Annotated in this window: 54 protein-coding genes (1 of these 54 cut by a window edge); 24 read left to right on the top strand and 30 right to left on the bottom strand. The window is 65.1% G+C overall.

The features are described from left to right. Positions 1–1,836, bottom strand: partial view of a hypothetical protein gene (locus tag VN706_06505; protein ID HXT15262.1) — the 5' portion only. It extends 453 nt beyond the left edge of the window; 1,836 of the gene's 2,289 nt are visible here — the first part of the coding sequence; its start codon is at positions 1,834–1,836; its stop codon lies beyond the left edge, outside the window. Between the two features lie 361 nt (positions 1,837–2,197). Here VN706_06505 and VN706_06500 point away from each other — a divergent pair, with 361 nt between their 5' ends. Continuing rightward, on the top strand, positions 2,198–3,760 hold the full coding sequence (locus tag VN706_06500) for a glycosyltransferase family 39 protein (GenBank protein HXT15261.1): 1,563 nt from the start codon (positions 2,198–2,200) through the stop codon (positions 3,758–3,760). On the opposite strand, the gene VN706_06495 is transcribed toward VN706_06500, so the two are convergent. Next, entirely contained in the window at positions 3,732–4,415 is a 684-nt protein-coding gene (locus VN706_06495; GenBank protein HXT15260.1) for a hypothetical protein, read from the bottom strand. The two genes, VN706_06500 and VN706_06495, sit on opposite strands and share 29 nt — an antisense overlap. Before the next feature lie 151 nt (positions 4,416–4,566). Between VN706_06495 and VN706_06490 the strand changes: the two genes are divergently transcribed. From VN706_06490 to VN706_06480, 3 genes are all read left to right on the top strand, one after another. Then, on the top strand, positions 4,567–5,844 hold the full coding sequence (locus VN706_06490) for a M28 family peptidase (protein HXT15259.1): 1,278 nt from the start codon (positions 4,567–4,569) through the stop codon (positions 5,842–5,844). Between the two features lie 156 nt (positions 5,845–6,000). Next, positions 6,001–8,586, top strand: coding sequence for a glycoside hydrolase family 3 N-terminal domain-containing protein (locus tag VN706_06485; protein ID HXT15258.1), 2,586 nt, complete (start codon positions 6,001–6,003; stop codon positions 8,584–8,586). Beyond that, positions 8,583–9,953, top strand: coding sequence for an alpha-L-fucosidase (locus VN706_06480; protein HXT15257.1), 1,371 nt, complete (start codon positions 8,583–8,585; stop codon positions 9,951–9,953). The genes VN706_06485 and VN706_06480 overlap by 4 nt, the downstream gene beginning before the upstream one ends. Here the strand turns inward: VN706_06480 and VN706_06475 are convergent. From VN706_06475 to VN706_06435, 9 genes are all read right to left on the bottom strand, one after another. Then, a complete protein-coding gene (locus tag VN706_06475; protein ID HXT15256.1) occupies positions 9,938–10,948 on the bottom strand; it encodes a site-2 protease family protein in 1,011 nt (336 codons plus the stop codon). The genes VN706_06480 and VN706_06475 overlap by 16 nt on opposite strands. Before the next feature lie 3 nt (positions 10,949–10,951). Further along, the gene (locus tag VN706_06470; GenBank protein ID HXT15255.1) at positions 10,952–11,752 is read right to left on the bottom strand and encodes a hypothetical protein; all 801 of its coding nucleotides are present in this window, start codon (positions 11,750–11,752) and stop codon (positions 10,952–10,954) included. Positions 11,753–11,904: 152 nt separating this feature from the next. Continuing rightward, positions 11,905–14,316, bottom strand: coding sequence for an ADOP family duplicated permease (locus VN706_06465; protein ID HXT15254.1), 2,412 nt, complete (start codon positions 14,314–14,316; stop codon positions 11,905–11,907). 28 nt (positions 14,317–14,344) lie between these two features. Next, positions 14,345–15,070, bottom strand: a complete 726-nt coding sequence (locus tag VN706_06460; GenBank protein HXT15253.1) for a DsbA family protein — start codon at positions 15,068–15,070, stop codon at positions 14,345–14,347. A 123-nt stretch (positions 15,071–15,193) separates the two neighbouring features. Beyond that, positions 15,194–15,376, bottom strand: a complete 183-nt coding sequence (locus VN706_06455) for a hypothetical protein (GenBank protein HXT15252.1) — start codon at positions 15,374–15,376, stop codon at positions 15,194–15,196. Between the two features lie 74 nt (positions 15,377–15,450). Beyond that, positions 15,451–15,633, bottom strand: a complete 183-nt coding sequence (locus VN706_06450) for a hypothetical protein (protein HXT15251.1) — start codon at positions 15,631–15,633, stop codon at positions 15,451–15,453. A 33-nt stretch (positions 15,634–15,666) separates the two neighbouring features. Continuing rightward, positions 15,667–15,846 (bottom strand): hypothetical protein, encoded by a 180-nt coding sequence (locus VN706_06445; GenBank protein ID HXT15250.1) that lies wholly within the window; start codon positions 15,844–15,846, stop codon positions 15,667–15,669. A gap of 410 nt (positions 15,847–16,256) precedes the next feature. Then, positions 16,257–19,928 (bottom strand): TonB-dependent receptor, encoded by a 3,672-nt coding sequence (locus tag VN706_06440; protein ID HXT15249.1) that lies wholly within the window; start codon positions 19,926–19,928, stop codon positions 16,257–16,259. Positions 19,929–20,065: 137 nt separating this feature from the next. Further along, a complete protein-coding gene (locus tag VN706_06435; GenBank protein ID HXT15248.1) occupies positions 20,066–20,614 on the bottom strand; it encodes a hypothetical protein in 549 nt (182 codons plus the stop codon). 140 nt (positions 20,615–20,754) lie between these two features. On the opposite strand from VN706_06435, the gene VN706_06430 reads away from it, so the two are divergent. Genes VN706_06430 through VN706_06420 form a run of 3 tightly spaced genes read left to right on the top strand, consistent with a single transcriptional unit; the run spans position 20,755 to position 23,626 of the window. Then, positions 20,755–21,153, top strand: a complete 399-nt coding sequence (locus tag VN706_06430) for a GntR family transcriptional regulator (protein HXT15247.1) — start codon at positions 20,755–20,757, stop codon at positions 21,151–21,153. 11 nt (positions 21,154–21,164) lie between these two features. After that, a complete protein-coding gene (locus tag VN706_06425) occupies positions 21,165–22,124 on the top strand; it encodes an ABC transporter ATP-binding protein (protein ID HXT15246.1) in 960 nt (319 codons plus the stop codon). Continuing rightward, positions 22,121–23,626 (top strand): hypothetical protein, encoded by a 1,506-nt coding sequence (locus tag VN706_06420; GenBank protein HXT15245.1) that lies wholly within the window; start codon positions 22,121–22,123, stop codon positions 23,624–23,626. The genes VN706_06425 and VN706_06420 overlap by 4 nt, the downstream gene beginning before the upstream one ends. Positions 23,627–23,636: 10 nt before the next feature. Here VN706_06420 and VN706_06415 read toward each other — a convergent pair whose 3' ends face one another. Together VN706_06415 and VN706_06410 are read right to left on the bottom strand one after the other, a co-directional pair. Next, a complete protein-coding gene (locus VN706_06415; GenBank protein ID HXT15244.1) occupies positions 23,637–24,401 on the bottom strand; it encodes a DUF3108 domain-containing protein in 765 nt (254 codons plus the stop codon). Between the two features lie 132 nt (positions 24,402–24,533). Next, complete coding sequence (locus VN706_06410; GenBank protein HXT15243.1) at positions 24,534–26,345, bottom strand: ABC transporter ATP-binding protein; 1,812 nt, start codon at positions 26,343–26,345, stop codon at positions 24,534–24,536. Positions 26,346–26,574: 229 nt separating this feature from the next. On the opposite strand from VN706_06410, the gene VN706_06405 reads away from it, so the two are divergent. From VN706_06405 to VN706_06390, 4 genes are all read left to right on the top strand, one after another. Continuing rightward, on the top strand, positions 26,575–28,044 hold the full coding sequence (locus VN706_06405; protein ID HXT15242.1) for a family 10 glycosylhydrolase: 1,470 nt from the start codon (positions 26,575–26,577) through the stop codon (positions 28,042–28,044). Continuing rightward, positions 28,041–28,679 (top strand): hypothetical protein, encoded by a 639-nt coding sequence (locus VN706_06400; protein HXT15241.1) that lies wholly within the window; start codon positions 28,041–28,043, stop codon positions 28,677–28,679. Before VN706_06405 ends, VN706_06400 begins: the two co-directional genes overlap by 4 nt. Positions 28,680–28,728: 49 nt before the next feature. Continuing rightward, positions 28,729–29,682, top strand: a complete 954-nt coding sequence (locus tag VN706_06395; protein HXT15240.1) for a glycoside hydrolase domain-containing protein — start codon at positions 28,729–28,731, stop codon at positions 29,680–29,682. A gap of 142 nt (positions 29,683–29,824) precedes the next feature. Then, entirely contained in the window at positions 29,825–30,967 is a 1,143-nt protein-coding gene (locus VN706_06390) for an alpha/beta fold hydrolase (GenBank protein HXT15239.1), read from the top strand. A gap of 120 nt (positions 30,968–31,087) precedes the next feature. Here VN706_06390 and VN706_06385 read toward each other — a convergent pair whose 3' ends face one another. The 5 genes from VN706_06385 to VN706_06365 form a co-directional block, all read right to left on the bottom strand. After that, positions 31,088–31,393, bottom strand: coding sequence for a hypothetical protein (locus VN706_06385; protein ID HXT15238.1), 306 nt, complete (start codon positions 31,391–31,393; stop codon positions 31,088–31,090). 163 nt (positions 31,394–31,556) lie between these two features. After that, positions 31,557–32,156 carry a cytochrome c gene (locus VN706_06380; GenBank protein ID HXT15237.1) on the bottom strand — a complete coding sequence of 200 codons (600 nt, stop codon included), beginning with the start codon at positions 32,154–32,156 and terminating at the stop codon, positions 31,557–31,559. After that, a complete protein-coding gene (gene soxC, locus VN706_06375; protein ID HXT15236.1) occupies positions 32,153–33,415 on the bottom strand; it encodes a sulfite dehydrogenase in 1,263 nt (420 codons plus the stop codon). Before soxC ends, VN706_06380 begins: the two co-directional genes overlap by 4 nt. A 13-nt stretch (positions 33,416–33,428) precedes the next feature. Continuing rightward, positions 33,429–34,406: a c-type cytochrome gene (locus VN706_06370; GenBank protein HXT15235.1), complete on the bottom strand. Its 978-nt coding sequence runs from the start codon at positions 34,404–34,406 to the stop codon at positions 33,429–33,431. Further along, positions 34,399–35,730 (bottom strand): aspartate aminotransferase family protein, encoded by a 1,332-nt coding sequence (locus tag VN706_06365; GenBank protein ID HXT15234.1) that lies wholly within the window; start codon positions 35,728–35,730, stop codon positions 34,399–34,401. The genes VN706_06370 and VN706_06365 overlap by 8 nt, the downstream gene beginning before the upstream one ends. A gap of 129 nt (positions 35,731–35,859) precedes the next feature. On the opposite strand from VN706_06365, the gene VN706_06360 reads away from it, so the two are divergent. Both VN706_06360 and VN706_06355 read left to right on the top strand, forming a co-directional pair. Then, positions 35,860–36,084 (top strand): hypothetical protein, encoded by a 225-nt coding sequence (locus VN706_06360; protein HXT15233.1) that lies wholly within the window; start codon positions 35,860–35,862, stop codon positions 36,082–36,084. A 148-nt stretch (positions 36,085–36,232) separates the two neighbouring features. Continuing rightward, a complete protein-coding gene (locus VN706_06355) occupies positions 36,233–36,454 on the top strand; it encodes a hypothetical protein (protein ID HXT15232.1) in 222 nt (73 codons plus the stop codon). A gap of 202 nt (positions 36,455–36,656) precedes the next feature. Here VN706_06355 and VN706_06350 read toward each other — a convergent pair whose 3' ends face one another. The 3 genes from VN706_06350 to VN706_06340 all read right to left on the bottom strand — a co-directional run bounded on the left by VN706_06350 (position 36,657) and on the right by VN706_06340 (position 41,346). Beyond that, positions 36,657–38,084, bottom strand: coding sequence for an MATE family efflux transporter (locus VN706_06350; protein HXT15231.1), 1,428 nt, complete (start codon positions 38,082–38,084; stop codon positions 36,657–36,659). A gap of 335 nt (positions 38,085–38,419) precedes the next feature. After that, positions 38,420–39,907 (bottom strand): pitrilysin family protein, encoded by a 1,488-nt coding sequence (locus tag VN706_06345; GenBank protein HXT15230.1) that lies wholly within the window; start codon positions 39,905–39,907, stop codon positions 38,420–38,422. Then, positions 39,904–41,346: a pitrilysin family protein gene (locus VN706_06340; GenBank protein ID HXT15229.1), complete on the bottom strand. Its 1,443-nt coding sequence runs from the start codon at positions 41,344–41,346 to the stop codon at positions 39,904–39,906. The genes VN706_06345 and VN706_06340 overlap by 4 nt, the downstream gene beginning before the upstream one ends. A gap of 105 nt (positions 41,347–41,451) precedes the next feature. Between VN706_06340 and VN706_06335 the strand changes: the two genes are divergently transcribed. Further along, complete coding sequence (locus VN706_06335) at positions 41,452–42,570, top strand: glycosyltransferase family 9 protein (GenBank protein ID HXT15228.1); 1,119 nt, start codon at positions 41,452–41,454, stop codon at positions 42,568–42,570. On the opposite strand, the gene VN706_06330 is transcribed toward VN706_06335, so the two are convergent. From VN706_06330 to VN706_06300, 7 genes are all read right to left on the bottom strand, one after another. After that, positions 42,490–43,668, bottom strand: coding sequence for a DHHA1 domain-containing protein (locus VN706_06330; GenBank protein ID HXT15227.1), 1,179 nt, complete (start codon positions 43,666–43,668; stop codon positions 42,490–42,492). The genes VN706_06335 and VN706_06330 overlap by 81 nt on opposite strands. 138 nt (positions 43,669–43,806) lie before the next feature. Then, a complete protein-coding gene (locus VN706_06325) occupies positions 43,807–44,325 on the bottom strand; it encodes a hypothetical protein (protein ID HXT15226.1) in 519 nt (172 codons plus the stop codon). Next, positions 44,322–44,825 carry a protease complex subunit PrcB family protein gene (locus VN706_06320; protein HXT15225.1) on the bottom strand — a complete coding sequence of 168 codons (504 nt, stop codon included), beginning with the start codon at positions 44,823–44,825 and terminating at the stop codon, positions 44,322–44,324. The genes VN706_06325 and VN706_06320 overlap by 4 nt, the downstream gene beginning before the upstream one ends. Continuing rightward, positions 44,822–45,196: a hypothetical protein gene (locus VN706_06315; protein ID HXT15224.1), complete on the bottom strand. Its 375-nt coding sequence runs from the start codon at positions 45,194–45,196 to the stop codon at positions 44,822–44,824. Before VN706_06315 ends, VN706_06320 begins: the two co-directional genes overlap by 4 nt. After that, positions 45,197–46,084 (bottom strand): metallophosphoesterase, encoded by an 888-nt coding sequence (locus VN706_06310; protein HXT15223.1) that lies wholly within the window; start codon positions 46,082–46,084, stop codon positions 45,197–45,199. After that, positions 46,081–46,374 carry a hypothetical protein gene (locus VN706_06305; protein ID HXT15222.1) on the bottom strand — a complete coding sequence of 98 codons (294 nt, stop codon included), beginning with the start codon at positions 46,372–46,374 and terminating at the stop codon, positions 46,081–46,083. Before VN706_06305 ends, VN706_06310 begins: the two co-directional genes overlap by 4 nt. After that, positions 46,371–46,781, bottom strand: coding sequence for an Ig-like domain-containing protein (locus VN706_06300; GenBank protein ID HXT15221.1), 411 nt, complete (start codon positions 46,779–46,781; stop codon positions 46,371–46,373). The genes VN706_06305 and VN706_06300 overlap by 4 nt, the downstream gene beginning before the upstream one ends. 157 nt (positions 46,782–46,938) lie before the next feature. On the opposite strand from VN706_06300, the gene VN706_06295 reads away from it, so the two are divergent. After that, positions 46,939–47,703 carry a response regulator transcription factor gene (locus VN706_06295; GenBank protein ID HXT15220.1) on the top strand — a complete coding sequence of 255 codons (765 nt, stop codon included), beginning with the start codon at positions 46,939–46,941 and terminating at the stop codon, positions 47,701–47,703. 6 nt (positions 47,704–47,709) lie between these two features. Next, positions 47,710–49,164 (top strand): ATP-binding protein, encoded by a 1,455-nt coding sequence (locus VN706_06290; GenBank protein ID HXT15219.1) that lies wholly within the window; start codon positions 47,710–47,712, stop codon positions 49,162–49,164. A 279-nt stretch (positions 49,165–49,443) separates the two neighbouring features. Here the strand turns inward: VN706_06290 and VN706_06285 are convergent, their stop codons facing one another. After that, the gene (locus VN706_06285) at positions 49,444–49,986 is read right to left on the bottom strand and encodes a hypothetical protein (GenBank protein HXT15218.1); all 543 of its coding nucleotides are present in this window, start codon (positions 49,984–49,986) and stop codon (positions 49,444–49,446) included. Between the two features lie 107 nt (positions 49,987–50,093). Here VN706_06285 and VN706_06280 point away from each other — a divergent pair, with 107 nt between their 5' ends. From VN706_06280 to VN706_06265, 4 genes are all read left to right on the top strand, one after another. Then, the gene (locus VN706_06280; protein ID HXT15217.1) at positions 50,094–50,495 is read left to right on the top strand and encodes a hypothetical protein; all 402 of its coding nucleotides are present in this window, start codon (positions 50,094–50,096) and stop codon (positions 50,493–50,495) included. 11 nt (positions 50,496–50,506) lie between these two features. Then, positions 50,507–51,667, top strand: a complete 1,161-nt coding sequence (locus VN706_06275) for a hypothetical protein (GenBank protein HXT15216.1) — start codon at positions 50,507–50,509, stop codon at positions 51,665–51,667. Between the two features lie 124 nt (positions 51,668–51,791). Next, positions 51,792–52,706, top strand: coding sequence for a 2-dehydropantoate 2-reductase (locus tag VN706_06270; protein HXT15215.1), 915 nt, complete (start codon positions 51,792–51,794; stop codon positions 52,704–52,706). A gap of 50 nt (positions 52,707–52,756) precedes the next feature. After that, complete coding sequence (locus VN706_06265; GenBank protein ID HXT15214.1) at positions 52,757–53,659, top strand: mechanosensitive ion channel domain-containing protein; 903 nt, start codon at positions 52,757–52,759, stop codon at positions 53,657–53,659. Here the strand turns inward: VN706_06265 and VN706_06260 are convergent. Then, positions 53,652–54,662: an alpha/beta hydrolase family protein gene (locus tag VN706_06260; GenBank protein ID HXT15213.1), complete on the bottom strand. Its 1,011-nt coding sequence runs from the start codon at positions 54,660–54,662 to the stop codon at positions 53,652–53,654. The two genes, VN706_06265 and VN706_06260, sit on opposite strands and share 8 nt — an antisense overlap. A 37-nt stretch (positions 54,663–54,699) precedes the next feature. Between VN706_06260 and VN706_06255 the strand changes: the two genes are divergently transcribed. The 4 genes from VN706_06255 to VN706_06240 all read left to right on the top strand — a co-directional run bounded on the left by VN706_06255 (position 54,700) and on the right by VN706_06240 (position 57,433). After that, entirely contained in the window at positions 54,700–56,019 is a 1,320-nt protein-coding gene (locus VN706_06255) for an MFS transporter (protein ID HXT15212.1), read from the top strand. A 65-nt stretch (positions 56,020–56,084) separates the two neighbouring features. After that, positions 56,085–56,573 (top strand): hypothetical protein, encoded by a 489-nt coding sequence (locus tag VN706_06250; protein ID HXT15211.1) that lies wholly within the window; start codon positions 56,085–56,087, stop codon positions 56,571–56,573. A 9-nt stretch (positions 56,574–56,582) separates the two neighbouring features. Then, a complete protein-coding gene (locus VN706_06245; protein ID HXT15210.1) occupies positions 56,583–57,026 on the top strand; it encodes a phage holin family protein in 444 nt (147 codons plus the stop codon). Next, positions 56,984–57,433 (top strand): DUF3618 domain-containing protein, encoded by a 450-nt coding sequence (locus tag VN706_06240; protein HXT15209.1) that lies wholly within the window; start codon positions 56,984–56,986, stop codon positions 57,431–57,433. The genes VN706_06245 and VN706_06240 overlap by 43 nt, the downstream gene beginning before the upstream one ends. Positions 57,434–57,469: the final 36 nt, after the last annotated feature.

Here is a 57,469-nt window from a genome sequence, read left to right as displayed (position 1 = left end):
TCCTGAACCATGGATTGACGCGCTACACGTCAACGAGTTCAGCGTACAGGCGGTAGTTTGATCCATTTCAGCTGGCGCGCCGGTGAATGCGCTGTCGTTGGCTGCCTCAAGAAGCGTATCGTGCGGCGCTTGATCCTTGAGAGATCGAGGGGCGGGCGCGTGAATCGACCTCGTTCCGACACCCGAACCAACTGTCGGGCGCCGATTCGCAACAATCTGTTGGTCGGATAGCCAAGTCCACTCAGCCGACGGAGCAATTGCTGGCGACGGAGAGAGTGTGCCAGTAAACGTCGCTGCCACTCCCTCGCCCACCTCGCTTTTGTCGACTGTGACTGAGAGCGTTGGCAAGACCACGGCAACGTCAGCGTACGCCGAGTCACCAGATCCATTGCCTGCCGAGGAGTATGCCCACATTCGACCGCTGACAATCATCTGCTTCCTACACGGACCAGTCCCATCGGCGCAGCCGACATCGTTCGTCGCTGTGTCGCCAGGGACCCATCGCCATCTTGCGGCGGAGCCAAGTGTACCGTCGTAGGTCGGCGAGAAGGTCACCGAATCACCGAGCGCAACGTTCGGCTTGTCGACAACGAGCGTGAAGCTGCTATAAGCCACCGCTCGCGCGGTCGCATACCGAAACACCCCATTCCGCTTGACCTGCACCTTCATCGTGCCGGTCTCCTGCACCGCCTTCGTACACGGATCTTCCCAGAAGTTGCAACTCGTGTGACCGGGCGGCACATCTGCCGTCCAGGCCCAGGACCACATATCCGGTACGGTGGCGTGACCGTCGCTCCACGTCGGCGTAAACGTCACGTTGGCATTGCGGTGGATGTACGCCGGCGCCGCGGTGAGCGTCAGGGTTGGCGTCGTCACGTGAACACTGCCCGTTTGCCGTTTACCGTTCACATATGCAACGACACTCAAGGTCCCCGAGCCGATGATCACGCGCGTGCAGGCGTTGCCCCGAAGACCGAAAAAGCACGGGCTCGTGGTGTCCGACGGCTCGCCACCCTGAGACGCCGGATCCGGAATCCACGTCGACGAGTCGACTTCGACGGGCATCGATTGCCCCTCAACGACCGAGGGACTCGCTTCTGCGTAGAAATGTACGGTCGAACCCGGACCCACGTTCGTTGAATCGGCGACCAGGCTCAGCGACGACTCCAGCCGCGTCAGCATGAACGAATAGGAACCCGAAAAGGTCGCGCACGGTGATGCTTGATACTGCGGTCCGCACGTGATGCGATCGGTCTGGCCGGGCGGCAAGTAATTCTGCTCGTTCTCGACACCGTAGGAATTACTCGCACCGCCATCAAGGTGCGAGTTGGCGGTCAAAAGCAAATACATGGCATCGGTCGAGGTGAAGCTGGCGACCGAAAAGACGTTATTGCCATCGTGCCACGTGACGGCCGTGTTCCCGATCGGACCGTAGCTCGTCGCACTGCCCAAGCCCGCGAAGTTCGGCGTGCGCACGACGAGGCCGGAGACAGTTGCCTTGACCACGGTCGCGTGCCGGTACCACGGCGCCACGAAGCTCGGATCAGTCGTCCCTCCGCCGCTCAGCCCATCGATCACTAACGGAACCGTCGCTGATGCCGGCGACTCGTTCGGATACACCGTTGCGCTTGCATGTTGGCCCGGCCGGAGTGTGAGCGGATCCTGATGCGCCGGCGGCGCCATCAAGTAGTCACGGCAAGCCACAAAGGCCACCGATGCGACTGCCAACAACAACACGCGGCGGCGCCGCATGCGAGGCAAAAGGCGGATACTGTCGGCCTGTCCGCCATTTCGCGACGACGAGCCGACGCTTTCGGGCGTGGTCGATGTGGGCACTGAGCCAGAGCGACGGATGCGCCTCCGGCCAGCGCGCGAGAAAATGAAGCGCACGTCAGGGATGTAAGCGGATTGTGGGCGGAGCAGGCGTGATCGAAGTCACACCGGATAGGAAGGACGGCGTGAGCAGCATCGCCCACGCGACCGCAGCCGAAAAGCGCGGTCGCCGATGAGCGGCCAATTTAGATCAGGTACCGCTTCCCGCAAGAGCGTTTGATAAAAAAACTATAACAAACGCAATGTGTGGGAAATCGACACACATCTACGCCATCAGCGCCCCGGCTGCTATGATCTTCCTTCGATGCATTGATCGCCGTGACGCCGCCCGCCTTTCCTTCGCCTATCCGGCTACGAGTGTGTGATGCATTCACGTTTGTCATCGACCCACGCGCGCCCGCTTCTCGTTGGCATCGCCTCGTTGCTGATCATGTGGTTCAGCTGGGGCTCGATCCACCCGCCGGCCGTCGTCGAAGACGAAGTCTCATACGTCCTGCAGTCACGAATTTTCGCGAGCGGCCACTGGACGGCACCATCGCCGCCGCTCCCTGAATTCTTTCAGCAGGGACAAGTGCTCACCGTCCCTGCCGTGGCGTCAAAGTATCCGCCCGGCCACGCGCTGTTGATGAGCGTGGGCTCACTCGTCGGCGCACCCGCGCTCATGCCCCTGCTGCTCACGGCCTTGACCGGAGCGCTCCTGTTCCTGCTCGTGTGTCGAGTGACCAACCCGTTCGTCGCCGCGTTGACCTGCATCATCTGGCTGAGCGACCCGATCGAGCTCGAACATCGGCCGGGGTATTTCTCTGAAGTCACGTCGAGCATGATGTGGATGATCGCGCTCTGGGCCCTCCTCGAGTGGCGCGCGCATCGGCGCACACGCTGGCTCCTCGTCCTTGCCGCCGCGATCGGCTGGGGCGCGATCACGCGTCCACTGACGATGCTGGCGTTCGCGGTGCCCGTTGGAATCGTCGTCGTGCGAGACGTCATTCGCACGCATCGCTGGCGCGATTTCGCGCTCGCGATCTTCGTCGGGTGCTGCTTCCTCGGAATACTCCCCGTGTGGAGCGCGCGGACGACGGGGAACTGGAGGCTGACGCCGCAAACGCTCTACACGCGCGACTATCTACCCTACGACAAACCCGGATTCGGCCTGGACACGACACCACCCGCGCTCCCGCTGCTTCCGGTCGATCGTTTCACATATGTCGGATTTCAGAATGAACATAAGCGACATACGCTGACGAACCTTCCGGCGATCGCCTGGGAGCGGCTGAAGGTCATTGGCCATGACGAGTGGAGCGGCCCGCGACTGGTGCTCGTTCCGTTCGCCATCCTTGGCCTGTTCGCCATGAACGCATCGCTCTGGTTTGCGTTCGCGTGTTCGACGGCGCTCTTCGTCGGCTATCTGAGCTACGGGCACTGGGCCCATTGGACGATTTATTACCTCGAGGGTATTCCGACACTCTCGGTCGTCACGGCGCTGGGGGTCGCACTCGCGCTTGAACGCATCGAGAAACGATTCTCCGATGGCCCGCGCTCACGGATTGCGTCTGCTCCCGCCGCGGCTGTCGCCGCACTATTGCTGCTCGTTGGATACGAGTCAGTCAGGTCGCACGCGAACCATCGGCGGGATGCGGTCTGGGACGTCGCCTTTCACGAGCTCCTGGATCAGGTGCCGTTCCGCTCCAGGGTCATCTTCGTTCACTACGCGCCGCGTCTTGGGCCGCATTTGAACGTGGTCGCGAATTCGCCCCATCTCTTCGCGGATTCGACCTGGATCGTGAACGACTTCGGCGCGAAGAACGCGGACTTGCTTCGCTTCACGAAGGGACGAATCCCTCTCGCGTTCTACGAGCGCGACATGCACATCGAGATCGATACGTCACTCGTCGCGAAGTCTAACTCAGCGCGGGCCCCAAGTCGTTGAGATCATCCTCGTCCTCCTCGGGCAACAGCAACGCCTGATCGAGCGTTAGAAAATGCTGATCGGCCACGAGCAGCCAGTCGCCATTCGATTGGCGCCGAGCCATGGTCGTGAGAGGCCGTGAGCCCGCTTGCTTGTGTCGATAGACGATATGTCCCGCGCCCTCTCCATCGGCCACGAAGCCGAGCGTGACGAAATCAAACCGACGCATGCCGTCGGCGATGATCTCGTTCGCCGTCGCGCGCGACATCTGGCGCCGCTCGACGTGGCGGTCGAGCTGGCGCCGCACCGAGCGGCCCTCGAGCCACAGCGCGAAGACCTCGGCCGGCTTGAGCATCTCCACTTCCTGGCGCGACGTCGCCCCGGGCACCGCGTCGCGCAACCGGCGCGTCGGGTCGAGCGACTCGCGAAAGCGCGACACCTGAAATTCGGCGACCGCGCGCGGCATGTTTGGGACCGCTTTCATGAGCTCGGTCGCGGTCAGGCGCGCGTTCTTGGGCGGCACGATCGACGCGAGCAGATCGCGCTTGAACTCGATCAGACTGTCCGGATCGCACAGCGTGGACAGCCGATGCCAGTTCTCGCGGTTGAGCGCGTCGACGGCGGCCTGAAAGACTTCGATCGGTTCGGTGGAGTTCATCTCCGCTAAAATACGCACGGTCAGACGAGAAAGTCATCGGCCGGGTGGCGGCGAAATCCAACGGGGCGTCTTCCGCGCTCGTAGCATCTGCGGCCACCTTTGGTGAAGCTTGGGTGCGGCCGATCGCGCCCCGGCAACGACCGTCCTGTCCTCTCAACCCGTCCATTCCATGCGACCGACACTTCTTCTCGCCTCGTGCGCACTGGCGGCGGTTCCCGCCGCGGCGGCGCTCGGGCAAGCGACTCCCGTAGCGAGCATCTCGGCGTTTGCCGACACAACGACGAACCTCGACGTCCGCACGATGGTTTCGCGGCTCACGCTCGAGAACTACAAGGCGACCGTCAAAGGCCTGACGCAGTTTGGCGATCGCCGGCAGGGCACGAAGCGAAACCGCGATGCCGTCGACTGGATCGAAGCGCAGCTGAAGAGCTACGGCTGCACGAACACGGAGCGGATCACGTATGACTACCACACGCCGCCGCCGCGCGGTGGCGCGGGGCGCGGTGGTCGTGGCGGCGCGGGCGGCGGCCGCGGCGCACCGCGGCCGCCGGGCACCGTCGTCAGCGAGGGCCCGACGAACGGGCAGGGCGGCAGCCGCATCTTCGGAACGCGCACGCAGACCGGCGTGAACACGGATTCCCTGCGGCAGCCGGATGCGCACATTCGCGCCATCGACGCCGAGCCGGCGACGGATGGCGAGCGTCAGGAAGTGTATTGCACGAAGGTCGGCAGCGTGCATCCGAACGAGATGTACATCGTCGGCGGCCACATGGACGGTCATGGTTGGAACGAGGCGGCGAACGACGATGGCTCCGGTACCGCGCTCGTGATGGAGCTGGCGCGTGTATTCAGCAGCCCGGACGTGAAGACGGATCGCTCGATTCGTTTCGTGTTATGGAACAATGAGGAAACCGGATTGAACGGCGCGCATGCGTACGTCGATCAGCGCCAGGCGCTGCAGGGGAAAGAGAGCCCGGCGGGCTCCGGCAAATACCCCGAGCCCAAATGGCTCGGCATGATCCAGCATGACATGATGATGTGGGATCACGGCATGCCCGGTCCCGACGGCAAGTTGAATCCGGAGCAGCGTCGCGAAGCCGACGTCAACATCGAATTCGCATCGACGTCGAAGATGGCGCAAGCGTCGGCGGATCTCGCGTGGTTCTTCCGCCGTGCGAACGAGCATTACGCGACGGATTATCCGGCGAACGTCGGCCCGCACATGACGAACACGGATTCGGACCCGTTCAAGGACCTCGTTCCGGCGATCAGTCTGCGCGAGAACGAGCGCGGCTCGCAGATCGGTGCGGGGTGGGACCCGAACTGGCATCAGCCGAGCGACGTGTTTGCCACGTACAGTGACAAGGATTTCCGCCTGGGGCTCAATGCGGCGGAAACGACGCTTGCGGCTGTGGCGCTGCTCACCGGAGCGACGGTCGGGAAGTAAATGTCATTCCGAGCGAAGCGAGGAATCTGGTGCGTTGGTAGAGAGGCTGGCCCCTCTACCGGGACGGTGGATTCCTCGCCTGCGGCTCGGAATGACAGGGGAGCGGCGGCTCGGAATGACCGACCGCTCGCGATCGTACTTCTCGTAGCCGCCGCGTTGGGCGCGGGCGCGCAAACACCGGCATACAAGAATCCCGCGCTGCCGACCGATGCGCGCGTGCACGATCTCCTCGGGCGCATGACGCTCGAGGAAAAGTTCTGGCAGCTCTTCATGATTCCCGGCAGCCTCGACGACTCGTCATACGATTATTCGCATGGCGTGTTCGGGCTGCAGATCTCGGTTGCGCCGCAAGGCAAACGGGTCGACGCGAACGCGGCGGCGCGCGCGCATGCGGAACGAATCAACGCCATTCAGCGCTACTTCGTCGAGCGCACGCGGCTTGGCATTCCGATCATTCCGTTCGAGGAAGCCGTGCGCGGCCTCGGACGGGAAGGGTCGACGATGTTTCCGGCCGCGATCGGGCTCGCGGCCACGTGGGACACGACGCTCATGCATCGCGTGGCGCTCGCGATTGCGGGCGAGACTCGCAGCCGCGGCATTCGCCAGGTGCTGTCGCCCGTGGTCAACATCGCGAACGACGTGCGGTGGGGCCGCGTCGAGGAGACGTACGGCGAAGATCCGTATCTCTCGTCGCGCATGGCGGTGGCCTTCGTCGGCGCGATGGAGAGCACGGGCGTCATTGCGACGCCGAAGCATTTCGTCGCGAACATCGGTGAGGGCGGCCGCGACAGCTATCCGGTCGATTTCAGCCAGCGCATGCTCGAGGAAGAATTCTTTCCGCCGTTCCGCGCGGCGATCGACGAGGGGCATGCCCGCTCGATCATGACGGCGTACAACTCGGTGAACGGCATACCGGCGACGCAGAATCGCGCGCTGCTCACCGGCACACTGCGCGACGAGTGGAAGTTCAAGGGCTTCGTCATTTCCGATCAGGCCGCGACGGGCGGACCGACGGTATTACAGTTTACTGAACCAAACACCGCCGCCGCGACGGCCGACGCCGTGAACGCGGGGCTCGACGTGATCTTTCAGTCGGCGTATCCGCAGTATCGCGGGTACCTCGACGCGTTTCGGCACGGGCTCATCGCGCCGGCGGTGATCGATACCGCGGTGGCGCGCGTGCTGCGCGCCAAGTTCGAGCTCGGGTTGTTCGAACATCCGTACGTCGACCCGGATAGCGCGGCAACGGTAAACCATTCGGTTTATCATAGTTCGCTCGCGCGCGACGCGGCACGCGAAGCGATCGTGCTGCTTCGCAACGAAGGCCACACGCTGCCGCTCGCGAAGTCGCTCGCCTCCGTTGCCGTCATCGGCGAAGACGCCGCCGACGCGCGACTCGGCGGCTACAGCGGGCCGCCGCGCGCCGCGGTCTCCATTCTCGACGGCATTCGCGAAACGATCGGTGCGGCGAAGGTGCGCTACGCGCGCGGGGCGGAACGCATGCCGCGCGAGTACGCGATCGTACCCGCCGATTTTCTGAGCAATGGGGCCGAGCGCGGGTTGCATGGCGAGTACTTCGACAATAACGCGCTGGCCGGCACGCCCCGCGTCGTGCGCACGGACCCGCGAGTCGATTTCGGTTGGACGCTGAGCTCACCGGCGCGCGGAATTCCGTTCGACTGGTATTCGGTGAGGTGGACGGGCACGATCACCGCGCCCGCGAACGGCGTGCATTCAGTTGGCGTCGAAGGAAACGACGGGTATCGCCTGTATGTCGACGATCGTCTCGCGATCGACGATTGGCGCAAGCAGTCGTACTCGCACCATCTCGCGCCCGTAGACTTCGCGCCCGGCACGCGGCACTCGATTCGCCTGGAGTACTTCGAGAGCACAGGCAACGCGCGCGTGAAGCTGATATGGGACGCGGGGCACGACGAGACGTGGCGCACGCAAATCGACAGCGCCGTGGCGATCGCCAGGCAAAGCCGTGTGGCTGTTATTGTGGCCGGCATCGAAGAAGGCGAATTCCGCGACCGTGCGCTGCTCGGGCTTCCGGGCCATCAGGAGGAGTTGATTCAGCGCGTCGCGGCGACGGGAACGCCGGTCGTCGTCGCCCTGGTCGGCGGCAGCGCGATCACGATGAGTCATTGGCTGGAGAACGTGGCCGCGGTGATCGACGTGTGGTATCCGGGCGAAGAGGGAGGACGAGCCGTGGCCGACGTGTTGTTTGGCGACGCCGATCCGGCGGGTCGCCTGCCGATCACGTTTCCCATTGCCGAAGGCCAGCTTCCGCTCGTCTACAACCATCAGCCGACGGGCCGGGGCGACGACTATGTCGACCTGACCGGTCAGCCGCTGTTTCCGTTCGGGTTCGGCTTGAGTTATTCCTCATTCGAGTACTCAAATCTCTCGATCGAGCCGGCGACGATCGACCCGTCAGGGACCGCGACGGTCAGCTGCCGCGTGAAAAACACCGGCGCGCGCGACGGCGATGAAGTCGTGCAACTCTATCTGCGGGACCTGTTGGCGACGACGGGCCGCCCCGTGATGCAGCTCGAGGGGTTCGCGCGCGTGCATCTCGCGCCGGGCGAATCGCGCGACGTCAGTTTCCGACTGTCGCCCGCCGAGCTGCACATGGTCGACGCGCGCGGGCAATGGGTCGTCGAGCCCGGAACGTTCCGCCTGATGATAGGCGCGTCGTCCCGGGACATTCGGCTTCGCGGCGAGCTGGTCGTTCGATGAAACGCCGCGACTTTCTGGCGATCAGTGCGGCAGGCCTCGGCGGTCTCGCGCTGCGGCGCGCGCCGTACGCTGCCGCGCGCCCGACGCCGTCGGCTCCGCAACTTCGGTGGCAGCGCGACGAGCTCGCGATGTTTCTCCATTTCGGGGTGAACACGTTCACGGATCGCGAGTGGGGCGACGGTCGCGAAGATCCGGCGATTTTCATTCCGACACAGCTGGATGCGCGGCAGTGGGCGCGCACGGCACGCGCCGCCGGCTTCCACGCGATGATTCTCACGGCGAAGCATCACGACGGGTTCTGCTTGTGGCCTACGCGCACGACGACGCACTCCGTCGCCAGCAGTCCGTGGCGTGACGGACACGGAGACGTGGTTCGCGAATTCGTCGACGCCTGTCGCGCTGAGTCGCTGCGGCCCGGGTTGTATCTGTCGCCGTGGGATCGCAATGCGCCGGTGTATGGCGATTCTCCGCGCTATAACGACTTCTATTGCGATCAACTCACCGAGCTGCTCACACAGTACGGGGAAGTCGCCGAAGTGTGGTTCGATGGCGCCAACGGCGAAGGGCCAAACGGGCGAAAGCAGGTGTACGATTGGCCGCGCTTCTGGGGCACCGTACGCAAGCTGCAGCCCAACGCGGTGATGTTTTCGGACGCCGGTCCGGACGTGCGGTGGATCGGCAACGAGCGTGGTGTCGCGGGAGATACCAATTGGTCCACGGTCGACCCGGCGGTCGTGCCCTATCCAGGCGCCGATGGTCCGGCGGTGATCGACATGCTCCAGCACGGTGACCCGAACGGCAGCGTGTGGCGTCCCGGTGAGACCGACGTGTCCATTCGGCCGGGGTGGTTTCATCATCCGGCGGAGGACGCGCGCGTGAAGAGCGCGGACGATCTCGTGGGATTGTACCTCACGTCGGTTGGGCGAAACTCGAAGTTGTTGTTGAACGTGCCGCCGACGCGCGATGGGGTGTTGCACGAAACCGACGTCGCGCACCTGAAGGCGTTTCGAACGACACGCGATGCGATGTTCGCGCGCGACGTTTCAGAGCGGCGGCACCTCGTGTGGCAACGCACCGGAGACAGAACAGCGGTCGCCACGATCGGTTTCGACGAGCCGACGCGCATCGCGATCGCGGATTTGCGCGAGGATCTGTCGGCGGGACAGGTGATCGCGCGCTACACGCTGTCGGGTGAAGGAGCGGATGGGTGGCGAGAGCTGTCGCACGGCACGACGATCGGATTTCGCAAGCTCGATCGATTTGATCCCGTAGCTGTGCGCCGTGTGCGGTTGACGATCGACGATGCCGTCGATGCGCCGCGGCCGCCGCGAATCGCGCTTTACGCGGTGGCTCAGCCGAGCGGCTGAATCGACGACAAACCGGCGAGCGTCGCGAGGAGCAGCGCGAACGTGATCAGGATGCCGCGATTGGAGCTCGAGACCGCGGGCTTGAATGCGCGGTACGCGCCGACCAGCGCGATGACGACCAGCCATTTCTGTGACGTGAGCAGAAACAGCACGCCCGCGAACCCGACGATGGCGAGACGGCCGTTGCGATCGAGGGCGTGAAAGCCGCGCGATCCGTCGAGCTGCCAGATCGGAATCAGATTGAACAGGTTGATCCACGCCGTGAGCTGTGCGATGGCGCCCCACGTCGCGGAATGCGTCGCGAGATACACGCCGAAGGCGGCGAGGCCGGCGACCGTTCCCCAGATCGGACCCGCGAGGCCGATCTTCGCGTCGGTCAGCGGATCGTCGACACGCTGTTTGAGCCGGACGAGTGCGCCGATGCCGGGAATGAAGATCGGCGCTCCGGCGGCGATGCCCAAGCGTCTCAGCTCCATCACGTGGCCCATCTCGTGGATGTAAATCGACAGCACGAGTCCCAGCGCGAGCGGCCAGCCGTACGCGTTCCAGTACACGCCGAAGAATGCGACCATCGACAGCAGCGTGCTCAGTTTCGTCAGGCCGAGCAGCAGGAATTTCAACTTTCCTAATGCGAGCAGGAACACGCCGCCGGCGCTGGCCAGGCCGCGCTTCCACGCCGGCATGCGGGCGCGCGCGGCCTTCGTTTGCGCCGCGGCGCGCTCTTGCATGGTCGTCGCGAGCGTCGTCATGTGCTTGCGAATCGTCGCATACTGCTCGCTTTCCGCGGGCAGCAGCGGCAAGGCGCGATTCCACGTCTGAATCGCCATGGCCAGATCGCCGGCGCGCTCGCGCTCACCGGCGCTCAGCGCGATTTGCTTGAGGCGATCGCCATGCACGAGCGTCGCGCACGCGGGACACGCGAGCGCCAGCGGCACCAGCTCCGTGCCGCACTCCGCGCATGGCGTTCCACTCGTCGCCGCCGTTGCTTCGCCCATCGATCAGCCGGCGGCCGACCCGGCCAGGCGAAGCGGTCCGGTAATGGGATCTTCCGGGACGCCCGCGGTCATGCGCCACGCGCGGCGTATGCCGAATCCGATGATGAGCGCGGTGATGATGCCCGTGACGGAGCTGAAGATCGCCATCACGGGAAGGGCGAACGCGAGTGCGATTACGCTAACGAGCACCATGAGCGGCGAAACGTGTTTCGTTTGAACGGGTGGCGCCGACGCAAGCGAATCCGCGCCGGCCGCCGCGCTGTCGGTTGGTGCCGGCGTCCGAGCCGCGGTCGCTGCCGCGTGCGTCTTTGCCGTGCGCGCGGCGTGACGCGCCTCCGTGAACAGCAGCGGCATGTACGCCATGCCGACCGAGAAGTACACGAGCACCGCGGCGAGGACCTGGTATTTGCGGCCCTTCGCATTCGGGTGCGATGCGCGAATCGCCCGGCCGACCATGTAGCCGATGAGAATGGCGACGATGCCGATCTCGAGATCGAACATCGCGATGACGGCATAGTAGACGGCGGCGCCGGCGAGCGCGGCGCCGAGTCCAAACAGTGCCGCCTTGCCGAAGACGCCGGCGCCGGAACCGCTGCCGCCCGCGCGCTCGATCGCGAGCTTGCACGAGGTACAGATCGAGGCGCCGGCCCGTGAGTAGTAATAATCCTTGATGCTCTTGCCGCACAGGCTGCACGCGACACCAGCGAGGCCGGCAACGCCGGCAACGCGGGCGGACACCGCCGCGCCGGCGACAGCGCGGTCGAACTGCAGGTTGCCCGGGGGCGATGTTACAGGATCGCTCATGATGGTCCTTCGCTGGCGGAGGGGTGGGGTGCCGGGTACGCCTTCTCAAGGACGCTCGAGCCGCTCCAAGGTCAGAAAAAGGCCCGCCGATAGAGCGGCGGGCCATTTCCCTGCATCATTCTGAAACAGTCATTACGCGAATAGCAGGCGACCTACGCCTCGCGGAACACCACGGACGGCGACATGCGTGTTGCACGCCACGCCGGCAGAAGACACGCAAGCACCGCGGTGACGACGATCACCGCCGCGACGCCGGCATATGTAATCGGGTCCATCGGTGTGATGCCGTAGAGGAAACCGTGAATGCCGCGCGATACCAGGAGGGCGAGCACGACACCGGCCGCCATACCGAATCCCACCGGCGCCATTCCCTGTCGCACCACGAGCAGCATCACATCCTGCGCCTCACCGCCCAGCGCCATCCGCAAACCAATCTCGGCACGGCGCAACTGTGTGCCGTACGACATGACACCGTAAATACCGAGTGCCGCCAACACCAGCGTCAACGAGCCAAGCGTGCCGAGGAGAATGCCCGCCATGCGCGCCGGAAACAGTGCCGCGCGCAGATGATCGTCGGCCGTTCGTACCTGGTACACGGGAATGTTCGCATCGACGCGAGTCACCGCGCCACGAAGCAGTGCGAGCGCGCTCCGCGCATCGCCGCGCGTCGCGATCGCGACGGTCATCTCGCCGGCGTAGGAGCCGGCGTGCGGCAGATAGATGAACGGCTGCGGCGCTTCGGTCAGCGTGCGGTACTTGCCGTCGCGCGCCACGCCGACGATCTCGAGCCACCTGGTCTCGTCGCCGCGCACGGCGATACGATTTCCGATCGCGCCCTGTGGGAAGAATTTGCGCGCGAGCGTTTCGTTCACGATTACCTCGTTCGCGCCGCCGTCCGATGAGAAGTCCCGCCCGGCGCGCAGTGGAATCCCCATCGTCGCGAAGTAGTGCGTGCCGACGATGTTGCAATCCGCCGCGCCATGACGCACCATCGGAGCGCCACCCGCGGCCGCAAAGACGGTCGCCTGATTGCCGAAGTCGAGCGGGACGCGCTGCACGATCGACGCATCTCGCACGCCATCGTCTGAACGAAGCCGTGTCAGCAACTCGTCATACGCGCGACGTCCCGCGTCGGGAGTCGGGAAGCGGCGACTGACGTCGACGGTCGCCAACAGGACGCGCTCCGCGGCGAAGCCGGCGTCCATCCCGCGAGCGGCGCCGAGACTGCGCACGAACAACCCCGCGGTGACGAGCAACACCGTCGTGATGCCAACTTGTACGCCGACCAGGCGCCGGCGATTACGAATCTGTCCAATGGTGATTCCCGAGCCGGCGCCCGAGTCTTTGAGTCCGCTGACGAGATCGTAGCGCGTCGCGCTCAACGCGGGTCCGAGACTGAAGAGCAGCGCGGCGACGCCCGCGAACAGCGTGGCGGCGGGAATGATGCGCGCGTCGGGCGTCACGGGCACGAGCAGGCCCGACGGCGCCGACGGGAGGAGCGCGAGCAGTCCTACCGTCGCGGCGTTCGCCAGAAGGACGGCGGCGACTCCCGCGGCCATCGCGAGCACCAAGGCTTCGAAGACGAGCTGGCGGACGATGCGCGCCTGCGTTGCACCGAGCGCCGCGCGGACCGCAAGCTCGCGCCGGCGAGCCGACGCACGCGACAGCAGGAGATTCGCGAGGTTGGTGCACGCCAGAAGCAGCACGAGGCCCGTCACCACGAACATCAGCAGCGCGATCACCGTCAGTGGGACGCGCGCTCCCGGTGCGAGCACGCTCGCTTGCGCGACGCGAATGCGCCGCGGCAGCGCCGTGCGTCCCGGCCGCGGAGCGCTGGCGTCGAGTTGCTTGGCGATCAGATTGAGCTCGTGCTCGACTCGGCCCGCATCGTTCGATGTGGTGCGAGCCACGGCCTGCATTCCCGTCGCGAGGAAATCGTCGAGCCGTGGCGCCGCCGGTTCGAGCGTCGCTCTCGATCTGAGCGGCACGAAGATATCCGTCGAGAGCCCGAAGATCGGCTGGAACTTGGGCGACAGCACGCCGCCGATGCTCAACACGCGTCCGTTGACCGTGACCGAACTTCCGACCGCGCGATCGACCGTGCCGAACAGCTCGCGAGCCAAGCGCGTGCTGATCATCGTCTGTGTCAGCTCGCTGTTGCCGAGCACATCGCGGCCGGCGATCGGCGCCACGCCGAGCAGCGCGAAGTAATTGCTGTCGACGAAGGCGCCGGCGTGGAGTTGTGTCGCGGCGCCGCTTCCGACAGCGAAATTCGTGACGCTATATGCCGCGACCCCGCGCAGCGAGCGTGCCGTTCGGTACTGCGCGAGGTCGGGGTACGAGAGCGGCCGATAATCGCCGCCCGTCGTTTCATAGATCTCGATGACGGTCGCGGGATCGCGCACCGGCAACGTGCGCAACAACAGGCCGTTGGCCAGCGAGAACACCGTGAGATTGGCTCCGATTCCAATCGCCAGCGAGAAGATCGCCACGAGGCTGAATCCCGGCGACTTCATCATCAGACGGATCGCGAGGCGGAAATCGTCGTAGACGCTGCGCATCATGTTCTGCCGGCTCCGAGTTGGCGATGCCTTAGTTCCGCGGCGGTACAGCCGCGACCGGTACAGCCGACACACGCTTCGCCGCGGGCGCTTCGGCCGCCATCATCTTTTCGATCGTCTCGAGCGTTGGTGCGGCCCGGAGCATTTGGCCTTGCACGACGATCGTCGGTGTCCCACTCACACCGATGCGTTGACCCAATTGTACGTCGCGCTGCACGTCGGCGTCAAACGGGGCGCGCCCGACGCACGTCTCGAACGCGCGCAGGTCGGGAACGCCGGCCTCTTTCGCGAATTGTGCCCACGGCTTGATGCCGATGGAATCCTGTTGGGCGAACAGCTTGTCGTGGTAGGCCTCGAAGCGCAGTTGCTCGTTGGCGCAGGCCGCGGCGGTGGCCGCCTGACGGGCAAAGGGGTGGATGTTCGACAGCGGATAGTTGCGAAACACGATGGCCACGCGCGACGGATTCCGCTGGCGCAAGGTGCGCAGCGTGCTTTGGACGCTCGCGCAGAAGGGGCATTGAAAGTCGGAGAATTCAACGACGCGAATTGGCGCCGACGGCGAGCCGATGACGGTGCCGTGCGACGTGAGCTCGTCCCACTGGGCGGAGACGTCGAGCGGTGGAAGGGAGACCGGCGCCGCGGCGCGCACCGGCGGGAAGAATTCGCGGCGAACCATCATGCCGGTGACGGTCAGCGCGCAGGCGACGAGCACCGCGGTGAAGGCGGTGGACAGACGGTCGAAGTTCGATCGAGGCATAAGAGGCATCCACAGCGATGAGATGAAGGGAACGAGCTCGGGTGGTGTGCGTGGCGTGGCGTGGGCGGCGGCGTGAGCGGTGCGCCACGTTCGGCGCACCGCCCGTCAAGCATCAGCCGGCGATTACGTCGCCGAGCAGTTGAACCAGCCGGACGAGCACGAGTTGCCGCAGCAGACGGCGCTCGTGAAGATCGTGCTGCAACACGCCTGATGCGTTGGTGCAATCTCGTCGGCGAGCGCGGTCTGATACGCGCCGACCGAGATCACCATGGCGGCGAGCGTATTGATGAGGATCTGCTTCTTCATGGGTCAGCCTCACGAATGAAAGAGCCTTCGCTTCCGGCGCAGGGCCGGCGAACCGAAGGCGGGTGGATGGAGTGTTACTTCGATTGAGCGGAGCAGTTGAACCAACCCGACTCGCACGTGTCGCCGCAGCAGGTGGCGCTGGTGAACACCGTGTGGCAGCACGCGGGCGGGAGGATCTCCGACTGCGCCATGAGACGAGCGGCGCCGCCGCCGACCACGACCAGCGTGGCCACGGCGTTGATGATCATGCGCTTCATGGAATCACCGTGTGGTTGAAGTGAACGAGCCGATCACGTGGATGCGCTGCACTGGAACCACCCGGCGTCGCAGGTTGCCCCGCAACATTTCACGTTCGTGATCTTCGCGTAGCAGCACGCCTGCCATGCGGAGATCTCGGTCTGTGCCTTGAGCTCACTGGCGCCGCCGACGATGACGACGAGCGCGAGCCCGTTCAGGATGAAGCGTTTCAACGGACTACCTCCGAAAAAGGGAATGTCTACGTGCCGTGAATCGCCGATGAGCGCCCGTCACGCGCGGCCGCACCGCGACGCGGCGTTCAGCAGCCGGGACGCACCACGGTGCGCCGCCGTCCGAGCCCCCGGATCGACCGTGCGAGGGCCATACGAAACCTCGAAAACGCGTCATGAGAGTTCACTGATGCTCAGCGTCTCGTGATCGGAGGAGAACCTAAACAGACGTCGTGAGCGGTCCGTGTGCGGTCCGTGTGCGGTCCGTTGGCGCTCCGTGAGCGACGCGTGAGCGATGCGCGGGCGATGCGCGGGCGATGCGCGGACGATGCCCGGACGATGCAAAAACGGCCGCTCGTCGGAACGAGCGGCCGTTTCACAAGTTCAAGCAGAGAACACCGAGCTACGCGCGCTCAGCCCCCGAAGAAGCCTCCGCGACCGCCGCCCGCGCGACCCGGCCGCACCTGGCGGATCGCCTGGTTGTCCAGGAACAGCGCGATGTACGCCGGCAACTTCCGAATCTGCTCGGCGGTGAGGAGCTGCTTCGCCGCGGGACCGTAGATCGACATCTCATCCAACGACTTGTTCTGCGCCGCGCTCACGCGCGTGTAGGCTTCGTCGAGGTCGTACTTCTCGGGCAGGCCGGCGAGATACTTCGCGACGGGCGTCCAGATCGAGTCGATGACCTTGCCGTACGTCTTGTTCAGGATGGCGATGCTGTCGGCGACGTTGTCGCTCAACTGCAGCGAATCCTGCTGCCGCAGCATCTGCTCGAACGGATTCGGATAGCTGCGAATGTACTGCTGCTTGAGCTGCTGCTCGCTCGCCTTGTTGCCCTTGCCGCCGCGGCCGCCGCGCAGGCGCAGGAACAGATCCTGGCGTTCGCGTTCCGGTCCAACGTCGACGCGCACGTCGAGCGTGAGCTGCATCGGCGCGAGATTGAGCGCGCTCGCCTGACGGTTGGCGCCGAAGCGTGGATTGACGTCGTACTTGTAGCTGTTGGTCGCCGGATCGAAGCCGCGCACGAACAGCAGGTTCGGATCGGTGAACGACGGCGCGCCCCAGCCGTGCAGGTTGTTCGATCCGTGGATCAGCGCGTCCAGCCCGGTGAGCGGGTTGGCGATGCCGAGCGAGATCGTGGCGCGATCGGGAACGACCTTCATCGCCTGCGAGATCAACGACACGCGCAGGCTCAAGCTCGTCGACCACGGGCCCTCGCAGCTGTTCATGCCCGCGACGGAGTTGAGCTGCTTCTTGAGGCAGTCCCGAACCGACGACGGCGCGGTGTTGAGCAAATTCTGCATCGCGGAGGACAGCGTCGCATCGCTGGTCTTGCTCGGATCGTAGACGAACGCGCGGTCGTTGTTGTAGCCGTCGCCATTCACGTCGCCGGAGACCATCGGTGTGAACGGATTGCCCGACTGGACCCGGCCGAACGCCGTGAAGCTGACCGCCTGCTTGAGCGTGTAGCCCAGGGTGTAGGTGAACTGGTGGCGCCAGTCGCCGTTGGCGCGCGCCCACTGCGTGAGATAGGGATCGCTGGCCGTCGTGCCGCCGCCAAAGCCGCGCGTCTCGGCCGTCACCTTCTGCCAGATGTACGTCAGGTTCCACTGGAACGACGAGTTGAACGCGATGGGCGAGACACCGAACGACAACTGCGAGCTGTGCGACTTGAGGTCGGACAGGAAGTCGGTGACCTGCGCGTAACTCTGCGTGACGCGCGCGTCGCGCGACAGAATCGAGCCGGTGACCGGGATGATGCTGGTCGGATTCACGTAGACCGGCCGGTTTTCCGTCGGCAGCGTGAACCGCGCGACACGGTCGAAGTTCAGATCGATCTGACTTTGCTGATTCAAATTCAGTGAATACGTCGCGCCGCTCGAGAGTCGGAAGCGGTTGTTGAGCACCGGCGCGTTCCACTGGAGATTCGCGCGCCAGCTGCGCTGCGGGATGTAGTCCGGCGCGAACAAGGTGACGTTCGGCACCGTGCTCGAGAAGGCCGTCGTCCCGCCGGCGCACGTCGTGGGAATGGAGCCCGTGCTCTGCAGGTAATCGATCCAGTTCGGAACCGGCACCGCCGCGCCGACACAGCTCAATTGCTGCGCCGCGTTTGGCAGGCCGGTTTGATCGACCGCGCCGGCGATGAGCTGCGAGTTCGGAAGATTCTGGAACTCGCCGATTCCGCCGGAAACCTGACCGCGCGAACCGCGGAACGCGCCCTCGAACCCGCCGATCTGCGGATTGGTCCCGTACGTCCAGCTGAAGCCCAGGCGCGGACTCACGTACAGGCCGCGCGGAACCGCGTCGTTGCGCTTGCCGAAGACCGAATCGAGCTGTGCGTTGAACTGCGGATTGCCCTGGAAGTCCGAGCCGTCGAGGCGCACGCCGTACGTGATCTGCAGACGCGGCGTGCGGCGATACGCGTCGCCGAGCCACGCCGACGCACCGAGATCGTCACCCAGGCGGCGATTCACGAACAGACGGCGGCTGTAGCTCGCCGGAATGCCGTTCTGAAAATCAGACAGCGAATTGTAGACGAACGTGCCGAAGCGGTTCGTCGTGTTGTCCTGCGAGTAGCGATTGTAGCGGAAGTCCTGGCCGAACTTGAAGCGATGCTTATTGTCGAGGCTGATCCACGACAGCTCGTTCTGAAATTCGCCGCTCGTCGTCACCGAGTTGCGCGGCAGTCCGGTGTTGCCGCCGAACACCAGGCTCGACACGCCGGCGTTTCCGTCGGCGAACGTGGAGTTCACGCGGACGCTGGCGGAGGGCAACTCGACGTACGGATCGCCCTGAGACTTGGAGACCTGGAACGAGCCGCTCGTCTGATCGAGGAAGTTGTCGAAGAAGTACGCCGAGTGACGCGCCTGCAGCGTGCCGCCGTAGTTCTGCGTTTCGCCGCCGTGAATCGGCACCGCGGTCGTCTGGAGGCTCGTGGCGTCCTGACCGTTCCACCGGCCACTCAGCGTGACGTTGTAGTTGTGCCCACCACTCGGCGCAAAGTCGAACGACGAGAGGAACGAGCCGTTCTGCGTGAGGTGCTGGCTCGGAATCGCCGACGTGGACGTCGGGATGTTGAGACCACTGAGCATCGTGAGCAGGCGCGCCACGGAATCGGCCGACACGCCGACGCGCTCAAGCGCGAGCGGATCGGTGTTGAGCAAATCCTGAAGGTTGTTCGCGCGGCGTCCCACCTGCCACGAGAACGAGTAGAACGCCTTGTCGTAGGTGAACGGGCCCGCCGCGTTGCCGCTGAATTGCAAGTTCGTGAATTGCTGGCCGAGCTGGCGACCGATCGCGTCCGTGTACTGGAGACTCGGCGCGTCCACCGTTTGATGGATGGACCGCACCTTGTAGTTGGTGCCGCTGGTGGTGCGCAACGAGATCTGCGCGCCCGAGAAGCCGCCGCGCGAGGGGTCGAACGTGGAGGTCGTGACGCGCGTTTGTGTCGTGGCGTCTCGCGGCAGATCGCTCGAGCCGAAGTTCAGGCCGTTGAGCGTGATGTTGTTCTGATCGCCGCCGAGTCCGAGGACGGAGAATTGATTCGCGGCGCCGTCCGAGCCCGGGATGAGCGTGATGCCCGGCAGCGTCGCGGCCATCGCCGAGAGATCGCCGAGCACGTCGAGCGGCATGTTCGCCGTGTTGAGTGATTGCTCACGACTGCCGGCGTCGAGCGCGTTGCCGTTCTGATCGGGACGTTGGCGGCCGGCGTTGACCCGCACCGCCTCGAGCGTCACCGCGGTCTTCGACATCGATGCGTCGGCGACGAGAATGTCTTCGTCGATCTCGCGCTTCACCTCGAACCGCGTGGGCTGAAAGCCGATGCCGGTGTAGGCCATCATGTAATCGCCGCCGCCGCCGCTGAAGATGATGGAGAAGCGGCCATCCTTGTTCGTCTTTACCGTGCGCGACGTCTGACTGACGAGCGACGTCGCGGTGACGGTGACGTTTTCGACAGGCTTCTTGTCTGGGCCGACGACGCGGCCGCGAATGATGTCGGCATCCTGCGCGAACAATGAAGCGCGCGGGGCGACGAGTGCGATCGCCGCGATCGCGAGGGCGTATAGGAAACGACGGGGAGACACGATCAACCCGGGTTCGGAGGGTACGTAGTTGGGTGGTTGGACACCCTATCTACGCGCGCCGTGGCCGCGGGGTTGGGCTGGATACTATGGGAGCCCGGTAGAGGAATCTTTGTGCAGGCTCCCGAGCGAACCCGTGCCTACACTTTCTGCTTCTTCGCCTTGAACGCCGCGATGAACGCTTGTGCATCGGATTCGCTGAACACGGCATCCGAGTCCGAGTCGTGCTTGTCGCGCTCGAACAGATGCATCGGCTTGCCGTTGTTGTCGTAGAAGCGCAGCATGCCGTCCTCGTAGCGCACGTCGGAGATCTGGGAGACGGGGAACTCCATGTCGTGATCGAGGGCGGTCGCCACCGTGCCCTTCACGAATTTCTCGATGCCCGCGCCGAAGCCGTTGCCCTTCACGGCGGACGTGTCGGTTTCGCGCTTGATCTTGTCGCGCACGCGCTGGCCGAAGCCCGCGACGACGGAATCGCCGATCAATGCGATCTCGACCGAGCTGTCCTTGCTCGGCACGCGAATGTCGCCCGGGCCGAGCACGCGCGACGTATCGCGCGCGACGAACTTGACGCCCTTGACGTCGGAGCCGGCAGAAACGACGCGAACGTCGCCCTTGCAGGCGGTGGCGGCGGCGGCAAACAGGACCATGCCGATGAGCGATCGATGACGAGCGATGACAGGCGACACGAATGACTCCTCTCTCTGGCGGACCCGGCGTTCCTTGGAGGACATAACGTGCAGCGGGTGCGGCCAGGTTTCAATCGGCCCGGCGGACGGAGGCGCGCCGCCATATTGACATCTAGGTGTACTAGAGTACATAGTACACCATGCTGCCGTTCCCGATCACCCTCGAGCCTGGTGATTCGCCGTACCGCCAAATCGTCTACGCCGCGACCAGAGCCATGGTCTCGGGCGAGCTCGAGGCCGGCGCGCGATTCCCGTCGGTTCGCGAGCTGAGCCAGGCGCTCAAGATCAATCCGAACACCGCGCAGAAAGCGATCGCCGAGCTGATTCGCGATGGCCTGCTCGAGGTGCGGCCGGGCATCGGAACGGTGGTCGCGGCGCGGCGGAAGTCGTCGGCGGCCGAGCGGCGCGCGTTGCTCTCGCGCGAAGTCGAGCAGCTCATCGTCGAAGCGAAGCGTCTCGGGCTCGAGGAGTCCGACGTCGTGCACGCGGTGTCGCTTCGCTGGACGGAACTCTTCGGTGACAAAGGCAGGAGGCCCTGATGTGCGCATCGGTGTCCGCACGAACGTCCGCGGTCGAGGCAAGTCGCGTCACCTATCGCTACGGCCAGATCGAGGCGCTCAGCGATCTCGATCTCTCCATTCCGCAAGGCGCGCTCTACGCGCTGCTCGGCGCCAACGGATCGGGAAAGACGACACTTCTACAAATACTCATGGGCGTGCGTCGCGCCATGCGTGGGAGCGTGTCGCTGTTCGGCGTCGACAGTCGCGCGCTGGGATTGCGGGAACGCGCGACGATATCGTACATCGCCGAAGGGCAGCCGCTGCCGGAATGGATGACGCTCGCGCAACTCGAGGCGTACGTCGCGCCGCTGTACGCCACGTGGGATACGGCGCTCGCCGCCGAGCTGCGCGAGCGATTCGGCCTGGACGCCACGCGAAAGATCGGCGCGCTGTCGCGCGGGCAGCAGATGCAAGCCGCATTGCTCTGCGCACTGGCGCCGCGTCCGCGGCTGCTGGTGATGGACGAGCCGTTCACGGGCATGGACGCCGTGGTGAAGGATGATCTCGTGCACGGTCTCCTCGAATCGTCCGGCCGCGGCGACTGGACGGTGCTGGTATGCTCGCACGACATCGGCGAGTTGGAGCTGCTTGCCGACTGGGTGGGTGTGCTCGACGCGGGGCGCATGTTGTTGTCGGAGCCGATGGACGTGTTGCAATCGCGATTCAAGCGCATCGAAGCGGCGATCGGCGGCGATGCGAGTGTCGAGACGGTGATCGCACGGCAGACGGCGGAGTGGATGGCGGTCGAGCGCGCGGGCCGGCGGATGACGTTTCTCGTGAGCGACGCCGATGCGGACGTCGAGCAACGCGTGGCGCGCGAGCTGCCGCCGGGTTCGCAGGTGGCGGTACGCGACGCATCGCTGCGCGAAATCTTCGTCGCGCTGGCGCGGAGCGCGCGGCGCACGCGCGCGACGCGCGTCGATTCGGCACGTACACAGGAGGTCGCGTGAGTTGGATCAGACAAGCGGCGCACGTGTTCCGCAAAGACGTTCGCCAGTGGCCATGGCAGGTGTTCGTGTACTTCGTCGTGGTGAGCGTGACGGTTCTTCGCGCCGAAGATCGGTTCGGCCTGGCGGGAATCGCGAGCGGGGTCATGATGATGGTCACGACGCTGTTTGGTATGGTGTTCGTGACCATGGTCGTGCAGTCCGACTCGCCGACACGGCCCAATGCATTCTGGGGCACGCGACCCTTTCATTCATCGGCGCTGCTTGCCGCGAAGCTTGGCTTCGCGGTCGTCATCGTGATCGGGATGGCGGCGGCGGGACAGGTCATCGCGCTGACTGGGTGGAACGTGCCGGCGACGACGGTCGTGCGAGTCACACTCGGCGGCGCGTTCGCGTATTTGATGTGGCTCTTCGCGGCCATGACGATCGCGGCGCTCACGCGCGATCTGCGGAGCGCCATCGTGGCATTCCTGTGCATGCTCGTCGGCGTCAGCGTCGTGATGGGCATCGCGTCGAACCCGATCGTAACCGGCGCGAGCGCGCGGATGGTCCACGGCTGGGGGAGCGCAATTGCGAGAGTACTTGGCGTTGCCGTGCCCGTCGCGCTGCTCGCGTTTCTCTATCGACGCCGCGACGTCCGCTATCGTGCATGGGTCGCCGCGGCGGTGGTGTTTGTCCTGTTCTTCATCGCCGCGTTCGACACGGTGCCGAGCGAGGCGGATGCGCGCCCCACCGGTCCGGCAGTTCGTCTTCGTGCGACGCTGAGCACCAGCCCAGTGTTGCGCGAGGTGCACGTCCGCCTGTCGGCGATCGACGCGCCGGCGAATCAACGGCTGTCGTTCTTCGTCGACTCCAGCGTTGTCCATCTGAGTAATGGAACGTCGTTGCACGCGGCGGGCGGTCAGCGCCCGCCGGTGACGGTGCACCCGGCGATGCTTCCAACTCCGGGCGCCATTCGATGGTTGGGGGATTCACGCAACGGCCAGTACGTCACCGAAGCCGTGCTGCCATTGACGCCGCAACAAAGCCACGTGGCGGCTATCGGCGTTGTTTCCGCCGATGTTTGGGGAAAGCTGTATGTCGCGGTGCCGGGCGAGCTCGCGGACTTGCCGCTCGCGGCGGGTGCGTCGGTGGCGCGCGACGGAACGCGCATTCGCATCGCACAGGTCGACGTCGAACCCGACGCGGCATCCGCGGACATCGTGACGTCGTACCTCGCGGACGCCGCGACCGGATTGGCGGAGGGTCCTCTGACTTACACCATGGTCAGCCCGCGATTCGGCGAAGGCACACTTACGGAGCAACGCAACTCGTCGGGAGGCTCGGGTTCGATGGTATTGCCGGCGTCCGTCGCACGTTCGGATTCCACGCGCTTCGAGGCCGTGACGCCTCGCGAAGACCGCGGGATCACGATGGCGCCGGGTTGGTTCACCGGCGCCAGGCTCGTCGTGTTCCAGTGGAAATCACTCGGCCACTATTCCACGCGCGTGTCGACGACGCCCTGATCGCCGAGCATTACTTCTGGCTCGCGACCTCGACTTGCTTCAGCTCGAGATACAGCGTTCCCACCGGCAGCTTCGACTTGAGTCGCAGCAGGGTGTGGCTGCTGTCGTCCGAGAACCAGACTTCTGCGTTGCCGTTCTCGGAGAAGAGGCCTTTCGACTTGATGAGCGGCTTCACGACGATCGCGTCGAACTCGCCGGCGGGCACCTTGATGTGCTCGCGGCGATCGACCTTGATGATCACCGGATTCTTCGCCGGCTGATAATAGCGATCGAATGAGTACGTCTTGCCGACTTCGAGCGGCACCGAGCGCATGAAGTAGATGAAGGACCCTTCGTCGAGCGGCTGGGAGACGCTTGGATTTTCCTCGCCGTTGCGGACGTAGACTTTCCGGTCGGGATAGAAGTCGTAGACCTTGTCGTTGTGGTACGAGGTCTCGTCGATGTGCTGGACGTGATGCAACGACACGAGGCTGGTGGTGTCGAACCAGCTTTCATAATGATCGTTCACGTGAAAGAACAACACGCGTCCTCTCACGTCGAAGATCGTATGGTAGGTCGGGCGGCCGCGGATGGTCGAAATGTCTTCCACGCTCATGCTCGCCTCGCCGGCGCTCATGAAGTTGACCTTCGCGGCGTAGTCCAGCTTCTCGCCGACCTTAAACGGGACGTGAAAGGCGGTCGGCTCTTCGGCCGGCTGCCGAGCGGAACTGACACGAACGACGCCGGCGCCGCCAGTCAGGCTGGCGGCGGCCGCAAGTAGAAGTACGGTGCGCATGGTACGTCCCGTACACTCATATCCCGTGCCGGATTCATTCTAGCGGACGCGGCCATGGGATGAGCCGGTGCCAGAGCCCCCGTCCGTCGCGGCCGTGCTCCATCGCGAAGCGGGTCGCCGACGCCGTCTACTTTAGATTTTTCTAACGACGTCCCTGGGCGCCACCGACAGGAAATCCTCGCCGGGATTGATGAAGCGATCCTTCTCGGCGCCGTACTGCCGCTCGTACAGCTGGCGATAACGTCCGCCGAGGGCGAGCAGCTCGCGATGCGTTCCGCGCTCGACGATTTGCCCGTCCTCGAGCACGAGGATCTGATCGGCGCTCTCGATGGTGGAGAGCCGATGCGCGATGACGAAGGTCGTCCGGCCGCGCCGGAGCGATCGGAGGCCGTCGCGGATCATCGCTTCGCTTTCGCTGTCGAGGCTCGACGTGGCCTCGTCGAGAATGAGAATGCGTGGATCGGCCAGCACGGCGCGCGCGATCGCGACGCGCTGGCGCTGGCCGCCGGACAGCTTCACGCCGCGTTCGCCGACGATCGTGTCGTAGCCCTGCTCGAAGCGCGACACGAACTCGTCGCAGTGCGCGATGTGCGCCGCGGTGCGAATCTCTTCGTCGGTCGCGCCCGGCTTGCTGAAGGCGATGTTCTCGCGGACGGTGCCGTCGAAGAGGAAATTGTCCTGCATCACGACGCCAACCTGCGAGCGGTAATCGCGCAGCCGCAGGTTGGCGATGTCGTGTCCGTCCACGAGCACGCGGCCGCTGTGCGGGTGGTTGAATGCCATCACGAGGCCGATCAGCGTGCTCTTGCCGGATCCGCTCGAGCCGACGAGCGCGGTCGTCGAACCCGCGGGCGCCGCGAACGAGACGTGCTTGAGCACCGGCGTGTTCGCGACGTACTCGAAGCTCACGTCGTGGAATTCGACGGTGCCTTCGACGTCGGCGATCGATTCCTTCGACGCGTCGGATTGATCCTCGGTCGCCATGTTGCGGATCTCGGCGATGCGGTCGAGTCCCGCGAACGCTTCACTGACCTGCGTGCTGATCGACGAAATCTGAATGAGCGGCGCGGCGAGGAGGCCCATGAAAAAGACGTACATGAACATGTCGCCCAGCGTCATCGAGCCGTTCAGCACCGAGTGGCCGCCGATGACGATGAGCAGCACGCCGACGATCCCGATCACCAGCGCCGCGCCCGCACCGACGGCGGACGTGCCGGTGATGGTCTTGGCGACGTTGCGAAACAGCTTGTGCGCGCCGCGCGCGAAGACGAGCCGCTCGCGCGCTTCGGCGGTGTAGACCTTGACCAGGCGAATTCCGCCGACCGTCTCGGTCAGACGCCCGGTGACTTCGGCGGTGATCGCGCCGCGGTCGCGGAAGAGTGGGCGTAGACGCTTGAACGCGGTCGTCATCGCGTAGCCGAAGGCGGCCAGTGCGACGACGGTGGCTCCGGTCAGCTTCCAGTTCACATAGAACAGAATGCCGACCGCCATGAGCGCGGTGAGGATGCTGCCAAGGAGTTGAATGAGGCCGGTGCCGACGAGGTTGCGCACGCCTTCGGCATCATTCATGATGCGCGAGATGACGACGCCGGTCTTCGTCGAATCGAAGTACGAGACGGGCAGGCGAAGGACGTGAGCCTGAACGCGTTTGCGCATCTCGGTGATGGCGCGCTGTGCCGCGATGCTCACGACCTGCGACAGCGAGAACGAGGTGGCGGCCTGCACGATCGTCGCAATGGCGGCGATGCCGGCGAGCGGCATGAGCATCTTCGCGTCGTGCTTCGTGATGACGTCATCGATCAGGTACTTGGACGTCCACGGGAGCACGAGCCCGGAGAGGCGATTGACGATCATCAGCGCGAGACCGATGCTGAGCGAGCGGCGATGGTCTCGAACCAGCTCGCGAGCCTCGGCCCAAGCGCGGGATTTGTCGTACTTGGCCATAGAGGCAATCTAGCGGGCGGAGAGGGGCGCCGCCTGGGCATGCTCGAGTCGCCGAGGACAAGAACAATACCACGACAAGGTCGGACAAGATCTGACTAAATCGGGACGGCTCTCCAGTGTACGGGTGAGAGAGATCTGCGCGCCGATCAACAGATCTGGTCAGATTTTGTCTGATCTGGTCGCATTGAGGCGGTTGTGTTCCGCGCTATCGCCGGCGTAGAATGGCGCGATGAAAATTTGTTCGCTTCTCGTTAGCCTTCTCTTATTCGGCGCGACACCGGGAGAAGCACAAGCGCCTCCCGCCATCCAGCGCGAGTTTCGCGCGATCTGGGTCGCCACAGTCGCCAACATCGACTGGCCGTCCAAACCGGGACTCTCTACCTGGGATCAGCAGCGCGAGCTGCTCGCGATACTCGATCGCGCGGCATCACTCCATCTCAACGCCGTGATACTTCAGGTTCGTCCGGGTGCTGATGCGTTCTACGCATCGCCGTACGAACCGTGGTCGCAGTTTCTCACCGGGCGGCAGGGCCGCGCGCCGGAGCCGCCGTGGGATCCACTCGCGTTCGCGGTCGAGCAGGCGCACAAGCGCGGGCTCGAGCTGCACGCGTGGTTCAATCCGTATCGCGCCGCGTACACGCGAGACACCGCGTTCGCGGCGTCGCACATCACGCAGAAGGATCCCGCGGCGATCTGGCGCTACGATCGATTTTTGTGGATGGATCCGGGCGACGCCGACGTCCGACGCCGTTCGGTGCGGGCCATCGTGGACGTCGCCAAGCGATACGACGTCGACGGCATCCACATCGACGACTACTTCTATCCGTATCCGGTAAACGACGCGTCGGGGAAGCAGATCGATTTTCCGGATTCGCTCACATACGCGCGATACGTCAAGTCGGGTGGCACGCTCGCCAAGGACGCCTGGCGGCGTGACAACGTGAACAAGCTCGTCGAAGCGCTCTACAAAGGAGTGCATGCGGCGAAGCCATGGGTGAAGGTCGGCATCAGCCCGTTCGGCATTTGGAGACCGGGCAATCCGGAACAGATCAAGGGCTTCGACGCATACGCCGAGATTTACGCCGATTCCAAGTTGTGGCTTCAGAAAGGGTGGGCCGACTATTTCGCGCCGCAGCTCTACTGGCCGATTGCCCCACCGCAGCAGAGTTTTCCCGTGCTGCTCGACTGGTGGCGATCGGTGAACGTCAAAGGCCGCCATATCTGGCCGGGGCTCGCGACGTATCGCATCGCCGAGAATAGCGCGCGCCGGATTCCGGCGCAGGAGATTCTCAACGAGATCGACACCATGCGCGTGCGCGCGACGGACATTGGACACATCCACTTCAACACGACGGTCTTGATGAAGGATGCGGACAGCGTCGACGAACAGTTGATGACCCGATACGCACAACCCGCGTTGATTCCGGCATCGCCGTGGCTCGGCGCGAAACCGCCGGCGCGTCCGCGTGCGGCGTTGGCGCTCGACGCGGAGACGAAGGAGCCCATCGTGAAACTCGTACCGGCCGCGAAAAGTTTGGTGTGGCTCTGGACGGTGCGCTCGCGCGCCAACGGCGTGTGGACGAGCGAGGTGTTGCCGGGCTGGCTGCGGTCGCATCGATTGCCGTTCGCGGCGGACTCGGTGGTCGTGACGGCGGTGAGCCGAACCGGTGTCGAGAGCGCGGTGGTGACTGCGCGATGAACGCTCCACACACACCGCGGGCGAATCGCCGCTTGCTGCTGGCGTTACGGCGGCTGTCCATCGAAGTATTCGTGGGATTCATCGGCGTGTATGCCGCGTTCGCGCTCGCGGCGTATAAGGACCGACGCGACCTCACCGATCGTCGTCACCAGCTCAAGCGGGCGTTGATCGCCGAGATCACGCCGTTGTTGGAGAATGATGAGAGGAACCTGACGAACGGCGGCTACAAACACATCGCCGTTACCGTCGATTCCGCGATCAAAGCCGGCAAGAAGGTCATCCCGCCGCCACTCACCGAACCGGTCGGGCTCAACATGGACCTGTGGGAGGCGGCGAAGCAATCGGGTGGGCTCACCGTGATGGACGTACCGACCTTCGTGAAGGTATCACAGTTCTATAACAACTGGTCGACGCAGATGGTGTATTACTCCCAGCTGCGCGACGTGTCGATCAACATCATTCTCCCCAATGCCGATCGCGGACCGTCGGCGTTCTACGACGCGCGCACGGGCGCGCTCCGGCGAGACGTCTCGTTCATCTATTTTCCGAACCTGCTTTCGCTGGACCGCCTGGCGAACGAGGGCGTAAAACTCGGCAAAGACGTCATCGCTCAACTCGCCAAGGACACGATTTAGTCGAGTCCAGAGCCGCGTGGGAGAACGGCGATTGCGTTAGAAGATCCGTATGATCCGTCGCGCAGCCACGGTGGGAACGAGCAGGACCATACGAATCTTCGTTTCAGCCGCCTTCGCGTTTGCGGCGGCCTGCGGAGCAAGCACAACGGAGCCGGCTCGCGATACGACGAAGTCGACCGTCGCCGACGTCGCCGCCAAAGTCGCGCAGGCGGCCGCGGCCGTGACCGGCCAGGATGCTCCGATCGCGAATAATTACGAGAAGGGGCACTACGTGGGCTTCGACACGCACACGTATCCCGGCACCGCCACGATGAAGACGTGGAAGAACACGCCGGGCTCGCCGTACTCATGGGTCGGCTACTATCTGCCCTCGCCGTGTCATGACGACAAATCGTGGACGGGCAAACGCGACACGCTCGTCGCGATGGGCTGGGGGATGGCCGTCGTCTACGTCGGCGAGCAAACGTGGGGCAAGACGCCGCGCCCGCTGACGGCCGCGCAGGCCGATGCGCAGCGGAAGAAGAGCGACTGCTCGACGGATCTCGTGAGCGCCGCCGAGGGAACGTTGAACGCGGATGACGCGACCGCGAAGACGAAGGCCGAGGGATTTCCGCCGGGCGCCGTCGTGTTTCTCGACTTGGAGCGGATGGAGACGATTCCCGACGCGATGCGCGCGTACTATCGCGCATGGACGGCGCGCATGCTCGCGAACGGCGTGTATGTGCCGGGCTTCTACGCGCACGAGCACAACGCGCAGTCGATTTACGACGACGTCATGCAGGACTTCAAGGCGGCGGGCCGCACCGACGAGCCGCGCTTCTGGATCGCGGGCGGCAAGGGCTTCGATACGGGCCGCGCACCGCAGGACGTGGGCTACGCGTTCGCCGGCATGTGGCAGGGCGTGATCGACGTGGCGCGCAGCGTCGCGAACATCAAGCTGCCGGTCGACGTGAACGTCGGCGCCTGGGCATCGCCATCGGAGTCGGGCACGGCGACGCAGTAATCTCGCGGAACGGCAACGGCAGGGCGGCGGCACCGCAGCGGCACCGCGGCGGCACCGCAGCGGCACCGCAGCGGCAGGCTGCCGCGCGCGCCGATCCGTGGTACATTCGCAGCCCGACACGGAATCTTCGAGGCTCGTTTTCATGAAAAAACTGATCATCTCGGCGCTGCTGCTCGGTGTGGCGGCGGCGCCGATGCTGGCGCAGGACACGGCCAATGGGCGCGGACGCGGCGCGGCGGCGGGGCGACGCGGCGGTGGTGGCCGCCCATGGATGGGACCGATGGACTCGACGCGCGCGCGCGAGCTGTACGTCAGCCGCGATCCGGGTGATTTGCGCGGCTGTTCGCCACAGCAGTGCGAACGCGACATCGAGCGCAAACGTGTCAACGACAGTATCTACACCGCGCACGCGCCGGGCAATTACGAGTTTCAGAAAATCAAATACAAGAGCCGGCCGGACGGGCTCGAGATCCCGGCGTATCTGTACTCGCCGATCAACAAGGGGTCGGCGAAGCATCCCGTGCTCGTCTGGGTGCATCAGGGGCTGCACGCCGATTGGGATCTCGACGTCTTTCCGTGGGTGATCGAAGCGGTGAAGCAGGGGTACGTCGTGCTGGCTCCGGACTATCGCGGCAGCACGGGCTATGGCGACGAGTGGATGCGGAAGATCGATTACGGCGGCAAGGAGGTGGACGACGTCCTCTCGTCGGTCGACTACCTCGCGACGCTGCCGTACGTGGACATGAAGCGGCTGGGCATCATCGGGTTCAGCCACGGCGGGTTCATCACGGCGCACATCCTCTTTCGCGCCGACAATCCGTTCAAGGCCGGCGCGGCGATGGTGCCTGTGACGAATCTGATATTCAGACTCTCTGATCACGGCCCGGGTTATGCCCGCGACTATGCGGCCGAGGAAGGCATTCACGGCATGCCCTGGGAGTCGGGCTGCGGCGAGCAGCACGACCGCAGCTGCATCGACGTGTACATGGAGCGGTCGCCCGTCTTTCACGTCGAGAATCTCAAGGTGCCGATCCTCGTGCACGTGGCGACCAACGACTGCGACGTGTTCTTCCGCGAAAACCAGCAGATGGTGTACACGCTCCGCGCGCTCAAGCCGGAGCTGGCGGAGACGAAGATCTACGTGAATCCGCCGCCCGGGCGCTCAGGCTGCGGCCACACGTTCAGCCGCCGCGTGAATCCCGAGACGCTTGCGCGTGACGACTCGCCCGAACAGATCGATTCGTGGAATCGGGTGTGGGGGTTTTTTAGGAGAAATTTGAAATAGGGCGTATGGGCGTATGGGCGTATGGGCGTATGGGCGGAACGGCAAACGGCGACAAAAACGTCGCATCGGCGTTAGCCGTTCACGCCCAGCGCCCAGCGCCCAGCGCCCAGCGCCCAGCGCCTAGGTCAAGTCGAGCTGCCGCTGCAGCGAATCCGGATCGATGTCCGGGGATTCATTCGCCGAGAACGCGTAGGCGCGCACGTCGAACTTGCGCGCGAGCGCGATGAACAGGCGATACGGAAGTTTGGATGATGCCGAAGGCATCCTGCGCTCGCTACCGTCCGGCGATGCGCTGTCGTAGACTCGCCACAGCTCGCCGTAGCGGCTGACGAGAAACACCGACGTGAACTGCTGGATGACGCGTGGCTCAGCGCCATCCGCGGGGAGGACCGCCAAAGCGGCGGCCACACTGCTCGGTGGAACCATGGGGTTGTTGACTCCGCGGGGGACCCGTCGTCGGATCCGTGACCGGAACTGCGGGGAACCTACGTGGGCCGAATATGAAGCGGTCGGAGCAATTCCACAACAGTGAAGTGGACAAAATGTCAGATCTTGTCTATCCGACCTCCGGCACCCACCGGCCCACCAGCTAACGCACGCGGTCCCCGCCGATCGACCCACGACGGTCGTCGACCACGAAATGCGACCGCGCCGGCATCGCGACCGCCGGCAACGTCCCGGCATTCATCGTCGCGCTGTCCGGAATCAGCCCCTCGCGATTCAACAGGAACGCCACCACCGCGTACGTCTGATCCGCGCTCAGCGATCCGGGCGCCGTGAGCGGCATCGCGCGGCGGATATAGCCGTACAAGGTCGTCGCGTACGGCCAGTAGTTGCCGATCGTGCGCGGGATCTTGTAATCGCTCGCGAAGTTGAACGTACCCTTGGGCCCGCCGACCAACTGCGGGTACGCCGCGCCCTTGCCCTCGCCGTTCGCGCCGTGACACGACGCGCAGTTGGCCGCGAACACACCCGCGCCCTGCGCCGCCGTTCCGCTCCCGGCCGGCAACCCGTCGCCGTTCGGCGACACGTCGATGTTCTCCGCCGCGATCGTTTCGGCGGACGGCGTGTGGCCGAGCGAGAAGTGGCGCGGATCCTTGTCGCCCAGGTAGTCGTCGCGCGTGTCGAACTTGCAGGCCGTCGCGCTCAGGGGGGCCAGCGCGAGCAGCAGCAGAAGAATGCGTCTCACGTGTTCGCCTCGAAGGTCACGGTGCCGTCGGACGCCACGCGCCAGGCACGGATGGGATTGAAGTGGTAGTCGGTGCCCGGTCCGCGCACCTTCACGAGCTGCGACATCGTCGGCTGCACATAGCCCTGATCGTCCACCGCCCGGCTCATGAGTAAAGTCTCATGACCGTCCCACTGCCACATGTACTCGAAGCGCACCGCCGACTTGTTCGTGAGCGGCGTGAGCAGCTCGGCGTTGCTCCACGTCCTTCCGCCGTCGGTGCTCACGTCGACGTGCGCGATCTTTCCCCGACCCGTCCAGGCGAGACCGGAAATGCGCCACCATCCCGGGCCCGTCAGCTTTTCAGGATAGGCGGGCGATGTGATGATCGACTTCGCGTCCATCTCGAAGCTGAACTGGCGCACCTTGTCGCCCGGCAGCGGATCGGTGTACTTCGACGTCTCCCAGCGCGTCATGAACGGCTCGGTGCCGAGCTTGATGCGACGCAGCCATTTCACGTTGGTGTTGCCTTCGTAGCCCGGCAGCAGCAGGCGAATGGGGAAGCCCTGCTCGGGTCGCAGCGGCTCGCCGTTCTGTGCCCAGGCGATCATCGCGTCGTCGCGACCCTTGCTCACCGGAATGCTCCGGGCGAGGAGGGACGCATCGCCGCCCTCGGCGAGGAACCACTTGGCTTCACGCTTGATGCCGACCTCGCGAAACAACGTCGCGACCGGAACGCCGGTCCATTCGCTGTTGCTGAACATGCCGTCGACTTGCTGCGGCGTCATGTTGGGCTTGGGGCTGCGGTACGCGGCGCGCCCATTGCCCGAGCACTCGACGAAGTGCACGCGGGTGACGGATGGAAAGCGCTTGAGATCCGCCATGGTCAGCTCGAGCGGACGATCGACCAGTCCGTGAATGAGCAGCGTGTGCTTCGCCGGGTCGATCGTGGGAATGCCGGCGTGAATGCGCGCGAAGTGCAGATCGGACGGCGTGATCGTGCCGGCGAGATCCTGCAATGGCGTGAGCGTGGTGCCCGTGATCTCGCCGACCGGTGCGCGCTGCGGCTGCACGAATGGCGAGCGCTCGCCGACGGCAGTGGTCGGAGTCCCGGGTGCCTTGGTCGGGTCGGGCGGCGACTGGGTCGGCCCCGCCGGCTGCTGCGCAATGTGAGCCGCTTGTTGCTGGGCATCGAGCGGCAGGTTGGTCAGCAGCACGCCACCGGCCGCTGTTGCCGCGCCGGCCAACAGCGCGCGGCGACTGATTGATGGATCGCTCATGAGTATTCCTTAATTACCTGCGAAGTACCGACGCCGGCGCGGCGACGATCGCCGCCGACGGGTTCGTGGTGCGCGGAATCAACTTCGGTGGATGGAACGCCTTGTGGCCCTTCGTGCCGTACGGGACATCCGCGGGTGCGCCGCCCTGCGGCCAATCCGTTTCCTTGCCGGGTGAGTCGGGCCGCGGCAGCGACGTGATGTACGCCGCCACGTCGTACGCCTGCGCGTCGGTGAGCGTGCCGGGCCGATCCCACGGCATGTTGTGGCGAATGAACGACGCGGCGCGCTCGACGCGCGCCATCGACGCGCCGATGCTGAACGACCGCGGACCCCACAGCGCGGGTATCGGTCCCATGCCGCCGCCGTTGTTGCCGTGACATCGCGCGCAGTTGTCCACGAACACCGTGCGGCCGCGCGCCGAGTCGCCCGTCATCGGCGGCATCTTCGCCATGCCTTCATCCTTCACGTGCTCGCCGTTCGGCACGCCGCGCGAGATGTACGCCAGATAGGCGACGATGTCCTGCATCTCGCGGCTGTCGGCGGGCAGCTTGGAGCCGGCGAGGCTCCGCGTGAAGCAATAGTTGATACGGTCCTCGATCGGCACGACGGCATTGCTGCGATCCATGTACTTCGGAAAGCGCGCGAACACGCCGACGAGCGGCGCGGCGTTGCCGCGCCGTCCTTCGTCGAGATGACAGCTCGTGCAATTGAGATTGCTGTTCGTGTACGCGGGCAGGCTGTCGTGCACGTGCGTGATGATCGACAACCCACGAAACACCGACACCTCGAATGGATCGTCCGGCGTACTGTCGACGACCGGCGGACGCCACGTTTCCGGATTCCATCCGCGCGCGCGCGAGCCGGTCGCGCCCGTGACCACGTTCGCCGAGTCGGCGCCTTTGGAAGAATCCTGCAATGTGCAGGATGCGGCGACCGCGATGATGCCGCCGATCGCGAGGGTGACGCTGCGACGTCCGACAGGCTTACGCAACCTGACGGACCGCCTTCGAAACGGCATCGACGAGCTGATCGATCTGTTGCTTCTCGATGATCAGCGGCGGCGACAGCGCGAGTGTGTCGGCCGTCGACCGAATCATGACGCCCGACTCGAAGCATTTGAGGAACGATTCGAATCCGCGCGCGCCGGCGGCATTGGGCCGCGCCTCGAGCTCGATGCCCGCGACGAGGCCGATGTTCCGAATGTCGATGACGTGCGGCGCGCCGCGGAGCGAATGGACGGCATCCGCCCAGTACGACTCGAGCGACGCGGCGCGTTCGAACAATCCTTCGCTGCGATACACCTCGAGCGTCGCGAGCCCAGCGGCCGCGGCAAGCGGATGGCCGGAATACGTGTATCCATGAAAGAGCTCGATGCCCGCGTTCGTGCCGTTCACGACGGCGTCGTAAATCTGATTGCGTACCGCGACCGCACCCATCGGCACGGTGGCGTTCGTGACACCCTTCGCGACGGTCAGCATATCGGGCACGACGTTGAAGCGCGTCGCCGCGAACGGCGCCGCCAATCGGCCGAAGCCCGTGATCACTTCGTCGAAGATCAGCAGGATGCCGTGGGCGTCGCAGATCTCGCGCAGCCGCTCGAGATATCCCTTCGGCGGAACGAGCACGCCGGTCGATCCGGCCATCGGCTCGACGATCACCGCGGCGATCGTCTCCGCACCATGCTTCGCCACCATGTCCTCGAGCGCATTCGCCAATTCGGCGCCGTGCGCCGGTTGTCCCTTGCTGAAGGCGTTGCGCGCCGCGTCGTGCGTGTGTGGTAGATGATCTATCCCCGGCAGCAGTTGGGCCGCGAACTGCTTGCGATTCGCTTCGATGCCTCCGACAGCGATGCCGCCGAAGCCGACGCCGTGGTAGCCGCGCGCGCGGCCGATGAATCGCGTGCGCTGCAACTGTCCCTTCGCCTGCCAGTAGGCGAGCGCGATCTTGAGCGCGCTGTCCACCGCTTCCGATCCGGAGTTGCCGAAGAACACGCGATCGAGGTCGCCAGGCATGATGGCCGCCAGTTTGCGCGCGAGCTCGAACGCGAGAGGATGTCCCATCTGAAACGGCGGCGCGTAGTCCATGATGCCCGCCTGCTCGCGAATGGCGGCGGTGATCGGCTCGCGGCAATGGCCGGCATTCACGCACCACAAACCAGCCGTCCCGTCCAGAATCTGGCGGCCGTCGGCGTCGGTGTAGTACATGCCCTTCGCCGAGACGAGCATGCGCGGCGCTTTCTTGAATGCGCGATTGGCCGTGAACGGCATCCAGAGCTCGTCGAGTGAAGACTCGCCGAGAGCCGAGGCGTTTTGCATTCGAAGCGCATCGCTGACCGTCATACGTCCATCCGTGACGTGCATCCGCACGAAAGAGTTGCTATGGTGAAGCGGGTGAAGGAGTCCGTGGAATATGCGCGCGAACGTGCTGGCGGGGGAGGACGGGCGATGCGTGACGATGCGGAAGTAGGCGCGGAGCAGCGCTCCGACGATCTCGAGGAAGTGCATCGACGTCTTGCCGAGATTCAGGCTCGGAAGCGGGGACGCGTGCGCTGGGGCGTGGGCCAGCATACGGCGGAGTTGGCGCTCGAGGCGCTGGGGATCAACCGCAAGATTGCGTCGAAGAAGCACGGCAAGCAGCGGCGCCGGAAGCGGAACAAGCGCCTGCTCTGACGCCGCCCACCTGGCGTCGGCGCCTCGAGTCCTCAGAAAAACCGGTCTCGGCCGTCGCGTTGGCATGACCTCCGCAATGGAGAGGTCGCCAGGGTCGGGTCCGAACGTCATCGGACGCCGATATCTCGTCGCACACTCAGGAGGAGAGATGGCGGACGTCCAAATTCAACAGACACCCGACTCGGGATCCGGCGGCGGCAGCGGGCTGGTATGGGGCCTCGTCGTGCTGATTCTGCTCGCGGTCATTGCGTGGTTCGTCTTCGGCGGTGGGTTGCACAAGACGAGCACGACAAAGATTGACGTCAATGTACCGGGGGCGTCGTCGGGTGGTTCGGGTGGTTCGGGTGGCGGTGGTACCAAGACGCCGTGATGCCGACGGCCCACCGCGAGAACATCTGAAAACGGCGAACAAAAAAATAGAACGACAAGATCTGACAAGATCTGACAAGATCGGGACATCGGAACGGCGCGGTGGTTTAGCTGCTCGACCGACGTCCTCGGATCTTGTCAGATCTTGTCAGACTTTGTCGTTTTTTGTTGTTGTAGAGAGACAGGCGCCAGCGCGAAGAAGCTTACACCGATCTCGTCTTCCACCGTCCGCGCCGAAACACCAGCCAGGCCGCCACCGCGTACGTCGAGAACGTAATCGCGAGCACGACGTACACACCGTTGACTCCATAACCCAACCGGCGCGCGGTCCACGCGAGCGGCAGCTCCCACATCCAGAACACCACGACATTGAGCCACGTGGGTGTCGTGGTATCACCGGCGCCGTTGAACGACTGCGATATCACCATCCCCCAACCATAGAACGGGAACCCGCACGCGATGATGCGCAGCGCATTCTCCGCCGAGGGAATCACCGCCGGGTCCTGCGTGAATCCATGCGCGATCGCGGGAGCGAACAGCGCCAACAACACGCCGCACACCGTCAGCACGATCATGTTGTACTTCCCCGCGAGCTTCACCGACTGCTCGGCACGCTCGGGTTTGCCGGCGCCCAACGCCTGTCCGACCATCGTCGCCGCGGCGTTCGCGAGGCCCGACGCCGGCAGCAGCGCGAAGAGAATCACGCGAATGCCGATCGTGTAGCCCGCGAGCACGGCACTGCCGAACGTCGACAGAATGCGAATGATCGCGATCCAGCTGCCCATTCCGATCAGAAACTGAATCGCCGCGTTCCACGCCATCTTCGCCATCTGCGCGATGAGGTCGAGCTCGACGCGGAGATGCCGCGTGTGGATGTCGATGCGCGACCCCGGCTTGAGCAGCCGGCTCGCGGCGAACAATGCTCCGGTGCCGCGGCCGATGTTCGTCGCGATCGCCGCGCCCGTGACGCCGAGCTTCGGAAACGGACCAAGGCCGAAGATCAGGCACGGGCCCAACAGCACGTTGATCGCGTTGGCGAGCCACAGCACACGCATCGCGATCGCGGCATCGCCCGCGCCGCGAAAGATGGCGTTGATCAGGAACAGCATGACTATCGTGACATTGCCGCCGAGCATGACGCGCGCGTACGTCGATCCGATGTGAATGACGTCGTCGGACGCGCCCATCACGCGCAACAGATTCGGCGCGAGCACGCCGCCGACCGTGCCGAGAACGGCGGCGACGGCGAGCGCCAACAGGATGGCTTGCGTCGCGGCGCGCGCGGCACCTTCGCGGTCACGCTCGCCGGTGCGGCGCGCCACGGTGGCGGTCGCGGCGATGGCCAGCCCCATGGCGATCGCGTAGATGAGCACGAGCCACGATTCGGTGAGCCCGACCGTGGCCGTGGCGCTCGCACCGAGCTTGGAGACGAAGAACACGTCGCAGACGGCGAAGACGCTCTCCATGCACATCTCGAGCACCATCGGGATGGCAAGGAGGAGAATGGCGCGCGACACCGCGCCTTCGGTGAAGTCGCGATGCGAGCCGCGAAGCGCTTCGCGAATGGACGACCAGAAGTCGTCGTTCGCGGGCACCGGCGACGGTGACGGCGTCGTTGCCGGCGCGGACATCGATGTACTCACAAATACCTCGTGGGTCGGAGCTCGATGGCGTGGGCGGCGGAACGCCTGGAATGAGAGAAATCAAAAGGGCGGCACCGATCGCGGCGCCGCCCTCGTTACAGCTCGAGCCCTGGATGCGCGATCAGTACCTGTGAATGCGGGCGACGACGGTCGCCGTGACGGCCGGCATGCCGGCGTCGACGAAGCGAACGGTCGATTTCGCGGTGATGGTGATCTTCACGGGCTGACCTCGGAACAGAGACTGTGTTGCACGGCGTAGCGGGACGAACATTCTAATGTCGAACGGACAACTTCCGCAATAGCAAACGTCATGTCTGCAACCGCTACTTCGTGACCGGATTACCATCGACGTCGAGCACCACGATCGGCGCGATCTTCGTCGCCGCGAGCGGCGCCTCGATCTTCGCGCGATCGCCGACAATGAGTATGGCCAGGTGATCGGGATCGATGTACCTCCGCGCGACACGAACGACGTCGTCCTTCGTCACCGCATCCACGGCGCGCGCGAACTGCTGGTAGTAGTCCTCGGGCAGTCCCTGCGTGTAGATCGAGGCGATGCTGCCGTTCACGCTGCCCACCGACTCGAACGCCGCCGGCAAGCTCTGCACAAGGCTCGCCTTTGCCTGCGCGAGCTCGTCATCCGAGGGCGGCCGGTCGCCGCGAATGTCTTTCAACTCTCGCATGAACTCGACCAGCGCACTGTCGGTCACGTTCGTGCGAATGTCGCCGCCGGCGCGGAACGGTCCGGGACCGCGGCCAAACGCATAGTTCGAGAATACGCCGTAGCTGTAGCCCTTCACTTCGCGAATGTTGTGATTCAACCGCGACTGAAAGAGCACGCCGAGCATTTCGTTCATCACCCGCAGGGCGTAATAGTCGGGCGTGGCGCGCGCCGGGCCGACCTCACCGATCGTGAACGTCGACTGCGCGGCACCCGGCTTGTCGACGAGGTAGATCGTGGTGCTCTTGGCGGCCGGCGGCGCGGGATACGAGAACTGCGGCATCGAGCCCGCGCGTGCCCACCCGGCGAAGTCCTGTTCCACCAGCGCTTTCACCTGGTCGGGCTTCACGTCGCCGACCACGGTGATCACGGCGCGTCCGGGCTCATAATAATTCTTGTAAAACGACACGACGTCATCGCGCGTGATCGACTTGAGCGAGCTCTCGCTCGTCACTCGGCCGTACGGATGATTGTTGCCATAAAGCAGCTTGGGGTACACCATGGCCGCGATCCCTGACGTGCGATCCCGCTGCTGCGTCAGGGAGACGAGCGCGCGTCCCCGCAACCGGTCGAGTGCCGCCTGAGGGAACGTCGGATTGAGCAGCACGTCGGACACGACCGCGAGCGCCGGCGCGAACTTGTCCTTCGTCGCCTGGAAGCTGATGGTGCCCGCCTCCGCGGTGATGCTCACGCCAAGGTTGGTGCCAAGCATCTGCAAATCGTTCGAGAGCTGATCGCCCGACCGATGCGTCGTGCCTTCGGTCATCATCTGCGCGACGGTTTGCGCGAGCCCCGTCTTGTCCGCCGGCTCGAACTGATTCGACCCGCCGACGAAGTTGATGCGGAACGACACCAAGGGAAGCGTATGACGCTCCGAGACGACGAGCTCCGCGCCGTTCGGCAGCGTCGTCTTCGTCCATGTCGGAACATGCAGCTCCGCGGGTTTCGCCGCGGTGGGAATGACCGTTCGGTCGAGCGTCGACTGTTTCGATTGTTTTGACTGTTTCGAGGTCGTGCGCTGCGCCGCGGCACCGCTGAGCGGAGCGGCGAGCATCAGCGCCAACGGCACGCATGCGATGCGGCGAATCATGGCTTGATCTCCGTTCTCTCGGTGAATGGATCCGTGACGACCTTGCTCTTGTCGGCGTGCGACGCCATGTCGGTCTTGCCGACCGGCACATCGCTCAGGATCACGCGACCCTTCCCCAAGTATTTGTTCGCGACGCGCTTGATGTCGGCCGCGGTGACGGCCTGCGAGCGCGGATACTCGACGCGGAACGTGTAGCTCGGATCGTTGAAGAACGTCTGATCCTGGCCGAGCTGGAATGCCTTGCCCAGGTTCGACTGGAGGCCGCTGATGAACTGCGCTTGTTGGCCGGCTTTCACGCGCGCGAGCTCGTCGGCGGTCGGTCCATCGCGCTTGATGCGATCGATGATCGAGTCGGTCGTCGTCTCGAGCTCGGTGAGCGTGTGTCCCGGGCGCGGAGTGGCGATGACCTGAAACTGTCCGACGTTCTCATTGGGATTCTGAAACGCGAATACGTTCGCGGCGGCCTGCTGGTCGTACACGAGGGCCTTGGTGAGCCGCGCCGTGCGCGACCCGCCGAGAATGTCGCTCAACAAATCGAGCGCGGGCTGATCTTCGCTCTTCTCACTGACCGTGGGCCACGCGATCGTCAATCGCGGAACCTGCACGCGATCCTCGAGCGTGATGCGCTTCTCGGCAGGCAATGTCACCTGCGCAACGTTGGGGCGAACGATCGGCTTGCCGCGTGGAATGTCGGCGAAGTACTTCGACACGAGCGCCTTGGCCTTCGCCGGCTCGAAGTCGCCGACGATGACGAGCGTGGCGTTGTTCGGTGCGTAGTACGTGCGGAAGAAGTTCTTCACGTCTTCCACGCTCGCGGCCTTGAGATCGGCCATGCTGCCGATCGTCGGCCACGAGTACGGATGTTCCGGCGGATACATCGTGAGTCCGATCATCTCGTTGTCGCGGCCGTACGGCTGATTGTCGTAGCTCTGGCGGCGCTCGTTCTGCACGATTTCGCGCTGCGCCTTGAACTTGGCGTCGTCGAGTGAATCGAGCAGATAGCCCATGCGGTCGGATTCGAGCCACAGTGTGGTCTCGAGATAGTTCGACGGATCGGTCTCGTAGTACCGCGTCCAATCGAACCAGGTCGAGCCGTTGTTGCTGCCGCCGACGCCTTCGGTGAATCGATCGTGCATGCCGTACGGCACGTGGCCCGAGCCGGTGAACATCACGTGCTCGAACATGTGCGCGAAGCCCGTGTGTCCCAGGACCTCGTTCTTCGAGCCGACGTGATAGATGACTTCGACGGCGACGGTCGGCGTCGAATGATCGGGCGAGAGGACGACGGTGAGTCCGTTCGGCAGTGCGTACTTCTCGAACGGAATGCTGATCGCCGCCGCCTGCGATTGCGCCGCGGCCGCGGCGGGCGCGAGCGCAACGAGCGGAACAACAGAAACGATCGTGAGGACGACGAACGCGGAAGGAAGAAGTCGTTTCATTGGATTATGGGGCGGCGGGTGAGCCTGGGTTCCCCTGTAGTATGAACAGTGGAATTCGAAAGGCCAACGCCCGAGTGACCAGCGGCCGGATATACATTCCTTACAATGCGACTGAAGTCTCTCGAGCTGTGGTGGCGCCGCCTCTGGATTCGGGTGCTGGTGCGCCTGATGCGCCGTCCGGCGGGCGACGCGTCGCGGATACCGGACTGGTCGGGCGCCCCACACCGGGTGCTGTTCCTGCGACACGACCGCGCGGGCGACATGATCCTTTCGACGGGTGTGATGCGAGCGATCGCACGGTCGCATCCGACCATCACGCTCGACGTGCTCGCATCGCCCGCGAACGCCGCGATTCTCGAGGCCGCCGATTTCGTCGGCGACGTGATCGTGTTCGACAAGAAGCGATTGGCGAGTTATCTGCCGACCGCGCTGCGGCTGCGCCGCAATCACTACGACGCGGTGATCGATTGCATGGTGACGGCGCCGTCGCTGACGACGCTGCTGTTGATCGCGGCGAGCGGCGCGCGCTATCGCGTCGGCATCGTCGGACGCGGCAACGACGCGGCATTCAACGTGACAGTTCCGCCGGACACGAGCAGCGGCGCCCACATGGTCGATCTCCTGGCGGCGTTGGCGCCGGCGTTCGGAGTTGACGCTCGCGCCGTTGAGAAGCAGCCCGTCATCACACTCACCACCGTGGAACGCGACCGCGGTGAACGCGCGTGGGGCGGCGAGCGCGGACGGCGCGTGCTGATCAACATCTCGGCGGGCACGTCGGCGCGGTCGTGGGCCGCGCGGAACTATCTCGCGGTCATGGAACATCTTCGCGCACGCAATCCAGGAACTGTATTTCGTGTGATCAGCTCGCCTGCCGAAATCGAGAAGGGAAGAGACGTCGCACGCGGCGGACGCGGCATCTTCGTCGAAACGCCAAGCATTCGCGACGCATTCGCGCTCGTGGCGACGGCGGACTTCGTGTTCACTCCGGACACGAGCATCGCGCACGCGGCGTCGGCGTTCGGCGTGCCGTGTGTCGCGATGTACGTGCGCGGCACGGTCGAACGGTGGGGGCTCTACGGAACTCGCGGCGCCAGCATCGAGCATCCACAATCGACGCTCGAGGATCTCACGGTCGAGCGAATGTTACGCGCGGTCGACGAGTTGTTGGACGAGCGTGTCGAGCAAACTGGCTTCGGGAACGCTGCCCTGCGCCAAACGCGGTGAACCGCCGCCGCGACCGCCAACGGCCGCGAGCTTTTCCTTGAGCAGCTTGCCCGCGTCGACGCCGGAATCCTGCGACGAGGCGACCAGCACCGACGGCGGCGCGATGAGCGCGCCGACGACGACACAGCGCGGAAGATCGAATGCGGCCTGCGCGACGGCTTTCACGTCGTCCATCGTCGCGGCGTCGCGCACGACGATCGTTCTTACGCCGTTCGCGTCCGGCGTGGCGGCATCGTAGCGCTCACGCGTGCGGTACACGGCCAGCTCCTGCGCGAGCTTCTTCCGCGCGCTCTCGGCTTCCTTCATCCGCTCGACTTGCGTCGCCACGAGCGCCGGTGCGTCGTCGAGCGAGGCGGAGAGCGACGCCGCGATCGACGTCAGGCTCTCGAAGTCCTGTCGCGCCCGGGTAATGGCCCGTGCGCCGCAGAGGAACTCGACGCGCACCGCTTTGCGAATCTTCTCCGTCGAGCGCAGCATGATCGCGCCGATCTCGGCGGTCGAACGCACGTGCGTGCCGCCGCATGCGCTGCGATCGAGGCCGTCGATCGTGACGATGCGCAGCGTGCCGCTGCGTTCGGACGCTTTGCGTAACCCGCGAGCGGACGCGGCATCCTCGAACGACACGATCACCGGCCGCGCCTCGGCCACGATCTCATTCGCGCGCGATTCCGCGGCGAGCAACTGCTTCCGCGAAACGGATTCGGTGTCGAGATCGAGCGTCGAGTAGTCCGGACCGAAGTGGACGCTCACCGTCTTGAAGCCGAACAGATCCTCGAACACGGCCGACAGCAGATGCTGCCCGGTGTGCTGCCGCATGTGATCGTAGCGGCGGCTCCAGTCTATGTGACCGGCGACGGCCGAGCCGGCGCCGGATTCCGCCAGCGGCGACGCGAGCACGTGCGCAACGCGGTCGTCCTCATCGACGACGTCGATGACGGCAACGCCGCCGAGTGTGCCGAGGTCGTGCGGCTGTCCGCCGGACGTCGGATAGAAGGCCGTTTCAGCGAGATAGACACGCGTACCGTCGTCACTGCGGTCGACGATCGCGGCGCTGAACTCGCGAGCATAGGCGTCGGTGTAGTAGATGCGTGTTGTCATGAGTCGTCATCCCGAGCATAGGGAAGGATGCAACGTCCTCATAGAGTGACTGTCCCCTCTATCGGTATACAAGATTCCTCGCTTCGCTCGGAATGACAGCCGCTTCGCTCGGAATGACAGCCGCTTCGCGGTTCGGCCTCAGAGCCCGATGCCGATGTCCAGGCTCACGAACCACTTTCGCGACGTCTCCAGCCCCGACACACTCCGAAACACGCCGATGCGCGGCCCGGTGAACAGGATGGGCCAGAGAATGACGTCGCCGCCGACGTAGGTCACGTTCGGTTTGACCGTCCACGGATCCTTCCACGTGCGCAGCACCGTCGCGGCAACACCAAAGCCCGAGCCAAAGCTGCCGTATCCGTGATCGAGGTACGCCAGTGACGCACGGCCCGCCGAAATCCCCGGCTCCGCGAACAGCGCGAGATTACGAGAATGCTCATGGCCTTCCTTCTGCCAGACCTCGCCGATCACGACGCCAAGCGCCGCCGAGGCTTTCTGCGGCGTGCCGACGTGGACGCCGAGCGCCGGCCAGATATGACCGTGCGGCAGCGTGTCTTCGGGCTCGCATCCGCGACAGCGCTGCGCGTGCGTGACCGAGGGAACGGTGAGCGTCATCGCCAGCACCAGCAACACCAGGCACGTACGCGTCCAGCTCATGGAACTCGTCCTCCACAGGGAACGCTGAGTTCGCGCTCGCGAAAGCGCACGGGCTTGCCGCTCGCTGGAATTCTTGCCAAATCGACCGGGTCCGTCACCGCTGCGCTCATGAGACACCGTTCACCAGGAACGGTTCGTCTGACCGAGATCTCGATGCCGCTCGAGTCCTCGGTCGCGCCGTCGATGACGATATCATAGCCACCACTTGGCTGCCTTCCCATGGCGGCGACGACGATCATCTCGCGCTGGAAATCGACCGCCGGAAGCACGGGGCGCGGAAAGAACGGCGCGTTGATGCGATCCCAGAGCGCCCGCCACGCCGCGCTGTCGCGCACGACGGCGTGCACCGAGTCGCTCAAGCCACTGTATTCCGCGAATGCGACGGGGCGCGTCGCCAGGCGAACGAACGGCAGCGTCTCGCGCGGCATCGGCGGCTGACCCGCGGCGAACGCCGCATGGCACGCACACACCGCCGCGAGTCCGAGCGCCAAATTCCTCATGCGTCGGCCCGCCGGCCCAGCGCGATGCGGGGCCAATGCTCGCGGGGCACTGAGCGAACGCCGAACGCGAGTGTCACGCACGCCACCGCGGCGATGCCGGCAAGCCAGCCGAGCAGATCGCGGCTCGCCGTGATCGCGGCGGTGCGCCGTGCCTCGACGTCGAGCGAAAGGCGCAACACGCCGATCGCCTGACGTTCGGTCAGCGGCTTCTCGCCGCGCTCGACCGCGGTGATGAAATCGTTCCGATCCTTCCAGGTGTCGCCGACGCTGCTGAGCACGTGCAGCTGCACCGCCGCGTAGATGATCCCGGCGGTGACACACGCGAGCACGATTGTCGGAGCGATGAGCAGGAGCTTACGGTCGAGGCGCACTCATACAATAAAGCACAAATGCACCTCGGGCGCTGCGAACACGCGCAGCGGAATGGTGCTGCATCCGACGCCGTTGCTCACGAGCAGCCGGCGCCCGTTGGAGAGCGCGAATTCACCGGCGTGATAGCGTCGATTCAGGTGCCCCCCGGGCACGAACAGAGGTGTTCCCCAAGGGAGGACCACCTGCCCGCCATGCGTGTGCCCGCACAAGGCGAGATCGAACGGCCGCTCGCCCATGGCCTTCAATCCCTCGGGCGAATGCATCAGTACGATACGCTTTCCGTTTCCGGTCGCGGCGTCGAGCGACAGATCCGGCCTCGGGTCACCCCGGGTCGCGTCATCCAACCCGCAGAGCGTGATGTCCTCGAACGGCTGGGGCAGCGCATGATACGTATTCGTCAGCATCCGGACTCCGGCGCCGACGAGCGCAGCCGTCACCAGCGCGTGGTTGGCGCGCAGATCGTGATTGCCAAGCACCGCGAACTTCCCGAGCGGCGGATTGATGGCGGCGAGGCGCGGCGCCAGTCGGTTCACATACGACGCACGCACCGACACGAAATCGCCGCCGAGAAGCAGGACGTCAGGCTCGAACGCGGCGAGCGCGTCGCAGGCGGCGGCGAGCATTCTCGGATCCGTCGTCGCGCCGGCGTGAAAGTCAGACGCGAAGGCGAGGCGCAAGGGAGCACGCGAAGGGTCCGCCGCCAACCGGCCGAGATCGATCATGTGTTCGACCGTGCGCAGGCGGCCCTGGAGACCAGCCTGATAGCTCAGCCGCGCGGCCCAGTCGCCCGGACGAAAGAATGTCTCGAGCAAAAGCTCGAGCGACTGACGGCTGCGTTCGATCCGCCGGTCGCTCGCGCTCAGCTCCGTCATCGGACGAGCGGTCATTTCTCGTCGAGCGCTTCTCCTTCGTCGCTCTCGTCGGTCTCGTCGATCTCTTCTTCGCCGGCATCCGGCTTCACCGCCTTTTTCTTCGGCCGGCCGCCCTTGCCCTTCGCGGCGTCGGCCGCGAGCAACGCGAGATACTCGCGCTTCGCCGCGGCCATGGCCTCGCTCTCGGGTCGCGCCTGCTTCGCGCGCCGCGCCTTCTCGCGGTGATAATGGTCGTGCGCGGGCCCTGACTCCGCGGAGCCCGCCGGGGTACGCGAATGAGAGCGCGGTGCCGTCTTCGATTTCATGGATTGCCTGGGGGCATTGTTGTCGGACCTGTATTGGCGCCGGCTGTGCCGGTCACCGTCACCGTCGCGTTGGCGACGGTCGTCGTATCAAATGAATACCGAACCGAAACGGTCGTCGTTCCCGCGCCGAGCGCGGTGACCAAACCGGTGTTGTTGACGGCGGCGACGTTGGGCTGCGACGTGCTCCACTGCAGCGACGTCAGCAAATTCGCCGGCGCGTTGGTTCTGAATTGCGTTGAGCCGCCGACGAGCATTTGTGCGGTGACCGGCGTAATCGTCAGTGTGGAGCTCGAAGCCGTCGCGCTGTTGCCCACGATAGCGGCCACGTGCGGAGACGTCGAAACATCGCAAGCCGCCATACTGACGATGATGACGGCGAGAACCAGGGTAATTCGGGACTGTCGCATGCGCCCACTCCTCATACCGGGATTCATGGAAGAATCCGTGCCGCCTGGGGCCGCGGCACGCGGAGAGTCTTGATGAGCGCGACGGCGGGCGATGCCCAGGGTACCGCGGTGCCGAGGGCTACATTAAGAAATGTACACACCGGATGCGAGCCGTACCGTGACCAATAGTCTTGGTGGCATGGTCATGGAACGTGGAACCATCTCACCGGGTGATAGCAGCATGGCGGATGCCGATCTCGTACTGGTCATCGACGATGAGCCCCAGATTCGTCTGGCGGTTCGCGACGCGCTGCGCGATGTGACGTCGCGCGTCGACGAAGCCGCGAGCGGATCGAGTGGAGTGGACGCCGCGACGAGCGGACGGCCGGATCTCGTCGTGCTCGATCTGGGCTTGCCGGACATGGCGGGCGCCGAGGTGTGCCGGCAGATTCGGCGGCGCTCGGCCGTGCCGATCATCGTCCTCTCGGCGCGGCACTCCGAGCACGAGAAAGTGGATTTGCTGAACGCGGGGGCGGACGACTACGTCACCAAGCCCTTCAGTGTCCTCGAGCTGGCGGCGCGCGCGCGCGCGCAGATCCGGCGCGCCAAGACGATGGCCGCGGCCGCCGGAGGCGCCGCCCCCGTTGCGATTGGCGGACTGTTGGTCGATACGATTTCCCGCCGCGTCTCGCGCGACGGCGTGCAGATTCATCTGACGCCCATCGAATGGCAGATCCTGTCGACGCTGCTCGCGGCCGCGGGACGCACGCTGACGCACCAACAGATCTTTGATGCGGTCTGGGGACGCGAGTTCGGCAGCCCGCAGCAATATCTGCGCGTTCACATCACGAATCTTCGTCGCAAGATCGAGCTCGACCCGGCGTCGCCGCAGATCATCATCACGGAGCCCGGCGTCGGCTATCGCATCGACCCGCCTCGCTGACGCTCGGTGACCATCGCGTACAATCGCCGATCGGCGCTGACGTGGGCGTTCTGGGTGGTGACGACGATCGCCGCCACCGCGCTGATCTCGCATTGGCGCGACACGATCGACCAGGTCCACGTCGTCCTCACGTACCTGCTGATCGTGCTCGGCGCCAGCGCCAGCGGGGGCCGCCGGTTGGGCGTGACGCTCGCCTTCACCGGCTTCGTGCTGATCGATTATTTCCAGCCGCCGTACGGCACGATGCTGGTCGACAAGCCGCTGGATTTGCTGTCGCTGGTGGCGTTCCTCCTGACGGCGCTCGTGTCGACGCAGCTGCTGGCGCGCGCGCAGGCCGAGGCGGAAGAAGCGCGGCGGCGCGCGGTCGAGGTGGCGTCGCTCGCGAAGCTCGGATCGGAGACGCTGAGCGCGGGCCGCGCCGCGGATGCGCTCGAGCGCGTCGCCGACGTGATTCGCGCCACCCTGGGCATGGAAGAGTGCGTGATTGCGCCGTCCGCGCAGCGTGTCGAGGCCCAATGGGAGCGCGCCGTGGACGGCGGCCGGATTAAGAGTATTCTCATACCACTTTCAGTACAAGAGCGGCCCGTCGGGACGCTGCGGCTCGCCAACGCGTCGCCGGTACGGCTCGACGCGGCGCAGCTGCGCTTTCTCGACGCGATCACCTACTACGCCGCGCTCGCGCTCGACCGCGTGCGCCTGGTCGCCGAGGCCGAGCATGCCGAGGCGTTGCGCGAGGCGGATCGGTTGAAGGACATCGTGCTGGCCTCGGTGTCCCACGATCTGCGCACGCCGCTGACGACGATCAAGGCGTTGGCGCAGAGCGAAGGGATGCAAGGCAACCGGTCCGCGGCCGCGATCGAAGAGCAGGCGGACCGGTTGTCGCGGCTCGTCAGCGACTTGCTGGATCTGTCGCGGCTCAAGGGCGGTGGATTCGCGGCGACGCCCGAGATCAACACCGCCGAAGACTTGATCGGAGCAGCCGTGCGTCAAACGCGCGGCTTGTTCGTCGACCGGCAGCTGCGCACGGTGATCGACCTCGACAGTCCCGCGCTCGTTGGACAATTCGATTTCTCGCAATCGCTGCGCGTGTTGTGCAATCTGCTGGAGAATGCGGCGCGCTATTCGCCGCCGTCGCAGCCGATCGAGCTGGCGGCGCGCCGCGACGGCGACATGCTGGTGTTCACGGTGGCCGATCGCGGACCGGGCATCGCGGCCGACGACGTCGTGCGGGTATTCGAGCCGTTCTATCGCGCGGCCGGCGCCACGCCTGACGCGGGCCGCGCGGGACTTGGGCTTTCGATCGCGAAGACGCTCGCGGAAATCCAGGGCGGCGCCGTGACGTATGCGCCGCGCAGCGGCGGCGGAAGTGTGTTCTCGCTCACATTGCCCGCGGCGGAAGTGCAAGCGGACGCGCTCGAGCAGACGGCGTCACAATCACTCGCGCGCGTGAACGTGCGGTGACACGCGCCGACGCTCGTTGAACCGCGCTGACGCGCGTGTTGATACACGCTCGAGACAAGCGCGATGCGCGAAGAAATCTCTATGCGTGCGAAGGGCCTCTTTGTGGATTCTTAACCCACGAATGTCCGGAGCGCCGCGTACCTTCTCTAGACACCGACGAGTGCCCCCCAAACGTCGCTCGGCGGTGAAAAGACGACAGGAGTTCGGTGTGTTCGCGTCATGAGGGGTGGGTGGGAAATCATGCGCGACGCCCGACTCCTGTTCGTCATTTAGGGCCGCTCACACGCACTTGATCGTTGGGCGATCGCCCTTCCCGCCGTTGAGAACGGTGTAGATCACGGTCTGCGCGGCGAACTGCCCGAACGCCGCATATGCCGGATGCAGCACCGGATCGGAGCACCGCGGTGACACGTCCACGCGGCCCGGCAGCTTCACGGATGCGTCGGACGACGCGAACACGACCGACGCGCGCTGCACGGTGTGACACGAATAGTCGGGGTACATTCCCGGCATCGTTTCGCAGAGCACCCGGTCCTGCGGTGTGAGCCGCACCGTGATCACGAGGGAGCCTGCCTGCCCCGCCGTGACGTGCATTCCGCCCGACTGCAACGTCGACAGGAAGCTCGCCTCCAACTCGCTCGGCAAACCGAAGTGGCGATCGGGGTCGGGAAGCGTCGCGCTGCCGCCCCAGTCGAACACGACGTTGCACGGCTTGTCCGCGCATGGATTGTTCTGCTGCGCCGCGACCCTCGCGACGGGTATCAGTGCGAGCGCGCATGAAAGCGCCGATGCGGTAAACGATTTCGCCAGCGTGGTGCGCATGAATCCTCCAGGGCGGGCCGTAGGCTAAACCCGAAGATAGGATGGCGTCCGCCCTGCGGCCACCGTAGCTTCTCCGGTCCCACTCCATTCCCTTTGTTGAGGCGACGATGCGTCATTGCTTGCTTTACGCCGGCGGATTCGAACGGAATTTCCCCAAGCTGCAGGCTGGCGCCGCGAGCTTCGAGGGCACCGACGGCGCCTCCCATGAACTGCCGAGTGTGCCGGCGGGCGTCGACGGCGTGCGTGTGAGCTATATGGAAAAGCCGGGCAAGAAGTTTTGCGCGGTACGCGTGCAATCGGGCAAGAACGACATCGTGCTCAAGCACGAGGTGTTGATCGATCCACCAACGCACATGGGCCACGGCAAGCGCTTCGGCCCGGAACCGACGGTCGTTGACGACGAGCCGATGGCCGCCTTGCTCGCGGACATCATGGCGAAGAATCCCGAACAACAGATGCAGCTCGCCAACGCGCGCGCGGCGTTTTCGGTGACCGGCGGCAAGAAATAGCACGCGCCGCCATGGCCGCCACGCTCGTGCGAACCGGTGCTCTCTTCATCGCGATCGGCGTTGCCGCTCGCGTCGCGGCGGCGCAGTCGCCGCAAACGGAGTCCGACGCGTACACACGATACGAGCTTCTGGCGCCGGGATCCGCGAAGTTCAAGATCATCTATGAAGTGACGGCGTCGACGTCCGGCGCGACGTACTACTTCAATCCAATCCGCAAAGGCAGCGTCGCGACGGACGAGAGTGTGTTCGACCGCGCGACGGGGAAGCCGTTGGCGTTCGACGTCGTTGGCAGCGCGGTGGCGCGCGCGGGCGGCGTGCGCAACAACGACACCTCGCAGGCCTACATTCGCGTGAGGCTCGCTCGGCCGGTACCGTCCGATGGCGGAGAGGGCCGCGTCCTGATCGTGAAGACGTACGAGGACGCGGCGAGCTACTACATGCGTGGCGACACGCTCGTCTTCACTCGGCCGCTGGGCATCAAGCGCAACGCCGTGGTGCTGCCTCCGGGATACGAGCTGCTCTCCAGCAGCTTTCCAAGTCAAGTATTACAGGAGTCTGATGGACGCGTCGGCATCAGCTTCTGGAATCCCACGCCGTCCGAAGCGGCGGTGACCATCCGCGCGCGGCCGTCTCGCTTCGCGGGCGGACGGTCGAGCGTCGCGGCGCGGCTGGACGAGCGCGCGCATCAGAACCGCGAGATCGTCTACTTTCTGCAACAGCCGGAAACGCACGCGTTCGATCTGTATCACGACTACACCGAGTCGCGGGTTGGCACGAGCACCTATCTCAACGTCGTGCGCGCGGGCAGCACCGTATCAAAGCCGCGGGCGCGCAATCTCGACACCGGCGAAGAGCTCACGTGGGACATTCGCCTCGACACGGTCGTGTTCCACTTCGCGCCCGTGCGCGCGGGGGAGTCCATTCGCCTGCGCATGTACGAGACCTACACCGACACGGCGCGCTACAAGCTCGTCGGCGACGAGCTGGTGTGGGACCGGAGCTTCGGACGGCCGGCGAACGCCGTCGTGCTTCCGGCCGGCTGGGTGCTGACGAACAGCGCGATTCCCGCCACGATCTCGACGCTCCCCGACGGACGGACGCGCCTCGACTTCATCAATCCGCGGCCGGACGAGATCGGCGTACTGATCACCGCGCGTCGCCGCCAGCCGTAGCTCGCAAGCCCACCGTCATTCCGAGCGAAGCGAGGAATCTTGTATCTCGACGGAGGGTCGTCCCTCTACCTGTACGATAGATTCCTCGCCTTCGGCTCGGAATGACGAACTCTCGGTCACAGATATGAAAATTGGAATCGTCGGCGCCGGCGGAATCGGCAGCTACTACGCCGGTCTGCTGAGTCGCGCCGGACATGAAGTGTACCTCATCGCACGCGGCGATCATCTGCGCGCGATTCAGGCGCGCGGCCTCGAGGTGCGCGCGCCCAACGAGCAATTCATCGCGCATCCAATCGCGACCGACGACGGCGCGTCGCTCGCCGTGTGCGAGTATGTCATCGTTTCGGTGAAGGGATACTCGTTGTCCGACGTCGCGCCGATGATTGCCGCGAGTGCGCGCGGCGGCGCGACCATCGTTCCGCTGCTCAACGGTGTGGAAGCAGCGAATCGGCTGATCGCGGCGAGTGTGTCGCGCGAGCGTATCATGGGTGGCCTCGCCGCGGTGAGTCTCTTTCGGACCGAGCCGGGCGTCGTCGAACGCCGGAGCCAGTTCGACCGCATCGTCATCGGCGAGCTCGATCGCTCGCGAACGGAGCGTACGCAACGGCTCGCCGACGCATTGAAGAACGCCGGTGTCGCTGCATCGGTGAGCGACGACATTCAGCTCGACCTGTGGCGCAAGTTCGCGTTCATCGTGCCCATGACCGTCGCGTGTGGACTGAGTCGCCGGCCCATTGGTGCGACGCTGTCCGCGCAGGGCGGCCGCGATCTCATCATCGGCTCCGTCGCCGAGATCGCGGCGGTGAGTCGTCGCGGCGACGCGCCACTCTCGCCCGACGACGAAGCCCGTATCCGCGACGACCTGCTCGCCGTGCAGCCCGCGATTCGGCCCAGTTTTCTCGCGGATCTCGAGCGCGGCGGTCCGACCGAAGTCGACATCCTCGCCGGCGCCGTATCGCGGCTCGGCCGAGAGCGCGGCGTCGCGACGCCGATTCACGATGTGGCGGCCACCGCCTTCGAGGCCGCGACCGCGAGCTGACCGAACCAGCGGCGGCCGCGGCTGGCACGCAGCGTGAATGAACGACGCGCGTGATAACCAAGCTACTGCTGACCGTCGGGCTCGTCGCCGCCATTCTCATCGGCGCCGCGCTCATTCGCGGCCTCGCACACATGGCGCTCCAGAACAAGAAGCGCGATCGCTCGCGCTTCTGGATCGCGCAGGCGACGCATCTGTTGACGCTCGCCGGACTCGTGATCGTCGTGCTCGCGATCTGGTTCAGCGCATCGAGCCAGCTGGCGATGATCGGCGGCTGGATCGCGGCCGGCCTGGCGATCGCATTGCAGCGCGTCGTCACGGCATTCGCCGGGTATCTGATCATTCTGCGCGGAAACATCTTCACGGTCGGCGACCGCATCATGATCGGCGGCGTACGCGGCGACGTCATCGCACTCGGCTTCATGCAGACGACGGTGATGGAAATGAGCCAGGCGGCCGGCGAGAAAGAAGACGACCCGTCGATGTGGGTACACGGCCGGCAGTATTCGGGACGGCTCGTGCGGATCACCAACGACAAGATCTTCGACGTTCCCGTCTACAACTACACGCGCGACTTCCCGTTCATGTGGGAAGAGATGGCCATCCCGATCGCCTATAGCGACGACTATCGCGTCGTCGAGCGCATTCTTCTCGAGACGGCGCACAAGCACACCGCGAGCATCATGGCCGAGGCGACCAGGCAGTTGAGCGACTTGCGCGGCAAGTATTTTCTCAGCGAAGACCCGAGCGTCGAGCCGCGCGTGTTCCTGCGTCTCACGGACAATTGGCAGGAGTTGTCGCTGCGCTTCGTTGCCTATCCGCGCGGCGTACGCGTTCTCAAGGACGCCATGAGCCGCGAGATTCTCGCGGCCATGCAGCAGGCAGGGATCGGTGTGGCGTCAGGTACGTACGCCATCGTGCAAATGCCGACGCTCAACGTCCGACAAATCACCTGAGCTGCCGCGCCATCCACGCCAGACTTTCGCTGACGTGCGTGCTCCAGTACGACCACGTGTGCGCACCAGGTGGCTCGCGATATACATGACTCACGCCGAGTCGATTGAGCTCGCTGTCGAGCGCGCGATTCTGGTCGACGAATGGATCGTCCTTGCCGCAGTCGAAGTACAACGCCGGCACGTGCTGCCCCGAGTGCCGCGCGCGTTCGGCGGTTCGCGCCGGATCGACGGCGCGCCACCGCTCGATGTTCGTTCCCCAATAGTGGAGATAGCGCGGCCAGAATCCGCCGGCTGACGGACGGATCTCATCGACCGTCGTCGCGAATCGCGCCGGCGCAACGAAGGGACGCGGTCCGGTGTACGTCGGCGCGAGCACGCCGGAATGACTCGCCGCCGCTCCAAAGATGTCGGGATGCGACAACGCCAGCTCGATCGCGCCGTATCCGCCCATGCTCAAGCCGCCGATGCCGCGACTGTCGCGCGTCGCGCGCGTGCGATAGTGCGCGTCGATGAACTGCACGACGTCGCGCGCGATGTAATCCTCGTATCGTTCGTGCGCCACGCAGTATCGATCGGCTGACTCGCCATGCAGCGTGTCCGCGCACGCACGAAACGAAACTTCGTCGACCCAATTCGAGTACCAGCCGTCGTCGCCGTCGGGCATGACGATGATCACTTCCGGCGTGCCCGACGCAATCAGCGAATCCGCGGTCGCGTCGATGTTGCCCTTCGCCAACCAATCCGTCTCCGTGCCGCCGAGGCCGTGTAGATAGTAGGCGACAGGAAAGCGTCGCGTCGATTCCGTGGCGTACGACGGCGGCAGATAGATCGCGAGATGCTTCCGCACGCCGAGCGCGGTGGAGAAGAACACATCTTCGTGGACGCTGCCCGTGGTGCGCGCGGCGGTCGATTGTTCGAGGCCGCTCGGCGCGGGGACGCGGGCGTGTGCGCAGCCGGCGGCGACCAACGCGATCGAGGCGACCAGCGTTCGAATCGTTCGCATGCCGTGAAGCTATACACCCTCGCTGTATAATTGGGGCATGCCCGCACCCTCCTCGGACGCGCGTCCCCACCACGCGCGCTACGCGTGGTATGTCGTGGCCATCCTCAGCCTCGCCAGCGTCAGCGGCTGGGTCGATCGCGGAATCCTCGGCACCCTCTTGCCGTCGATCAAGAAGGATTTCGCTCTGTCGGACACGCAGGCGAGTCTCCTCCAGGCCTTGCCGTTCGGATTGTTTTTCGCGGTGCTCGGCCTGCCGATCGCGCGCCTGGCCGACCGTTCGAGCCGCCGCAACATCATCGCGGGCGGCGCCGCCGTCTGGAGCGTGTTCAGCATGCTCTCGGCGTGGACGTGGAGCTTCATGTCGCTGATGGTCATGCGCATCGGCGTCGGGGCCGGAGAGGCCACGCTCAGCGCGCCGAGTGTGTCGCTGATCGCGGACTATTTTCCGCGCGACCGCCTGAGCCGAGCCATGAGCATTTTCTCATTAGGAATCTTTCTCGGCTCCGGAATCGGGTATTACATCGGCGGGCTCGTGTTCACCTTGTCGAGCAGCGGCCGGCTGCCCGGGCTCGGCACACTGCATCCGTGGCAGGCGACATTCATCGCGATCGGCGTCCCCGGGCTCATCGTCGCGCTGTTGTTGTTGACCGTCCGTGAGCCGGCGCGGCGAAACGTCGATCAGGCGGGCCGGTACACGCCGCTGTCGGTGCTCGTGAAGTACGTCGCGGACAATCGCCGTACGTATCTGGCGCATGGCGTCGGCTTCGGCTTTTCGGCGCTCGTCAACTTCGCGCTGGCGTTCTGGATTCCGACATTCTTCGCGCGCGCCCATGGCTGGGACGAGGGTGCCGCGGCGCGCACGATGGGAGTGCTCACGATGACGATCGGCGTCGCGGGCGTGCTATCGGGTGGTTGGTTGGGCGATTGGTTGGCTCGCCGGGGCCGGACCGACGCGCCGATCCTGGTTGGAATCGTGGGCGCGATCGGCATGGTCATCGCGGCGCCGGCATTCTCGCTCATGCCGACGGGTCGCTCGGCGGTGATTGCGTTGGCGGTGGTGAACTTCTTCGCCGCGTTTCCGTGGGGTGCAGCCTCGGCCGCGGCTGCCGAGATGGCGCCGACCGCGCTGCGTGCGCAGAGCGCCGCCGTGTATTTCTTTGTGCTCACCATTTTTTCTGGTACGATCGGCCCGCTCGTCGTCGGGTTGTTCAACGACCATGTGTTCGGCCCCGCGGGCGTCGCGAAGTCGCTCGCTGTCGTCACGGCGGGGGGCACCGCGCTCGCGGCGATTTTCCTGGCGGCAGGGCTCGGTTCGTATCGAAGAACGCTCATCTACCGCGAAGGCTGGATCGAATAGAGCTGATCGGCACATCATCTGCACATGCCCCTGCGCAGCCACTTTTTCATCAGGAGCATGGGGGAATGGAGAGCAACTTCTCGTCGACGCAGTCGACGCAGGGAACGTCGCAGGACAGTGCGGGCAGCATGGGAAGCACTGGTGGCTCGAGCGACAATCAGAGCGGCGGCCTTGCCGACCGCGCGCGCGATCTCGCCGGGAACGCGCAGGAAAAGTTGGCGGACGTTGGTTCGACGGTGCGCGATCGCGCCGGCACGTTGAAGGATTCGTTGGCCGATGCGCTCGAGACGGGCGCCGACAAACTGCGTGCGCGCGGCAGCGGCCAGCTGGCGGACGTCAGCGGCGGCAGCATCGCGATGAGCGAAGACGGTCGCATGGCGCAGGTGAACGAGCGCGTCGCCGGTGGAATGCAGGCGACCGCGGACTGGCTCCGCGACGCCGACCTCGACGGTCTCAAGACCGGAATCGAGCGCCAGGTGAAAGACCATCCGGGGCGTTCGCTGCTGATCGCCGTCGGCGTCGGCTATTTGCTCGGCAAAGCCTTCCGGAAATAGGGAGGCGGCATGGGCAGGCCGCTCGACGGACAGGATTCACGCGAGGGCCGTCGGAGCATTGGCACTCTCCTCCGCGAGCTCGCGGATGGGAGTGCCACGCTCGTTCGAGAGGAAGTGCGTCTCGCCAAGCTGGAGATCGGGCACGCGGTCGCCGGGATCGGTAAAGGCACGGCGTTCGTCGCGATAGGAGCAGTCTGTCTGCTCCTCGGCTCGCTTGCGTTGCTCGCCGGCGTTGTGCTGTTGATCGGTGACCAGTGGTTGCCGGCCGATCTCTACTGGGTGGCGGCGCTCGTGGTGTTGGTAATCACCGGCGCGATGGCCGCGTGGTTCGCGAAACGTGGCATGTCACGGTTGTCGCCGTCGGCGCTGGCGCCGAATGAAACGGCGACGACGCTCAAGGAGGATAAGGAATGGCTGAAACAACGGCTGACGTCCGGCGCGACATCGAGCTGACGCGAAACCGGATCTCGGATACGCTCGAGCAGCTCGAGCAGAAGCTCAACGTCACGCAGCTCGTGCGCGACAACCCATGGCCCGCGCTCGCGCTCGCGGTCGGCGCGGGGGTCCTGCTCAGCGGCTCGCGCGCCGACGTGAAGGCGGCCGCCGCTACCGTCACGGCCACGAGGGGCGCCAGCGGTCGCATTGGCACCGTGCTCGACGATCTCGTCTCGCACGTGGTCCAGAGCTTCCACGGCGTCGTGGAGCAGCGTATCGAAGGAATCGCCAATCAGGTCAAGCAGGCGATCGGCGCCCCAGTCGCACCGCGCTACGGGGTCGGCGATGTGGGACAGAGCAACACCTCGCTCGGATTCTCCCAGCCCAACGCACCCGATGGAATGACGGCGCCGCGGGCTGACTGAGTCAGTGCGTGACTGGGTGAGTGCGTGAGTGCGTAG

Source organism: Gemmatimonadaceae bacterium, assembly GCA_035606695.1.
Classification (GTDB): Bacteria; Gemmatimonadota; Gemmatimonadetes; order Gemmatimonadales; family Gemmatimonadaceae; genus JAQBQB01.
This window is presented reverse-complemented; position numbering and strand designations above follow the sequence as displayed.

Excerpts from the sequence above, each read along its gene's own strand:
- VN706_06330 (HXT15227.1), bottom strand. The coding sequence starts at position 43,668 with ATGACAACACGCATCTACTACACCGACGCCTATGCTCGCGAGTTCAGC.
- VN706_06430 (HXT15247.1), top strand. The coding sequence starts at position 20,755 with ATGCTGCCGTTCCCGATCACCCTCGAGCCTGGTGATTCGCCGTACCGC.
- VN706_06500 (HXT15261.1), top strand. The coding sequence starts at position 2,198 with ATGCATTCACGTTTGTCATCGACCCACGCGCGCCCGCTTCTCGTTGGC.
- VN706_06340 (HXT15229.1), bottom strand. The coding sequence starts at position 41,346 with ATGAAACGACTTCTTCCTTCCGCGTTCGTCGTCCTCACGATCGTTTCT.
- VN706_06280 (HXT15217.1), top strand. The coding sequence starts at position 50,094 with ATGCGTCATTGCTTGCTTTACGCCGGCGGATTCGAACGGAATTTCCCC.
- VN706_06415 (HXT15244.1), bottom strand. The coding sequence starts at position 24,401 with ATGCGCACCGTACTTCTACTTGCGGCCGCCGCCAGCCTGACTGGCGGC.
- VN706_06260 (HXT15213.1), bottom strand. The coding sequence starts at position 54,662 with ATGCGAACGATTCGAACGCTGGTCGCCTCGATCGCGTTGGTCGCCGCC.
- VN706_06240 (HXT15209.1), top strand. The coding sequence starts at position 56,984 with ATGGCTGAAACAACGGCTGACGTCCGGCGCGACATCGAGCTGACGCGA.
- VN706_06255 (HXT15212.1), top strand. The coding sequence starts at position 54,700 with ATGCCCGCACCCTCCTCGGACGCGCGTCCCCACCACGCGCGCTACGCG.
- VN706_06465 (HXT15254.1), bottom strand. The coding sequence starts at position 14,316 with ATGATGCGCAGCGTCTACGACGATTTCCGCCTCGCGATCCGTCTGATG.
- VN706_06450 (HXT15251.1), bottom strand. The coding sequence starts at position 15,633 with ATGAAGCGCATGATCATCAACGCCGTGGCCACGCTGGTCGTGGTCGGC.
- VN706_06335 (HXT15228.1), top strand. The coding sequence starts at position 41,452 with ATGCGACTGAAGTCTCTCGAGCTGTGGTGGCGCCGCCTCTGGATTCGG.
- VN706_06490 (HXT15259.1), top strand. The coding sequence starts at position 4,567 with ATGCGACCGACACTTCTTCTCGCCTCGTGCGCACTGGCGGCGGTTCCC.
- VN706_06390 (HXT15239.1), top strand. The coding sequence starts at position 29,825 with ATGAAAAAACTGATCATCTCGGCGCTGCTGCTCGGTGTGGCGGCGGCG.
- VN706_06365 (HXT15234.1), bottom strand. The coding sequence starts at position 35,730 with ATGCAAAACGCCTCGGCTCTCGGCGAGTCTTCACTCGACGAGCTCTGG.
- VN706_06300 (HXT15221.1), bottom strand. The coding sequence starts at position 46,781 with ATGCGACAGTCCCGAATTACCCTGGTTCTCGCCGTCATCATCGTCAGT.
- VN706_06310 (HXT15223.1), bottom strand. The coding sequence starts at position 46,084 with ATGACCGCTCGTCCGATGACGGAGCTGAGCGCGAGCGACCGGCGGATC.
- VN706_06470 (HXT15255.1), bottom strand. The coding sequence starts at position 11,752 with ATGAGCGATCCTGTAACATCGCCCCCGGGCAACCTGCAGTTCGACCGC.
- VN706_06475 (HXT15256.1), bottom strand. The coding sequence starts at position 10,948 with ATGGGCGAAGCAACGGCGGCGACGAGTGGAACGCCATGCGCGGAGTGC.
- VN706_06250 (HXT15211.1), top strand. The coding sequence starts at position 56,085 with ATGGAGAGCAACTTCTCGTCGACGCAGTCGACGCAGGGAACGTCGCAG.
- VN706_06320 (HXT15225.1), bottom strand. The coding sequence starts at position 44,825 with ATGAGGAATTTGGCGCTCGGACTCGCGGCGGTGTGTGCGTGCCATGCG.
- VN706_06270 (HXT15215.1), top strand. The coding sequence starts at position 51,792 with ATGAAAATTGGAATCGTCGGCGCCGGCGGAATCGGCAGCTACTACGCC.
- VN706_06410 (HXT15243.1), bottom strand. The coding sequence starts at position 26,345 with ATGGCCAAGTACGACAAATCCCGCGCTTGGGCCGAGGCTCGCGAGCTG.
- VN706_06385 (HXT15238.1), bottom strand. The coding sequence starts at position 31,393 with ATGGTTCCACCGAGCAGTGTGGCCGCCGCTTTGGCGGTCCTCCCCGCG.
- VN706_06245 (HXT15210.1), top strand. The coding sequence starts at position 56,583 with ATGGGCAGGCCGCTCGACGGACAGGATTCACGCGAGGGCCGTCGGAGC.
- VN706_06460 (HXT15253.1), bottom strand. The coding sequence starts at position 15,070 with ATGCCTCGATCGAACTTCGACCGTCTGTCCACCGCCTTCACCGCGGTG.
- VN706_06480 (HXT15257.1), top strand. The coding sequence starts at position 8,583 with ATGAAACGCCGCGACTTTCTGGCGATCAGTGCGGCAGGCCTCGGCGGT.
- VN706_06455 (HXT15252.1), bottom strand. The coding sequence starts at position 15,376 with ATGAAGAAGCAGATCCTCATCAATACGCTCGCCGCCATGGTGATCTCG.
- VN706_06400 (HXT15241.1), top strand. The coding sequence starts at position 28,041 with ATGAACGCTCCACACACACCGCGGGCGAATCGCCGCTTGCTGCTGGCG.
- soxC (HXT15236.1), bottom strand. The coding sequence starts at position 33,415 with ATGAGCGATCCATCAATCAGTCGCCGCGCGCTGTTGGCCGGCGCGGCA.
- VN706_06405 (HXT15242.1), top strand. The coding sequence starts at position 26,575 with ATGAAAATTTGTTCGCTTCTCGTTAGCCTTCTCTTATTCGGCGCGACA.
- VN706_06325 (HXT15226.1), bottom strand. The coding sequence starts at position 44,325 with ATGAGCTGGACGCGTACGTGCCTGGTGTTGCTGGTGCTGGCGATGACG.
- VN706_06395 (HXT15240.1), top strand. The coding sequence starts at position 28,729 with ATGATCCGTCGCGCAGCCACGGTGGGAACGAGCAGGACCATACGAATC.
- VN706_06275 (HXT15216.1), top strand. The coding sequence starts at position 50,507 with ATGGCCGCCACGCTCGTGCGAACCGGTGCTCTCTTCATCGCGATCGGC.
- VN706_06360 (HXT15233.1), top strand. The coding sequence starts at position 35,860 with ATGCGTGACGATGCGGAAGTAGGCGCGGAGCAGCGCTCCGACGATCTC.
- VN706_06355 (HXT15232.1), top strand. The coding sequence starts at position 36,233 with ATGGCGGACGTCCAAATTCAACAGACACCCGACTCGGGATCCGGCGGC.
- VN706_06285 (HXT15218.1), bottom strand. The coding sequence starts at position 49,986 with ATGCGCACCACGCTGGCGAAATCGTTTACCGCATCGGCGCTTTCATGC.
- VN706_06305 (HXT15222.1), bottom strand. The coding sequence starts at position 46,374 with ATGAAATCGAAGACGGCACCGCGCTCTCATTCGCGTACCCCGGCGGGC.
- VN706_06345 (HXT15230.1), bottom strand. The coding sequence starts at position 39,907 with ATGATTCGCCGCATCGCATGCGTGCCGTTGGCGCTGATGCTCGCCGCT.
- VN706_06350 (HXT15231.1), bottom strand. The coding sequence starts at position 38,084 with ATGTCCGCGCCGGCAACGACGCCGTCACCGTCGCCGGTGCCCGCGAAC.